Source organism: Bordetella genomosp. 7 (assembly GCF_002261415.1).
GTDB lineage: Bacteria > Pseudomonadota > Gammaproteobacteria > Burkholderiales > Burkholderiaceae_B > Bordetella_A.
On sequence record NZ_NEVI01000003.1, the window covers coordinates 1 to 56,861 of the forward strand.

General features: G+C 65.4%; 48 protein-coding genes, 1 tRNA gene and 1 other RNA gene (1 of these 50 running past the window's edge). 40 read left to right on the forward strand and 10 right to left on the reverse strand.

Translation table 11 applies throughout. The features are described 5' to 3' along the window. Both CAL18_RS01940 and CAL18_RS01945 read left to right on the forward strand, forming a co-directional pair. The coding region (locus CAL18_RS01940) for a Bug family tripartite tricarboxylate transporter substrate binding protein (RefSeq protein WP_141217734.1) at positions 1–922 on the forward strand (922 nt) is incomplete at its 5' end. A gap of 66 nt (positions 923–988) precedes the next feature. After that, positions 989–2,389, forward strand: coding sequence for an MmgE/PrpD family protein (locus CAL18_RS01945; protein ID WP_094817262.1), 1,401 nt, complete (start codon positions 989–991; stop codon positions 2,387–2,389). A gap of 459 nt (positions 2,390–2,848) precedes the next feature. Here CAL18_RS01945 and CAL18_RS01950 read toward each other — a convergent pair whose 3' ends face one another. Then, complete coding sequence (locus CAL18_RS01950) at positions 2,849–3,127, reverse strand: SWIB/MDM2 domain-containing protein (protein WP_026641087.1); 279 nt, start codon at positions 3,125–3,127, stop codon at positions 2,849–2,851. A 146-nt stretch (positions 3,128–3,273) separates the two neighbouring features. Between CAL18_RS01950 and CAL18_RS01955 the strand changes: the two genes are divergently transcribed. Together CAL18_RS01955 and pyrC are read left to right on the forward strand one after the other, a co-directional pair. After that, a complete protein-coding gene (locus CAL18_RS01955; RefSeq protein ID WP_026641086.1) occupies positions 3,274–4,467 on the forward strand; it encodes a M20 aminoacylase family protein in 1,194 nt (397 codons plus the stop codon). Positions 4,468–4,486: 19 nt separating this feature from the next. After that, on the forward strand, positions 4,487–5,545 hold the full coding sequence (gene pyrC, locus CAL18_RS01960; protein WP_026641085.1) for a dihydroorotase: 1,059 nt from the start codon (positions 4,487–4,489) through the stop codon (positions 5,543–5,545). A 66-nt stretch (positions 5,546–5,611) separates the two neighbouring features. Here pyrC and CAL18_RS01965 read toward each other — a convergent pair whose 3' ends face one another. After that, positions 5,612–7,429 carry an ATP-binding cassette domain-containing protein gene (locus tag CAL18_RS01965; RefSeq protein ID WP_026641084.1) on the reverse strand — a complete coding sequence of 606 codons (1,818 nt, stop codon included), beginning with the start codon at positions 7,427–7,429 and terminating at the stop codon, positions 5,612–5,614. A gap of 84 nt (positions 7,430–7,513) precedes the next feature. On the opposite strand from CAL18_RS01965, the gene rnpB reads away from it, so the two are divergent. The 16 genes from rnpB to lpxC all read left to right on the forward strand — a co-directional run bounded on the left by rnpB (position 7,514) and on the right by lpxC (position 26,487). Further along, an RNA gene (gene rnpB / locus CAL18_RS01970) (RNase P RNA component class A) lies at positions 7,514–7,927 on the forward strand. Positions 7,928–8,198: 271 nt separating this feature from the next. Further along, a complete protein-coding gene (gene mraZ / locus CAL18_RS01975; protein ID WP_026641083.1) occupies positions 8,199–8,627 on the forward strand; it encodes a division/cell wall cluster transcriptional repressor MraZ in 429 nt (142 codons plus the stop codon). 8 nt (positions 8,628–8,635) lie between these two features. Next, positions 8,636–9,727, forward strand: coding sequence for a 16S rRNA (cytosine(1402)-N(4))-methyltransferase RsmH (rsmH, locus tag CAL18_RS01980; RefSeq protein ID WP_026641082.1), 1,092 nt, complete (start codon positions 8,636–8,638; stop codon positions 9,725–9,727). Beyond that, complete coding sequence (ftsL, locus tag CAL18_RS01985) at positions 9,727–10,017, forward strand: cell division protein FtsL (protein WP_026641081.1); 291 nt, start codon at positions 9,727–9,729, stop codon at positions 10,015–10,017. The genes rsmH and ftsL overlap by 1 nt, the downstream gene beginning before the upstream one ends. Continuing rightward, a complete protein-coding gene (locus CAL18_RS01990; protein WP_026641080.1) occupies positions 10,014–11,744 on the forward strand; it encodes a peptidoglycan D,D-transpeptidase FtsI family protein in 1,731 nt (576 codons plus the stop codon). The genes ftsL and CAL18_RS01990 overlap by 4 nt, the downstream gene beginning before the upstream one ends. Then, positions 11,741–14,569 carry a bifunctional UDP-N-acetylmuramoyl-L-alanyl-D-glutamate--2,6-diaminopimelate ligase MurE/UDP-N-acetylmuramoyl-tripeptide--D-alanyl-D-alanine ligase MurF gene (gene murF, locus CAL18_RS01995; RefSeq protein WP_094817241.1) on the forward strand — a complete coding sequence of 943 codons (2,829 nt, stop codon included), beginning with the start codon at positions 11,741–11,743 and terminating at the stop codon, positions 14,567–14,569. Before CAL18_RS01990 ends, murF begins: the two co-directional genes overlap by 4 nt. After that, positions 14,559–15,728, forward strand: a complete 1,170-nt coding sequence (gene mraY, locus CAL18_RS02000) for a phospho-N-acetylmuramoyl-pentapeptide-transferase (protein WP_026641078.1) — start codon at positions 14,559–14,561, stop codon at positions 15,726–15,728. Before murF ends, mraY begins: the two co-directional genes overlap by 11 nt. After that, the gene (gene murD / locus CAL18_RS02005; protein WP_094795929.1) at positions 15,725–17,257 is read left to right on the forward strand and encodes a UDP-N-acetylmuramoyl-L-alanine--D-glutamate ligase; all 1,533 of its coding nucleotides are present in this window, start codon (positions 15,725–15,727) and stop codon (positions 17,255–17,257) included. The genes mraY and murD overlap by 4 nt, the downstream gene beginning before the upstream one ends. Then, positions 17,257–18,450, forward strand: a complete 1,194-nt coding sequence (gene ftsW / locus CAL18_RS02010; RefSeq protein ID WP_026641076.1) for a putative lipid II flippase FtsW — start codon at positions 17,257–17,259, stop codon at positions 18,448–18,450. The genes murD and ftsW overlap by 1 nt, the downstream gene beginning before the upstream one ends. Further along, entirely contained in the window at positions 18,447–19,520 is a 1,074-nt protein-coding gene (murG, locus tag CAL18_RS02015; RefSeq protein WP_026641075.1) for an undecaprenyldiphospho-muramoylpentapeptide beta-N-acetylglucosaminyltransferase, read from the forward strand. The genes ftsW and murG overlap by 4 nt, the downstream gene beginning before the upstream one ends. Further along, on the forward strand, positions 19,517–20,923 hold the full coding sequence (gene murC, locus CAL18_RS02020) for a UDP-N-acetylmuramate--L-alanine ligase (RefSeq protein WP_026641074.1): 1,407 nt from the start codon (positions 19,517–19,519) through the stop codon (positions 20,921–20,923). Before murG ends, murC begins: the two co-directional genes overlap by 4 nt. Continuing rightward, on the forward strand, positions 20,920–21,900 hold the full coding sequence (locus tag CAL18_RS02025; RefSeq protein WP_094795931.1) for a D-alanine--D-alanine ligase: 981 nt from the start codon (positions 20,920–20,922) through the stop codon (positions 21,898–21,900). Before murC ends, CAL18_RS02025 begins: the two co-directional genes overlap by 4 nt. 12 nt (positions 21,901–21,912) lie before the next feature. After that, a complete protein-coding gene (locus CAL18_RS02030) occupies positions 21,913–22,737 on the forward strand; it encodes a cell division protein FtsQ/DivIB (RefSeq protein ID WP_026641072.1) in 825 nt (274 codons plus the stop codon). Between the two features lie 4 nt (positions 22,738–22,741). Next, a complete protein-coding gene (gene ftsA / locus CAL18_RS02035; RefSeq protein WP_026641071.1) occupies positions 22,742–23,968 on the forward strand; it encodes a cell division protein FtsA in 1,227 nt (408 codons plus the stop codon). Between the two features lie 192 nt (positions 23,969–24,160). Beyond that, complete coding sequence (ftsZ, locus tag CAL18_RS02040; RefSeq protein ID WP_026641070.1) at positions 24,161–25,342, forward strand: cell division protein FtsZ; 1,182 nt, start codon at positions 24,161–24,163, stop codon at positions 25,340–25,342. A gap of 221 nt (positions 25,343–25,563) precedes the next feature. After that, positions 25,564–26,487, forward strand: coding sequence for a UDP-3-O-acyl-N-acetylglucosamine deacetylase (gene lpxC, locus CAL18_RS02045; RefSeq protein ID WP_026641069.1), 924 nt, complete (start codon positions 25,564–25,566; stop codon positions 26,485–26,487). 7 nt (positions 26,488–26,494) lie between these two features. Here the strand turns inward: lpxC and CAL18_RS02050 are convergent, their stop codons facing one another. Beyond that, the gene (locus CAL18_RS02050; protein ID WP_026641068.1) at positions 26,495–26,986 is read right to left on the reverse strand and encodes a flagellar hook-length control protein FliK; all 492 of its coding nucleotides are present in this window, start codon (positions 26,984–26,986) and stop codon (positions 26,495–26,497) included. A 42-nt stretch (positions 26,987–27,028) separates the two neighbouring features. On the opposite strand from CAL18_RS02050, the gene CAL18_RS02055 reads away from it, so the two are divergent. The 3 genes from CAL18_RS02055 to CAL18_RS02065 all read left to right on the forward strand — a co-directional run bounded on the left by CAL18_RS02055 (position 27,029) and on the right by CAL18_RS02065 (position 31,666). Continuing rightward, a complete protein-coding gene (locus CAL18_RS02055; RefSeq protein WP_026641067.1) occupies positions 27,029–28,015 on the forward strand; it encodes a M23 family metallopeptidase in 987 nt (328 codons plus the stop codon). A gap of 161 nt (positions 28,016–28,176) precedes the next feature. Continuing rightward, positions 28,177–30,936: a preprotein translocase subunit SecA gene (secA, locus tag CAL18_RS02060; RefSeq protein WP_026641066.1), complete on the forward strand. Its 2,760-nt coding sequence runs from the start codon at positions 28,177–28,179 to the stop codon at positions 30,934–30,936. A gap of 10 nt (positions 30,937–30,946) precedes the next feature. Further along, on the forward strand, positions 30,947–31,666 hold the full coding sequence (locus CAL18_RS02065) for a VOC family protein (RefSeq protein ID WP_026641065.1): 720 nt from the start codon (positions 30,947–30,949) through the stop codon (positions 31,664–31,666). Positions 31,667–31,681: 15 nt separating this feature from the next. Here CAL18_RS02065 and CAL18_RS02070 read toward each other — a convergent pair whose 3' ends face one another. Beyond that, positions 31,682–32,215 carry a cysteine dioxygenase family protein gene (locus CAL18_RS02070; protein WP_026641064.1) on the reverse strand — a complete coding sequence of 178 codons (534 nt, stop codon included), beginning with the start codon at positions 32,213–32,215 and terminating at the stop codon, positions 31,682–31,684. Between the two features lie 191 nt (positions 32,216–32,406). On the opposite strand from CAL18_RS02070, the gene CAL18_RS02075 reads away from it, so the two are divergent. Further along, the gene (locus CAL18_RS02075) at positions 32,407–33,669 is read left to right on the forward strand and encodes a D-amino acid dehydrogenase (RefSeq protein WP_094817242.1); all 1,263 of its coding nucleotides are present in this window, start codon (positions 32,407–32,409) and stop codon (positions 33,667–33,669) included. A gap of 26 nt (positions 33,670–33,695) precedes the next feature. Next, on the forward strand, positions 33,696–34,163 hold the full coding sequence (locus CAL18_RS02080) for an Lrp/AsnC family transcriptional regulator (RefSeq protein WP_026641062.1): 468 nt from the start codon (positions 33,696–33,698) through the stop codon (positions 34,161–34,163). 18 nt (positions 34,164–34,181) lie between these two features. Here the strand turns inward: CAL18_RS02080 and mgtE are convergent, their stop codons facing one another. The 3 genes from mgtE to CAL18_RS02095 all read right to left on the reverse strand — a co-directional run bounded on the left by mgtE (position 34,182) and on the right by CAL18_RS02095 (position 36,915). Beyond that, positions 34,182–35,657 (reverse strand): magnesium transporter, encoded by a 1,476-nt coding sequence (mgtE, locus tag CAL18_RS02085; protein WP_026641061.1) that lies wholly within the window; start codon positions 35,655–35,657, stop codon positions 34,182–34,184. Between the two features lie 26 nt (positions 35,658–35,683). Then, a complete protein-coding gene (locus CAL18_RS02090) occupies positions 35,684–36,091 on the reverse strand; it encodes an acyl-CoA thioesterase (protein WP_026641060.1) in 408 nt (135 codons plus the stop codon). A gap of 125 nt (positions 36,092–36,216) precedes the next feature. Then, on the reverse strand, positions 36,217–36,915 hold the full coding sequence (locus CAL18_RS02095) for a FadR/GntR family transcriptional regulator (protein WP_026641059.1): 699 nt from the start codon (positions 36,913–36,915) through the stop codon (positions 36,217–36,219). A 216-nt stretch (positions 36,916–37,131) separates the two neighbouring features. Here CAL18_RS02095 and CAL18_RS02100 point away from each other — a divergent pair, with 216 nt between their 5' ends. The 4 genes from CAL18_RS02100 to CAL18_RS02115 all read left to right on the forward strand — a co-directional run bounded on the left by CAL18_RS02100 (position 37,132) and on the right by CAL18_RS02115 (position 40,259). Further along, entirely contained in the window at positions 37,132–37,824 is a 693-nt protein-coding gene (locus CAL18_RS02100; RefSeq protein WP_094795936.1) for a molybdate ABC transporter substrate-binding protein, read from the forward strand. A gap of 28 nt (positions 37,825–37,852) precedes the next feature. Next, the gene (locus CAL18_RS02105) at positions 37,853–38,833 is read left to right on the forward strand and encodes a Bug family tripartite tricarboxylate transporter substrate binding protein (protein WP_094795937.1); all 981 of its coding nucleotides are present in this window, start codon (positions 37,853–37,855) and stop codon (positions 38,831–38,833) included. A gap of 56 nt (positions 38,834–38,889) precedes the next feature. Further along, positions 38,890–39,285, forward strand: coding sequence for a RidA family protein (locus tag CAL18_RS02110; RefSeq protein WP_170940277.1), 396 nt, complete (start codon positions 38,890–38,892; stop codon positions 39,283–39,285). A gap of 98 nt (positions 39,286–39,383) precedes the next feature. After that, on the forward strand, positions 39,384–40,259 hold the full coding sequence (locus CAL18_RS02115) for a fumarylacetoacetate hydrolase family protein (protein ID WP_094817244.1): 876 nt from the start codon (positions 39,384–39,386) through the stop codon (positions 40,257–40,259). Positions 40,260–40,285: 26 nt separating this feature from the next. Here the strand turns inward: CAL18_RS02115 and CAL18_RS02120 are convergent, their stop codons facing one another. Then, on the reverse strand, positions 40,286–41,329 hold the full coding sequence (locus CAL18_RS02120; RefSeq protein ID WP_026641055.1) for a YeiH family protein: 1,044 nt from the start codon (positions 41,327–41,329) through the stop codon (positions 40,286–40,288). A 110-nt stretch (positions 41,330–41,439) separates the two neighbouring features. Here CAL18_RS02120 and CAL18_RS02125 point away from each other — a divergent pair, with 110 nt between their 5' ends. Continuing rightward, on the forward strand, positions 41,440–42,333 hold the full coding sequence (locus CAL18_RS02125; RefSeq protein WP_026641054.1) for a LysR family transcriptional regulator: 894 nt from the start codon (positions 41,440–41,442) through the stop codon (positions 42,331–42,333). Here the strand turns inward: CAL18_RS02125 and CAL18_RS02130 are convergent, their stop codons facing one another. Further along, on the reverse strand, positions 42,334–43,542 hold the full coding sequence (locus CAL18_RS02130) for a M20 aminoacylase family protein (RefSeq protein ID WP_094817245.1): 1,209 nt from the start codon (positions 43,540–43,542) through the stop codon (positions 42,334–42,336). Positions 43,543–43,623: 81 nt separating this feature from the next. Here CAL18_RS02130 and CAL18_RS02135 point away from each other — a divergent pair, with 81 nt between their 5' ends. Next, a complete protein-coding gene (locus tag CAL18_RS02135) occupies positions 43,624–45,309 on the forward strand; it encodes an AMP-binding protein (RefSeq protein ID WP_094817246.1) in 1,686 nt (561 codons plus the stop codon). Positions 45,310–45,315: 6 nt separating this feature from the next. Here the strand turns inward: CAL18_RS02135 and CAL18_RS02140 are convergent, their stop codons facing one another. Further along, positions 45,316–46,188, reverse strand: coding sequence for an inositol monophosphatase family protein (locus CAL18_RS02140; protein WP_094795940.1), 873 nt, complete (start codon positions 46,186–46,188; stop codon positions 45,316–45,318). A 146-nt stretch (positions 46,189–46,334) separates the two neighbouring features. On the opposite strand from CAL18_RS02140, the gene mnmC reads away from it, so the two are divergent. From mnmC to CAL18_RS02185, 9 genes are all read left to right on the forward strand, one after another. After that, positions 46,335–48,224 (forward strand): FAD-dependent 5-carboxymethylaminomethyl-2-thiouridine(34) oxidoreductase MnmC, encoded by a 1,890-nt coding sequence (mnmC, locus tag CAL18_RS02145; RefSeq protein ID WP_094817247.1) that lies wholly within the window; start codon positions 46,335–46,337, stop codon positions 48,222–48,224. A 231-nt stretch (positions 48,225–48,455) separates the two neighbouring features. Further along, entirely contained in the window at positions 48,456–50,681 is a 2,226-nt protein-coding gene (locus CAL18_RS02150) for a glycoside hydrolase family 31 protein (protein WP_094817248.1), read from the forward strand. A 193-nt stretch (positions 50,682–50,874) separates the two neighbouring features. Further along, entirely contained in the window at positions 50,875–51,963 is a 1,089-nt protein-coding gene (locus CAL18_RS02155) for a methionine ABC transporter ATP-binding protein (protein WP_026641048.1), read from the forward strand. Beyond that, entirely contained in the window at positions 51,920–52,573 is a 654-nt protein-coding gene (locus CAL18_RS02160; protein ID WP_026641047.1) for a methionine ABC transporter permease, read from the forward strand. Before CAL18_RS02155 ends, CAL18_RS02160 begins: the two co-directional genes overlap by 44 nt. 30 nt (positions 52,574–52,603) lie before the next feature. Next, positions 52,604–53,401: a MetQ/NlpA family ABC transporter substrate-binding protein gene (locus CAL18_RS02165; RefSeq protein WP_026641046.1), complete on the forward strand. Its 798-nt coding sequence runs from the start codon at positions 52,604–52,606 to the stop codon at positions 53,399–53,401. 50 nt (positions 53,402–53,451) lie between these two features. Then, positions 53,452–53,527: transfer RNA gene (locus CAL18_RS02170), tRNA-Lys, on the forward strand. 296 nt (positions 53,528–53,823) lie between these two features. Beyond that, complete coding sequence (locus tag CAL18_RS02175) at positions 53,824–55,449, forward strand: GMC family oxidoreductase (RefSeq protein WP_026641045.1); 1,626 nt, start codon at positions 53,824–53,826, stop codon at positions 55,447–55,449. A 42-nt stretch (positions 55,450–55,491) separates the two neighbouring features. Further along, positions 55,492–56,235, forward strand: a complete 744-nt coding sequence (locus CAL18_RS02180) for a YdcF family protein (RefSeq protein ID WP_026641044.1) — start codon at positions 55,492–55,494, stop codon at positions 56,233–56,235. Positions 56,236–56,313: 78 nt separating this feature from the next. Continuing rightward, positions 56,314–56,861 carry the 5' portion of an alpha/beta fold hydrolase gene (locus tag CAL18_RS02185; protein WP_094817249.1) on the forward strand. The gene runs 274 nt beyond the window's last position, so the window shows 548 of its 822 coding nt (coding positions 1–548); it begins with the start codon at positions 56,314–56,316; its stop codon lies beyond the right edge, outside the window.

Consider the following 56,861-nt stretch of genomic DNA (forward strand, 5'->3'; position numbering starts at 1 on the left):
CTTCGCCTTCTTTGAGCACCGCAACGATCTGGCTTTCGGTAAATCTGCTTTTCTTCAAGGGAGTCTCCGATGGAAAGGAGGCTCCGAAATTCTACCGGCTGACGTCTACTCTGAGGGGGACCCTACGGTAGGACAACCGGTGGTCATTGAAAACAGACCTGGAGCCGGCGGATCTATCGGCTCGCTGGCGGTGTCGCGAGCTACGCCGGATGGTCACACGATTCTGGTCAACAGCAACGCGATCGTTCTTCACCCGTTGCTGAATACGCCCACCTACGATCCGCTAAAAGATTTCTCTCCGGTATCGATCGTGACCAAGCTGCCCTTCGTGGTGGTGACAAAGCCAGACTTCCCCGCGAACGACTTTTCTGAGTTCGTGCGTCATGTGCGATCGAATTCCGCAAATCTTTTCTTTGGCACCGGTGGAAGCGGCTCGGCTCAACACATTTCGCAAGAGCTTTTCAATGCCGCACTGGGCGTGAGGGTGGAGCATGTCCCTTTCAAAGGTTCGGGCGAATCGATCATCGCCTTGATGGGCGGAAATGTCGATTATTCGTTTGACATCATCCCTTCGGTGAAGCCATTGAAAGACAGCGGAAAACTCAATGTGTTGGCACAGACCGGATTGGTAAGATCGCCGGTGCTACCCGATGTGCCAACAATCAAAGAGCTGGGCGACCCTGACTACAGCTTTGAAGCGTGGCAAGGAATCTTCTTGCCCAAAGGGACCGCCCCCGAGATCGTTGAAAAGTGGGCAGAGGTCGTTAAAGAGTCCCTGAGCGATCCCGAAATCCATCGGAATTTCACCCAGAACGGCTATGAGGTGGTGGGCTCGTCTCCGGCCGAATTGGTGAAGGTGATGGCAGACGACACCGCAAGTTTCAAGCGCGTCATCGCCGAAGCAGGCATCAGAGTTAACTAATTTTCCTTCTATTCCATGCGCACCCCATGGGGCGCGCAGCGTGCGTTCATCGTCACAAGGAACAACATGTACGTGATTGAAAAGCTTGCCGCCTTTGCCGACAAAACCCGCGGCATGGCCCTGCCCGAGGAGGTCGTCAACGAAGTCAAGCGTCTGCTTCTCGACAGCTTGGCATGCTCGTATGCCGCGCTGACGGTACACAAAGGAAAACTGGCTCTGAGGGCTGGACAGGCGAGCGGCACGCCGGAAGCGACAGTGTTCGGAGGCGGCAAGTTGTCGCTTGCTTCAGCCGCGTTCGTCAACGGCGAACTGATCAATGCGATCGACTTCGACGCTTGTCTTATTCCGCCGGGGCACATTACCCCCTACGTGCTGCCTTCCATTCTGGCATTGGCCGAAAGTACTCATGCTGATGGGCAGAGCGTAATCGCCGCGCTGGCAGTTGCACACGAAGTATCGGTAAGGTTCGGCCGCTCGACGACAAACTATAGGGATGTGACACCCGGGCAGAAGAACGCTTTCCCCCCGGTGAGCGGCTTTAGTTGCGCAGCCCTGGGAGGCACGCTGGGCGCGTCACAGCTTCTGAAGCTCGACGCTGGGATCATGGCCAGTGCGGTTGGCCTGGCAGGCCGGATGGCTCCGGCACAATCCTTGAGCCAATGGGCACGATCAAGGCCAGCCACCGACGACAAGTATCTGCTTTCAGGATGGATGTCTCAAACGATTCTTCAAGCGGTGCACCTGGCAGAATGCGGCTATCGTGGCGATTTGGGGCTCCTGGACGGTGACCATGGATTCTTCCGCTTCATGGGAATCTCAAAGTGGGATACGAACGTCATGGTCAGCGGGCTTGGTGACGAATGGCAATTTCCGAAATGGACAATTTATAAACCTTACCCCACCTGCAGGATTTCGCAGACGGCGCTCCAATGCCTCGAAATTTTGATACGGGAGAATAATCTGCGTCCCGACGAGATTGATCACGTAAAGGTGCAGTGTGATCCCCACGCCGCAAGCCTGCCGCTTTGGTACAGCCGTGAAATCGAGTCGGAGATCGAAGCCCAGATGAACGTGCCGTATGCTGTGGCGATGGTCGCCCTTGGGTTCAAGAGCGGCCCCGAGTGGCACGATGATGCTGCGATGAATGATCCTCGCGTGCGGGAATTCATGCAGCGCGTCACCGTGGCGTCGCACCCACACTTCGAAGAGGTGCTAAAAGAAGACTCTCAGGCGCGCATAGGCAGCGCTGAGGTTCACGCGCGCGGCAAGCGTTTCACGCACGAGCTCCGGTATCGCAAGGGCTCTCCTGCTACCGACGCATCGCGAATGACGGACGACGAGCTGACCGATAAGTTCCACCACTGCGCCTCACGGGTGTTGTCGCAAGAGCGCGCTCGCCGAGTTGCGGACACGGTCTGGAACCTTGAAAAGCTCCAGGATCTAACCAGGCTTGCGCAAATCTGGTGATCTGTTGCTGGCCGGTGCAATCAGACGTCGGCTGGCCAGCCCTGTTCTTGCCTTGGCGTGAACCACGATAAACGTTTCAGGACCTTGGCCAACGCCTGGGCTTCGTGGAACCCGACCCGCAGGCAACAACTTTCCGAAGATGTAAACATTGCCGAGTGCGCCAAGGCGCCGGGCGGCATGGTGGCATCATGGCAGCCACCGTACACTGCGGCAGTGTGCCCGTAACACAGTAAGACGGAATTGCCCGGATTTCGGGTGTAGGCAGACGTGATTTGCCTTGGGCCGTCCTGGCCGAGGCTCTGGGGAAAGCCGGCCACTGGACGCCGGCCGCCGCGTCTGCCGGCCACCGGATCTGCCGGGGCCGCTTGCTGGTCCGCGCATGCCTCGCTCGGGGGCCGAGGGGCTCGCGCCGGGCCGGCGGCGAGAGGCAGGGACGTACCGGGTACGCCCTTTGCCTGCTTATTTCAGGTGGGCGTTGACCAGTTTGGTCAGTTCGAACATCGTGACTTGATCTTTGCCGAAGATCGGACGCAGCTTGGCGTCGGCATTGATGTTGCGCTTGTTGCTGGCATCTTGCAGGTTGTGCTTTTTAATGTATTCCCAGATCTTTTTGGTGACCTCGGTACGCGGCACGGCGTCCGAACCGATGACGGCAGCCAGCTCGGCGCTGGGGGTCAGGGGCTTCATGAATGCGGCGTTCGGCTTGCGGGCGGTCGCGGGTTTGGAGGTTGTAGCCATAATGCGGCGCTCCTTCTCTGGCTGTTGGAAAAATTGTCCTGCGGGCGGAGCATAACTTGTCTCCCCCGCAAAGACAAAGGCATTTATGCTCTGTAGCAACTAAAATGGGGACTTCATTGCCCCCTTACCAAGGTGTGTAACGGCACATGTACGCGAGATCTGCGCTTGAGTCCATCCGGCTCTTTCATGACGAATTGACGGCCCTGCGCCGCGACCTGCATGCGCATCCCGAACTCGGTTTCGAAGAGGTGCGCACCTCCGGCATTGTGGCTGGGGCGCTTGAGGCGTTGGGCATCGAAGTGCACCGCGGCATCGGTAAAACCGGTGTGGTGGGCGTGATTAGGGGCCGTGGGCGCGACAGCGGCCGCATGATAGGCCTGCGCGCGGACATGGACGCGCTGCCCATGACTGAAGACAACGACTTTGTACACAAGTCGAGCAAACCCGGTCTGATGCATGGCTGCGGACACGACGGCCACACTGCCATTTTGATCGGCGCGGCGCGCTATCTGGCGCAGACCCGCAATTTTGACGGCACGGCCGTGCTGATTTTCCAGCCTGCCGAAGAGGGCCGTGGCGGCGCGAAAGCCATGATGGAAGACGGGTTGTTCGACACGTTTCCGTGCGACGCCATCTACGCGCTGCACAACTGGCCGGGCCTGAAGCCCGGCACGATAGGCATCAACCCTGGGCCCATGATGGCCGCGGCCGACCGTTTCGAGATCTCGATCGTGGGGCGTGGCGGCCATGGCGCGCACCCGTACCAGACGATCGACCCGGTCACTATCGCGGGCCACGTTATCACGGCGTTGCAGACGATTGTGTCGCGCAATGTGAATCCGCTGGATTCGGCGGTGCTGTCCATCGGATCACTGCAGGCTGGCCACCCTGGCGCCATGAGCGTGATTCCCCGCGAAGCCAAGCTTGTGGGCACGGTGCGTACGTTCCGCAAGTCGGTGCAGGAAATGGTGGAGACGCGCATGCGCGAGCTGGTGGGCGCGATCGCAGGCGGCTTCGGTGCGACGGCCGAGATCATCTACGAGCGTATTTATCCGGCCACCCTGAACACGCCTCAGCACGCCAACCTGGTGGCCGATATCGCGACGGACCTGGTCGGCAAAGAGAACGTGGTGCGCGACCTGGTGCCTTCAATGGGCTCGGAAGACTTTTCTTTTATGCTGCAGGCCAAGCAGGGCGCGTATTTCCGCCTGGGCCAGGGCGGCGCCGAATCGGGCTGCGTGTTGCATAATTCGCGATTCGATTTCAATGATGCCGTGATTCCGCTGGGCAGTGCGATGTTCTGCGCGCTGGCCGAGCGCGGCATGCCTCTGGCAGAGTAACCGCCCGTGTGGCTTGTCCATGTCTACCCAAACCCTTACCCAGCTTACGATTACCCGCCCCGACGACTGGCACCTGCACCTGCGTGATGGCACGGCGCTGCAGGCAGTGGTGGGCGACACGGCACGGCAGTTTGCCCGCGCCATCATCATGCCGAACCTGCGGCCGCCGGTGACGACGACCGGACAGGCGCTGGCCTATCGTGAACGCATCGAGGCCGCGCTGCAAAGGCACGACGGCGCCCGGCCGTTTACGCCCCTGATGACGCTGTACCTGACTGACAACACCCCGGCAGAAGAGATCGTGCGCGCGCATGAGTCGGGCCAGGTGTATGCGGTAAAGCTCTATCCCGCGGGCGCCACCACGAATTCCGACGCGGGGGTCACCGACCTGCTGGGCAAGTGCGGCCAGGCCCTGCAGGCGCTTGAGCGCTGCGGCATGCCGTTGCTGGTGCACGGCGAGGTGACCGACCCAGGCATCGATGTGTTCGACCGCGAGGCAGTGTTCATCGAGCGGGTGATGCAACCGCTGCGGCGCGCCTATCCAGGCCTGAAGGTCGTGTTCGAGCACATCACCACCAAAGAAGGCGCAGAGTATGTGCGCGACGCCGAAGGCCCCATCGGCGCGACGATTACGCCGCAGCACCTGCTGTATAACCGCAATGCGATCTTCCAGGGCGGGGTGCGCCCGCACTGGTACTGCTTGCCCATCCTCAAGCGAGAAGTGCATCGCCAGGCGCTGCTCGAGGCTGCCACGAGCGGCAATCCGCGCTTCTTCCTGGGCACCGACAGCGCGCCCCATGCGCGTGGCCTGAAAGAGCACGCCTGCGGTTGCGCGGGCTGCTATACGGCGTTGCACGCCATGGAGCTGTATGCCACCGCGTTCGAGCGGGTGGGGCGGCTGGACCGGCTTGAGGCTTTCGCCAGCTTTCACGGAGCCGATTTTTATGGCCTGCCGCGCAACACCGACACGCTGACGCTGCGGCGTGAAACGTACGAGGTGCCGGCCGAGGTGCCGTTCGGCGATACGTCGCTGGTGCCGCTGGCGGCGGGCGAATCGCTGGAGTGGCGCGTGGCCTAGGCGCCCCGGCGCGCATCCTGCAGAGCGGGCGGGCTGCCCGCCCCGCGTTCTTGCGCCTTGCCGGCTTCAGTTGTCGGCGCGCCGGGCCTCGAGCAGTTCCCAGCGTTCGAACTTTTGTTCCAGTTCGGCTTGCAGCTTTGCAAGCTCTTTATTGATGCGTTCGATTTCGTCGGGCGCATCGCGATACAGGGTGCCGTCGGCCAACTGGTTGGTCAAGGCTGCTTGCCGCGCCTCGATGTCGGCGATGGCATCGGGCAGGTTATCGAGCTCGCGCAGTTCCCAGGCACTGAGCCGCGCCGGACGTGATGGCCGGCTTCGCGCGGCCGCTTGCGGCACGGCCGGCTCAACGGCTTGCGCACGCGCGGGCTTGCTGGCGGCCACGGGGGCAGGGCGCTGGGCTACCCATTCGTCGTATCCGCCAACGTAGTCGCGCCATGTTCCCTCGCCCTCGCTGGCAATGGTCTGGGTGACGACGTTATTCAGGAACGCGCGATCGTGGCTGACGAGCAAGACCGTGCCTGCGTATTCCTGCAGCAATTCTTCAAGCAGTTCGAGCGTTTCGATGTCGAGGTCGTTGGTGGGTTCGTCGAGCACGAGCACGTTGGCCGGCCGCGCGAACAGGCGAGCCAGCAGCAGCCGTGCGCGCTCGCCGCCCGACAGGCTGCGCACCGGCGAACCCGCGCGCGCGGGCGAGAACAGGAAATCGCCCAGGTAGCTCATCACGTGCTTGCGCGCCCCGCCGATCTCGACCCATTCGCTGCCGGGGCTGATCACGTCCGCCAGCGTGGCGTCTTCATCGAGTTGTGCCCGCATCTGGTCGAAGTACGCCACGGCGACATTGCTGCCCAGGCGCGTCGAGCCGCTGTCGGGCGCGAGCTCGCCAAGGATGAGCTTGAGCAGTGTGGTTTTGCCTGCGCCGTTGGGGCCCACAATGCCGATGCGGTCGCCCCGCAGGATGGTGGTGCTGTAGTCCCGCACGACGATCTTGTCGCCAAACGCCTTGCTGACGTTTTCCAGCTCGGCCACCAGCTTGCCCGACCGTTGTCCTTCGGCCAACGCCAGGCTTACATTGCCCAGGCGTTCGCGGCGATTGGCGCGTTCCACGCGCAGCTGCTCCAGCCGGCGTACCCGGCCCTCGTTGCGGGTACGGCGTGCTTCGATGCCCTTGCGGATCCAGACTTCTTCCTGCGCCAGCAGCTTGTCGAACCGTTCTTGTTCGAGGCGCTCGGATTCCAGCCATTGCGCCTTGCGTTCTTGCCATTGCGAGAAATTGCCCGGAAAGCTGAGCAGGCGGCCGCGGTCGAGTTCGACGATGCGCGTGGCCACGGCATCGAGAAAGCGCCGGTCGTGCGTGATGATGACCGCCGCGCCTTTCCAGCCGCGCAACAGGTCTTCAAGCCATGCGATGCCGTCGAAATCGAGGTGATTGGTGGGTTCGTCCAGCAGCAGCAGGTCGGGTTCATCGACGAGCGCCCGCGCCAGCGCGACGCGCTTTCGCATGCCGCCCGAAAGGCCCGCCACCGGCGAGTCGGCGGGCAGGCCCAGGCGTTCCAGTGCGGCGCGCACTCGGGCCGGACGCTGCCAATCTTCGAGATCGTCCGCGGCGCCATGCACGACGTCGAACACCGAGAGCGCATCGTCCAGCACGGGCTCTTGTTCGACTGTTGCCACGCGCAGCCCGGACAAGCGCGCGATCTCGCCGTCATCGGGCTGGCTGCGGCCGTCGAGCAAGCGCAGCAATGACGATTTGCCGGCGCCGTTGCGGCCGATGAGGCCGATGCGCTCGCCCGCCTGGATGGTGAAGTCGGCCTGCGCCAACAGGGCGTGATGGCCATAGGCGAGCTGCACGCCGGCCAGGGTAATGAGAGGAGGTGCCGTAGCCATGAATGGAAAACTGCCAGATGCGATACAGCCGCTATTGTCGCAGGAAGCCCGGGCGGCGCGCCGGCTGTACTAAAATGGCCAGGCAAGACAGGTCGGGCAATCGCGGCGGATGCGAATCCGTCGAGGAAGGTCCGGACTCCACAGAGCGGGGTAACGGTTAACGGCCGTCCGGTTGCGCGGCAGTTTGCTGCCGCCGCAACCGAGGAATAGGGCCACAGAGACGAGTCTGCGGGGCGGGCGCGCCTGGCGCGCACCGGCACGGCCATCTCCGTGCCGCGCCATCCGGAAACGGGTGGCGGCATCGCAGGGTGAAACGCGGCAACCTCTACCCGGAGCAACACCAAATAGGCATGCGCGGGCCCCTCGGGGCCTGAAGGGCGGCTCGTCCAAGCATGCGGGTAGGTGGCTACAGCGGTCCAGCAATGGCCCGCGCAGAGGAATGATTGCCCGCCGGGGCGACCCGGCGTACAGAATCCGGCCTATAGACCTGTCTTGCTCCTGAATCCGGGCCGCATGGGCCGTTCCGCCCGAGGCAAGAGCGGAACGTAAGGCATTGAAAGGACGCCTGCGCGGCGACTTCTGAAGAAGGACTTTTAGTTGTTACTGCAACCCCCTGATTTATCAGGGGGTTTTTGCTTTGCAAATTTGGCGAATTGCTCTAAGTCCTTGTTGTGATTGAAAAAATTGCAACCGTGCGCTTGACCCCGATTGCCCATTCCCGTAGAGTGGGAAAAAGTAGGAATTTGTGCAATTAAGTGGGGTGAAAGTGGTGTTTCAGGGAAGCAGCGCGCTGACGCTCGATGCCAAGGGACGGATCTCGATTCCGACCCGGCATCGTGACGCGCTGATGGCGCAGGCCGAAGGCCGGCTGACCCTGACCCGCCATCCCGATGGCTGCCTGTTGGTGTATCCGCGGCAAGAGTGGGAAAAGAAGCGCGAGCAGATTGCCGCGTTCCCCATGTCTGCCCGCGCGCTCCAGCGGCTGCTGCTGGGTAACGCCCAGGACGTCGAGATCGACGGCTCTGGCCGCGTGCTCATCGCGCCTGAACTGCGCAACGCTTCCGGTATGACGCGCGATGTGATGCTGCTCGGCATGGGCGGCCACTTCGAGCTCTGGGATGCCGCTTCCCTGGCCCGCCGCGAGGCGGAAGATTTAGCTCAGGGGATGCCGGACGTGTTGAACCAGTTTTCGTTCTGAAACCGAGTATGGAATTCGAGCATCGGCCCGTGCTGCTGGAGCCGACGGTGGACGCGTTGCTGCTGGCCGATTTCGGCGGCAAGGGCGCGTCACGGTCGGTCGCCCGGCAGGGTGGCGCACAGGCCGATGCCAGGCAGCAGCACGGGGTGTTCGTCGACGGCACCTTCGGGCGGGGTGGTCACAGCCGCGAGCTATTGCGCCGGCTGGGCCCGCAGGCCCGGCTGGTGGTGTTCGACAAAGACCCGCAGGCAATCGCCGTGGCCACCAGTCTGGCCGCGAGCGATGCCCGGGTAGAGGTGGTGCATGGCGGTTTTGCCACCATGCGCGACGCCTTGGCCGCGCGAGGCATCGACGCGATCGATGGCGTGATGCTGGACCTGGGGGTGTCTTCTCCCCAGCTGGATGATGCCGAGCGTGGCTTTTCGTTTATGCGCGAAGGGCCGCTCGACATGCGGATGGATACGACCCGCGGCCCTACGGTGGCGGATTGGCTGGCGCAAGCCAGCGTGGATGAAATGCGGGAGGTCATAGCGGATTATGGCGAAGAACGGTTTGCTTTTCAGGTTGCAAAGGCGATTGCTGCTCGCCGCGCAACACGGCCGCTGCGCACCACGCTCGAGCTTGCCGAGTGCGTCGCCAGCGCCGTCCGCACGCGCGAAAAGGGGCAGCATCCGGCCACACGCACCTTTCAGGCTTTACGGATTTACATCAATCGGGAACTCGAAGAGCTCTCGCGCGCCCTCGCGTCAGCTCTAGAGCTGCTTGCCCCGGGGGGGAGGTTGGCAGTGATCAGTTTTCATTCGCTTGAAGACCGCATGGTCAAGCAGTGCATCGCGGCGGCGGCCAGGCCGGCTGCCGCGCATGCGCGCCTGCCCTTGCGCGAAAGCGAACTGCCGCAACCCCTGGTGCGTTCCCTGGGTCGAGTCCTGGCCGACGAGCAAGAGGTGGCCGCCAACGCGCGTGCGCGCTCGGCGGTGTTGCGCGTGGCTGAGCGCACGGACACGCCTCTGGACACGGCAGGCGCCGAGGCCCTGGTGCCGGCGATGCGCGTGCCGGGCGAGGCCGCGCCCGCGCGCCGCACCAAACGGAGGCCGCACTGATGGCACGCGCCTCCTTGTTCCTGGCCGTATTGTTGATGCTGTCGGCGATATCGCTGGTGACGAGCCGTTATCAGTCGCGCCAGTTATTTATAGAGCTGGATCGCAGCCACGCGCAGGCGCGCAGCCTGGATGTGGACTGGCGCCGCCTGCAACTGGAACGGGCCGAGCTCGCGCGCAATGCCCGGGTCGACCGCGCCGCGCGCGAAGACCTGAAAATGATCCCCATCGTGCCCGACCGCACGATCTACCTTAATCAGCCGGTCGTTCCGGCCGCGGGAGGCACGCAATGAAGCGCGTGCCTTTCTTCGATAACCCCGTGCTGCGCGGCCAGCTGCCCACGTGGCGCGCGCGCCTGGTGCAGCTGATGCTGCTGGGCGGCTTCGTGGTGCTGGCAGGGCGCGCCCTGTATCTGCAGGGTTTGTCTACCGAATTCCTGCAACAGCAGGGCGAACGGCGATACGAGCGCACGCTGACGCTGTCGGCCACCCGGGGCAAGATCCTCGACCGCAACGGCGTCGTTCTGGCGTCAAGCGTGCCGGCGCGCGCTATCTGGGCAATACCGGAAGACGTCAAACCTGCGACGGGCGCACAGCTGGGCGACCTGGCCAAGCTGCTCGGAACATCGGTCGCCGATCTGCGCGGCCGTCTGGCCGATGAAGAGCGCAACTTCGTGTACCTGAAGCGCCAGGTGCCGATGGAAATCGCCGAGCAGATCAAGAAGCTGGATGTGCCCGGTATCCATCAGCAGCCCGAAACCCGCCGCTATTACCCGGATGGCGAAGTCACGGCGCATCTGGTGGGATTCACCAATGTCGAAGACAAAGGCCAGGAAGGCGTCGAGCTGGCGTTCGATGACTTGCTGTCCGGCACGCCCGGCAGCCGCCGTGTGATCAAAGACCGGTTGGGACGCGTGATCGAAGACGTGCAGGCGGTGACGATGCCGGTGAACGGCCGCGATCTGCACCTGTCCATCGACACCAGGCTGCAGTACCTGGTTTATCGCGAACTGAGCGAGGCGCTCGAGCGCCACCAGGCGTCTGCGGCCAGCGCCATCATCATGGACGTCGCCACCGGCGAAATTCTGGCGATGGCCAGCCTGCCGACGTTCGACCCCAACCGTCGCGAGACTTTCCGCTCGACCAATCTGCGCAACCGCGCCATCACCGATACGTTCGAGCCGGGCTCGATCATGAAGCCCTTTACCGTCGCGCTGGCGTTGGATCTTGGGCGTATCACGACCAACACGCAGTTCGACACCGGCAACGGCGCTTTCCGCTACCAGGGAAGCACCATTCACGATGTCAGCCGCAACGGCACGCTGACGGTGGGCGGCGTGTTGCGCCGCTCCAGCAACATCGGCATGACCATGATCGCCGACAAACTCGATTCGCGCGAAATGTGGGAACGCTTCACCGAACTGGGCTTCGGGCGGGCGCCGCAGCTGGGCTTTCCGGGCGCCGCGCCCGGACGCCTGCGGCCATGGGATCGCTGGCGCCTTATCGAGAAGGCCACCATGGCATATGGATACGGGCTGTCCGCATCCTTGCTGCAGGTGGCGCGTGCGTATACCGTTTTTGCCCGCGAGGGCGACATGGTGTCTCCCACGCTGGTCAAGCGCGACAGCGCCCCGACCAGCGTCAAGGTCTACACCCCCCAGGTGGCCGGATTGGTGCGCTCGATGCTCGAGGCAGCCGCCGGACCCGACGGCGCTAAGGCGGCTCAGGTGCAGGGGTATCGCGTGGCAGGCAAGAGCGGTACGGCGCGAAAAATTGTCGACGGCAAGTACAGCACCCAGCGTTACCGCAGTTCGTTCGTGGGTTTTGCGCCCGTGTCCAACCCCCGCATTGTGGTGGCTGTGTCCATCGACGAGCCCAGAACCGGCGGTTACTACGGCGGCGCGATTGCCGCGCCGGTGTTTTCCACGATCACGGGCGGCAGCCTGCGCATGATAGGCGTGCAACCCGATGCCCCGTTCGAATCGACGATCGTGGCCGGCGTCCAGGAGCCCGCGCGATGAGCCCCGCACGCGTCATTGCCACCGCGGCCGACGCACTGGCCTGGCTGCGCTCGCGCGTATCCGGCGAGGCGCATTTGCGCCTGGATTCGCGCGAGGTGAATGCAGGCGACGTCTTTGTGGCCTGCCCCGGCGGATCTGCCGATGGACGCGCCTATATCGAACAGGCGCTCGCGCAGGGCGCCGCCGCGGTGCTTTGCCAGTCGCCGGCGCCGGCCGGCGTGGCCGGAGATTCCCGCGTCCTGGCCGTGCAAGCGTTGCGCCCGATGCTGGGCGAGCTCGCCGACGATTGGTACGGGCGCCCGTCGTCGCAACTGAGCGTGGTGGCGATCACCGGAACCAACGGCAAGACATCATGCGTGCAATGGATTGCACAGGCGCTGAGCGCCGCCGGAAAGCCGTGCGGCAGCATCGGCACGCTGGGCGCGTTGCTGCCCGACGGCAGTTCGCTGGGCGGCCACTTGACGACCCCGGATGTCCTGAGCGTGCATCGCATCCTGGCGCAAATGCAGGCCGCGGGCGCCCAGGCCGTCGCCCTGGAGGCGTCGTCCATAGGGCTGGACCAGGGTCGGCTCGACGGCGTGCGCATTGCAGTGGCGGGCTTTACCAACCTGACGCGCGACCATCTCGACTACCACGGCTCGATGGAGCGCTACGAACAGGCCAAGGCCGGGTTGTTCAATTGGCCCGGCCTGGCGGCCGCGGTGATCAATGCCGATGACGCCGCCGGCGACCGCTTGTTGCGCGCATTGCCTGGCGAGCGGGCCGTGGGATACAGCCAGCAGGGCATGGCGGTGGCATTCCAGGCGCGCGACCTGCAGGCCACGGCGCACGGCCAGGTGTTCGTGCTGGCCTCGCCCGATGGCGAGGCCCAGATCGTCACATCGCTGCTGGGGCGCCACAACATATCGAACCTGTTGCTGGTAGCCGGCGTGCTGTACAAGCTGGGCGCGCCCTTGAGCCAGATTGCCAAGGCGCTGAGCGCCACGCGCCCGGTGGATGGCCGCCTGCAGGTGGTCGTTCCCGTGCCGTTGCGTGCTTCGACCGCTGCGAGCCGCGGGCCGCTGGTCGTGGTGGACTATTCCCACACGCCGGACTCGCTTGCGCGCGCGCTGCTGGCGCTGCGGCCGGTGGCCGATGCGCGCGGCGGCCGCCTGGTGTGCCTGTTCGGGTGCGGCGGCGAGCGCGATGCGGGCAAGCGGCCGGAAATGGGCCGCATTGCCGCGGAACTGGCCGACAAGGTCACCGTGTCCAGCGACAATCCGCGCGGCGAAGATGCCGAGGCGATCATCTCGCAGATTCTCGCGGGGGTTCCGGCAGGGACGCGCTTGCATGTAGACCCGGATCGCGCGCGCGCCATCCTGCAATCGATCTGGGCGGCCGATCCTGACGACGTGGTGCTGCTCGCTGGCAAGGGCCACGAAACCTACCAGGAAATCAACGGCAACCGCTTGCCGTTCGACGACCGCGAATGGGCCCGGCTGGCCTTGTTGTTGCCGCAGGCCGCCGCGCTGTCCACCGATACCCGGCGTATTGGCGAGAACGAAATTTTCCTGGCACTGGTTGGCGAGCAGTTCGACGGCCACGCCTATGTGCTCCAGGCGCAGGCCGCCGGCGCCTGCGCGGCGATCGTGGCGCATCCTGTCGAAGGCGTGACGCTTGCGCAACTGGTGGTGGGCGACACTCGCCAGGCGTTGCAGCGTATCGGCGCGGCGTGGCGGGCCCGGTATTCGCTGCCCGTGATCGGCGTGGCCGGCAGCAATGGCAAGACCACGACCAAAGAAATGGTCGCCGCCATATTGGCCGACTGGCAGGGCGAAGCGGGCCGGCTGGCGACGGCGGGCAACTTCAATAACGACATAGGCGTGCCGCTGACTTTGCTGCGGCTGCGTCGGCAACACCGTGCCGCAGTGTTTGAGCTGGGCATGAACCATCCGGGCGAGATCGCGGGCCTGGCGGCGATGGCGGCTCCTTCCGTTGCGCTGATCACCAACGCGCAGCGCGAGCACCAGGAGTTCATGCATTCGGTCGAGGCGGTGGCGCGGGAAAACGGCGCCACGATCGAAGCCTTGCCGGTCGACGGCGTGGCGGTGTTCCCGGGCGACGACCCGCATTGCGGTATCTGGGAGGCCCAGGCGGGCGCGCGCCGCGTGCTGCGCTTTGGATTGCAGCCGGGGCTGGATGTCTATGCCGAACAGATCGACGCCACGCCGCAGGGCACGCGCTGCCAGGTGGTGACCCCTGCCGGCACCGCCACATTGGCGTTGCCCGTTCCGGGGCTGCATAACTTGCGCAATGCCCTGGCCGCCATTGCTGCAGCGCTGGCAGCCGGCGCACCCTTGGCCGGTGCGGTGCGCGCCCTGGCCGGGTTCAGCGCCGTGGCGGGCCGCATGCAGCGCGTGGTGCTGGAAGACGGCGCCGTGCTGATCGACGACACCTATAACGCCAATCCCGATTCGGTTCGCGCCGCGGTGGATGTGCTGGCCACGATGCCGGCACCTCGCGCCCTGGTGCTGGGCGACATGGGCGAGGTAGGAGAAAACGGCCCGGCCATGCACCGCGAAGTGGGCGAATACGCCCGCGAGCATGGCATCGACAGGCTCTATACGCTGGGCGAGGCCAGCCGCGACAGCGCGGCTGCGTTCGGTCCGGGCGCGGCCGCGTGCGATACGGTTGAAGACATTGTGGCCGCGTTGCGCGGCGCGGGCCACGCAAGCATTCTGGTGAAAGGTTCGCGCTTTATGCGCATGGAGCGGGTAGTGAAGGTGCTGTCGACGAACAATAACAAGACCACGGCCGGGCGCCAGGGAGACCCGCATGCTGCTTGAGATTGCCCGCTGGCTGTCCGATGACGTCCGTGCGATCGGCGTGCTGGAATACATTACGCTGCGCGCCGTGCTGGCCTGCGCCACCGCGCTGTTGATCGGCCTGTTGGCCGGGCCGCGAGTGATCCGCAAGCTTACCGAAATGAAGATCGGCCAGGCCGTGCGCGCCTACGGCCCCGAGTCGCACCTGGTCAAGACCGGCACGCCGACGATGGGCGGCGCGCTTATCCTGATTGCCATCGCCATCAGCACGGTGCTCTGGGCAGACTGGACCAACCGTTTCGTGTGGGTGGTATTGCTCGTGACCTTCGGTTTCGGCTGGATCGGCTGGATGGACGACTACCGCAAGGTGGTGTACCGCGATCCGGAAGGGATGCCGGCGCGGCAGAAATTCTTCTGGCAAGCCACCATAGGCCTGGTGGCGGCGGTATATCTGGCTTTCGCGGTATCTGCGCCCGCCAACACCGAACTGTGGCCTTTGTTCAAGGCATGGGTGAGCAGCGGCTTTGCCATGCCCTTGCCGACGCGCGCCGACCTGATCGTGCCGTTTTTCAAGTCGGTGAGCTACCCGCTGGGCGTGCTGGGCTTCGTGGCCCTGACCTGGGCGGTGATCGTGGGAACGAGCAATGCCGTCAACCTGACCGACGGCCTGGACGGGCTGGCCATCATGCCCACCGTGATGGTGGGCAGCGCGCTAGGCATATTTGCCTACGTGGTCGGGCGGGTCGACTATTCCAAGTACCTGTTGTTTCCCTACATTCCGGGCGCCGCAGAACTGATGGTGCTGTGCGCGGCCATTGCGGGCGCCGGCCTGGCTTTCCTGTGGTTCAACGCATACCCGGCCCAGGTGTTCATGGGCGACGTCGGCGCGCTGGCACTGGGCGGCGCCCTTGGCACCATCGCGGTGATCGTCCGGCAGGAAATCGTGCTTTTCATCATGGGCGGCGTGTTCGTCGTGGAAACCCTGTCGGTGATGATGCAGGTGACCTGGTTCAAGTACACCAAGCGCAAGTACGGACAAGGGCGGCGCATATTCCGCATGGCGCCGCTGCACCATCATTTCGAGGTCGGCGGCTGGAAGGAAACCCAGGTCGTCGTGCGCTTCTGGATCATCAGCATGATGCTGGTGCTGATCGGCCTTTCCACATTGAAGTTGCGATGAACAGTAGTACCGAGCCCCTTCGCACCGATGCGCCGCGCGTCCTGATCCTTGGATTGGGCGAGACCGGCGTGGCTGCCGCGCGCTGGTGCGCGCGGCAAGGTGCGGCCCTGCGCGTGGCGGACACGCGCGACGCCCCTGGGGGGCTCGCTGCGCTGCGCGAGGCGCTGGCGGACGCGCAAGTAGAGTATTGCCTGGGGTGCGGCGACGTCTTCGACCCGGCGCTGCTTGATGGCGTGGCGCAGCTGGTGCTGAGCCCGGGGCTGGCACCGGCGCAGTCGCCGGCCCGCGAGCTTCTGGGCGAGGCCGCCGCGCGCGGCATCGAAGTGGTGGGTGAAATTGAACTGTTCGCCCGCGCACTGGCTGAATTGGCCGAATCGCGCGAGTATCGGCCGAAGGTGCTGGCGGTGACCGGCACCAACGGCAAGACCACCGTTACCGCACTGACCCGGCAGCTTGTCGAGGCAGGCGGGCTCTCGGCGCGCGCGGCCGGCAATATCGGGCCGGCCGCATTGGCCGCGCTGCTCGAAGCCCTGGACACGGATGCGTTGCCCCAGGTCTGGGTGCTGGAGCTGTCCAGCTTCCAGATCGAAACCACCCGCAGCCTGATGGCCGACGCCGCGGTCGTGCTCAACGTCACGCAAGATCACCTGGACTGGCACGGCGGCATGGACGCCTATGCCAGTGCCAAGGCACGCCTGTTGCAGATGGCGCGCGTGGCCATCGTCAACCGCGACGATTCGCGCGTAGCGGCGATGGTCGAGGCACTGGAAGGCATGCAGGTGCGCAGTTTTGGGCGGGAAGCGCCGGTGCTGGTGGGCGACATGGGGCTGGAGTCGGGCCAGGGCATGGCATGGCTGGCCGCCAGCGAGCCTAACGATTTCGACGAGCCCGCGCCGCCGGTGCGGCGCAAGAAGAATGCGCCGCCGCCGACCCGGGCGGTGGGGCGGCTGAGCCGCCTGATGCCGCTGGACGCGCTGCGCATCCGTGGCCTGCACAACGGCCTGAACGCGCTGGCCGCGCTGCAGCTCGCGCGCGTGCTGGATATCGGCTGGGGGCCGATGCTGCGCGCCTTGCGCGACTATGCCGGCGAGCCGCATCGCGCCGCTTTCGTGCGTACCATCGGCGGCGTCGACTATATCAACGACAGCAAGGGCACCAATGTGGGCGCCACCGTGGCGGCGCTGGAAGGCCTGGGCCAGCCCGTGGTGCTGATCGCGGGTGGGCTGGGCAAAGGGCAGGACTTCTCGCCGCTGTCGCGGGTGGTCGCCCGTCATGCGCGGGCGGTGGTGCTGATCGGCGCCGATGGCCCGCAGATCGGCAGCGCGCTTGAAGGCACGGGCATACCGTGCGTGGCGGCAGCCGACATGCGCGACGCGGTGCGCCGCGCGGCTGACCTGGCCCAGCCGGGCGATGCCGTGTTGCTGTCACCCGCCTGCGCGAGCATGGACATGTTCCGCAATTATCCTCACCGCGGCGCCGTGTTCATGGAAGAGGTCGAAGACCTTGCCCGCGACCGGGGAGAAGTGTGATGAGCCTGTTCGCCGACCTGACCGCCAGCGTCAATGCCGTACGGCCGGGACGCACCCGCATGCGCAACTACGATGCGCCGCTGGCGCTCGCGGCCACGACGCTGCTGCTGCTCGGCCTGCTCATGGTGTATTCGGCATCCATCGCCCTGGCCGACGGCCCGCGATACGCGTCTTACGGGCGCTACTATTTCGTGCTGCGCCACGGCCTGTTCATGTGCGCCGGCCTGCTGGCAGGCGCCGTCGTGCTGACAATACCCTTGCGCGTCTGGCAGCGCCTGGCCATGCCGGGCTTCATGGTGTCGCTGGCCTTGCTGGTGCTGGTGCTGATACCGGGCGTGGGCAACGAAGTCAACGGCGCGCACCGCTGGATCCCGCTGGGTCCGCTGAATTTCCAGCCGTCCGAACTCATGAAGCTGGGCGCACTGCTTTACGCGGCGGACTACACCGTGCGCAAGCAGGAACACATGCAGGCGTTTGCGCGCGGCTTCTTGCCGATGGCTTGCGCGCTGGGCGGCGTGGGCATGCTGCTGTTGCTGGAGCCCGACCTGGGCGCGTTCATCGTGATCGTGGCCATCGCCGTGGGCATCCTGTTTCTGGGCGGCATCAATGGCAAGTATTTCAGCAGCCTGCTGGCGGTACTGGTGGGCACCTTCCTGGCCCTGATCTGGCTGTCTCCCTGGCGCCGCGCGCGGCTGTTCGCGTATCTCGACCCCTGGAATGAGGCCAATGCCTATGGCAGCGCCTACCAGTTGTCGCACTCGCTGATCGCCCTGGGACGCGGCGAATGGCTGGGCGTGGGCCTGGGCGCAAGCGTAGAAAAACTGCATTACCTGCCCGAGGCCCATACAGATTTCCTGATGGCCGTGGTGGGCGAAGAACTGGGATTTGCCGGTGTGTTGCTGGTCATCGTGCTGTTCGTGGTGCTCATCCAGCGCGGCTTTGATATCGGCAGGCAGGCCATCGCCATGGAGCGCACTTTCGCGGGCCTGGTCGCGCACGGCGTGGCGATCTGGTTCGGCGTGCAGGCGTTTATCAATATGGGCGTATGCCTGGGCCTGCTGCCTACCAAAGGGCTGACGCTGCCGCTGATGAGCTATGGGGGGTCTGGCCTCGTCATGAATCTTTGCGGCCTGGCGCTGTTGCTGCGGGTCGACATCGAGAACCGCATCATGATGCGAGGAGGCCGCGTATGAGCGCGCGCACGATCCTCATCATGGCCGGGGGCACGGGCGGGCACATCATGCCGGGCCTGGCCGTGGCCGACGTGCTGCGCGAGCGCGGCTGGCGCGTGCAGTGGCTGGGCAACCCCGACAAGATGGAGGGCCGCCTGGTCCCGCCGCGAGGCATCGAACTGTTGCCCCTGCACTTCCAGGGCGTGCGCGGCCGCGGGGCCGCCGCGTTGCTGAAACTGCCGTTCTTGCTGTTGCGCGCCTGCGCACAGGCATGGGGCCATTTGTCCAGATCCCGCCCCGATGTCGTGCTGGGCATGGGCGGTTATGTGGCTTTCCCGGGCGGCGCGATGGCGGCCTTGCGCGGATTGCCGCTGGTGGTACATGAACAGAACGCGGTGGCCGGCAGCGCCAACCGCTGGCTGGCGCGCATGGCGCGCCGCGTGCTCAGCGGCTTTCCGGATGTATTGCCGCGTGGAGAAGTGCTGGGCAATCCGGTGCGCCGGGCCATGACCGAGCTTGCCGAGCCCGCCACGCGCTACGCTGAGCGTACGGGCCCGCTGCGCCTGCTGGTGGTGGGCGGCAGCCTGGGCGCGCAGGCGTTGAACACCACGTTGCCGCGCGCGATGGCGATGCTCGATCCGCAGGACCGCCCGCACGTGACGCACCAGGCCGGCGAGCAGCATCTGCAGCCGCTGCGGCAAGGCTATGCCGACGCAGGCGTGCAGGCCGATTGCCGCGATTTCATCGACGACATGGCGGCCGAAATGGGCCGTGCCGACCTCTTGGTATGCAGGGCCGGCGCCATGACGGTGGCCGAAGTGGCGGCGGCCGGCGTTGCCGCGCTTTTCGTGCCGTTTCCGCACGCGATCGACGACCACCAGACCGCGAACGCGCGTTTTCTCAGCGACTCGCAGGCGGCGTGGCTGTGCGCGCAGTCCGATCTGACTCCCGAGTGGCTGGCCGGGTGGCTGCGCCAGCGCTCCCGCCCCGAACTACAGGCCGTGGCCGAGCGGGCGCGCCAACATGCGCGCCCCGACGCGGCGGCCCATATCGCCGATGTCTGCGAACAGGCAGCGAGGCGCACACCATGAAACACAGAATCCAGCATATTCATTTCGTCGGCATCGGCGGTTCGGGCATGAGCGGCATCGCCGAGGTGCTGCTCAACCTGGGCTACACCATCAGCGGTTCCGACCTGCAGGAATCGGCCGTGACGCGCCGCCTGTCTTCGCTTGGGGCGCAGGTAACCATAGGCCACACCGCGGCGAACGTAGCCGGCGCCGACGCCATCGTCACGTCCACGGCCGTGGCGGGCGACAACCCCGAAGTGCTGGCCGCCCGCGCCGCCGGCATTCCGGTGGTGCCGCGCGCCATCATGCTGGCCGAACTCATGCGCCTGAAGCGCGGCATCGCGGTGGCGGGCACGCACGGCAAGACCACCACCACCAGCCTGGTGGCCAGCGTGCTGGCCGCCGGCGACCTGGACCCCACTTTTGTCATCGGCGGCCGCCTGACATCGGCCGGCGCCAATGCGCGGCTGGGGCAGGGCGAGTACATCGTGGTCGAGGCCGACGAATCCGACGCATCGTTCCTGAACCTGCTGCCGGTGATGGCGATCGTGACGAATATCGATGCCGATCACATGGACACCTATGGCCACGATGTGGCGCGGCTCAAGAGCGCATTTATCGAATTCACCCAGCGCCTGCCGTTCTATGGCAGCGCCGTCCTGTGCGCCGACGACGCCAATGTGCGCGAGATCATGCCGTTCGTGTCGCGCCCCATTACCACCTATGGCCTGAGCGACGACGCCCACGTGCGCGCCGACAATGTGCAGGCCGATGGCACCCGCATGTGCTTTACGGTACAGCGCCGCAACCGTGACGAGGTGCTGCCGCCATTGAGTATCGAGCTGAACCTTCCGGGCCTGCACAACGTGCGCAATGCGCTGGCGGCCGTGGCCATCGCAACCGAACTCGGCGTGCGCGACGAGGCCATCAGCCAGGCCCTGTCTTCGTTCAAGGGAGTGGGGCGGCGGTTCACGCAGGTGGGCGAGTTTGCCGTGCCTGCCTCGCACGGTGGCGGCCGGTTTACCGTGATCGACGATTACGGCCATCACCCCGTGGAAATGGCCGCCACGCTGGCAGCCGCGCGCGGCGCCTGGCCCGACCGCCGCATCGTGCTGGCGTTCCAGCCGCACCGCTACACGCGCACGCGCGACTGTTTCGAGGACTTCGTGCGGGTGCTGGGCGGCGCCGATGCCGTGCTGTTGACCGAGGTCTACGCCGCGGGCGAGCAGCCGCTGGTGGCGGCCGACGGGCGGGCCCTGGCCCGCGCGTTGCGCGTGGCGGGTCGCATCGAGCCCGTGTTCGTAGAAGATGTGGCCGACCTGCCAGCCGCCGTGCTGGACTTCGTGCGCGACGGCGATGTGGTGGTCGTGATGGGCGCCGGCTCTATCAGCAAAGTCCCCGGCCTGATCGGAGAACTGGCATGAACCAGAAACCGCCAACCCGGAATATTGATGTGCAGGCCCTGGGCAAAGTGGGCGTGCTGTACGGCGGTCGATCTGCCGAGCGCGAGGTGTCGTTGATGTCCGGCGCAGGCGTGCATCAGGCGCTGTGTTCGGCGGGCGTGGACGCGCACCTGTTCGACACGGGCGAGCGATCGCTGGCGGAACTGGCCGCGGCCGGATTCGACCGCGTTTTCATCGCGCTGCATGGCCGCTACGGCGAAGACGGCACGCTGCAGGGCGCGCTTGAGCTGCTGGGTTTGCCTTATACGGGCAGCGGCCCGATGGCCTCGAGCCTGGCCATGGACAAGACGATGACCAAGCGGGTCTGGCTGCAGCACGGGCTGACCACGCCTGCTTTCGAGTTGCTGGACGCCGGTTCGGAGCTGCGCACGGTGCCCGACCGGCTGGGCCTGCCGCTCATCTTGAAGCCGCCGCACGAAGGCTCCACGGTAGGCATTACCAAGGTGGTCGGTTATTCCGATATGCAGGATGGTTACGCGCAGGCGGCAAAGTTCGACGACCGCGTGCTGGCCGAACAATTCATCGCGGGACGCGAACTGACCGTGGCGGTGCTGGGCACCGGGCGATCGGCGCGCGCGCTGCCGGTGATCGAGATCGTGGCGCCCGGCGGCAACTACGACTACGAACACAAATATTTTTCGGATGACACGCAGTACTTCTGCCCGGCCGACTTGCCCGATGCCGTGGCGTCGCGCGTGGCCGAGCTGGCGGTGGATGCGTACCGGGCGCTCGATTGCGCGGGCTGGGGCCGCATCGACATGATGCTGGACGCCAACCACCAGCCGTGGCTGCTGGAGGCCAACACGTCGCCCGGGATGACGAGCCATTCGCTGGTGCCCATGGCGGCCAAGGCCGTAGGCATGAGCTACGCCGAACTGTGTGTGTCTATTGTGGCCGAGGCAGCGTGCAAGGTACGCAGCCCCGCACGCAACTCTTGACCAGGACTGTCTGTGTGGAACGACGCGCGCACTACCAACCTGATCGCCAACACGCTGGCCGTGCTGGCGGTGTTGGCCATGCTCGCGGCCGCGGTCGTGTGGGTGGCGCATCGTCCGTACTTCACCCTGTCGGCGATCGAGCTGGAACCGTCGGCCGAGGGCGAGCTGCGCTATGTGTCGCCCGAATCGGTGCGCGCCGTGATCGCACGCCGTTTCGAGGGCAATTTCTTTACGGTCGACCTGGACCAGGCCCGCGAGGTGTTCGAGTCGGTGCCCTGGGTGCGTCGCGCGTCCGTCCGGCGGATCTGGCCGGACACGCTGCGTGTGCGCATCGAGGAACAGCAGCCGCTGGCGCTGTGGAACGAAAACCAGATGATCAATACCTGGGGCGAAGCCTTTACGGCCAATACGGGCGAGCTGGAAGACGACAGCGAACTGCCGCAGTTTTCCGGCCCGGAAGGCTCGGAGGGGCTGGTGGTGCAGCGCTATGCGGAACTGGCTCGCTGGTTCGCGCCGCTGGATCTGCAAGTGCGCGAACTGGACCTGAGCCCGCGCTATGCCTGGAAGGCCACCCTGTCCAACGGCATGGCGCTGGACCTGGGCCGCGACCCCGGCGCCGATGCGCCCGATCCGCATGGGCTGCCCGGCGCCCTGCCGTTCGCCGCGCGCATCCAGCGATTCGTGCAGGCCTGGCCCGCGGTGACCAGCCGGCTGGAAGGGCGCGGCGTCACGCAGGCGGACTTGCGTTACCCCAATGGTTTTGCGCTGGCCCTGGCGCCGCTGCCGGACGAATCGGCCAAATCCAAATCTCCATCCATCTCTTCGAAGAAGCGTTAACGCCATGACCCGTGACATCAAGGACCTTATCGTCGCCCTGGACATCGGCACCAGCAAGGTGGTCGCCGTGGTCGCCGAAATCCTGCCCGAGGGCCGCTTCGAAGTGCTGGGCCTGGGCCAGCATGAGTCGCGCGGCATGCGCAAGGGCGTGGTCGTCAATATCGAGACCACCGTCAACTCTATCCAGCGTGCGCTGGAAGAGGCCGAGCTGATGGCCGACTGCAAGATCCGCGACGTCTATACAGGGATCGCCGGCAGCCATATCCGCAGTTTCAACTCCAGCGGCATGGTCGCTGTGAAAGACAAGGAAGTCACCGCCACCGACGTGGCGCGCGTGATCGAGACCGCCAAGGCCGTCAATATCCCCACTGACCAGCAGGTGCTGCACGTGCTGACCCAGGAATTCATCGTCGACGGCCAGGAAGACATCCGCGAGCCCATCGGCATGAGCGGCCTGCGGCTCGAGGTCCGCGTGCATATCGTCACCGGCGCGGTCAGCGCGGCGCAGAACATCGTCAAGTGCGTGCGGCGCTGCGGGCTCGAGGTGCAGGACCTGATTCTGCAGCCGCTGGCTTCCAGCCTGTCGTGCCTGACATCCGACGAAAAAGAACTGGGCGTGGTGCTGGTCGATATCGGCGGCGGCACGACCGACGTGGCCATTTTCACCGGCGGGGCGATACGCCATACCGCGGTGCTGCCCATTGCTGGCGACCAGATCACTAACGATCTTGCCGCCATGCTGCGTACGCCGACGCCCGACGCCGAAGAGATCAAGCTGCGCTATGGCGTCGCCAAGCAGGTGCTGGCGCGTCCGGACGAGGCGGTCGAGGTGCCGGGCCTGGGCGATCGTGGCCCGCGCCAGGTCAAGCGCCAGGCGCTGGGGGCGGTGATCGAGCCGCGCGTCGAAGAACTGTTTTCGCTGGTGCAGCAAGTGGTGCGCGACTCGGGCTACGAAGACCTGCTGTCGTCCGGCGTCGTGCTGACTGGCGGCACGTCGCAGCTGCCCGGCATGGTCGAGCTGGCCGAGGATGTGTTCCTGAAGCCGGTGCGCGTGGCCGTGCCCGAATACGAAGGCAGCCTGGCGGACGTGATGCGCAACCCGCGCTTCTCGACCGTGATGGGCCTGCTTCAAGAGGCACGCATGCAACGGGTGCGCGGCCGCAAAGTGGCGGCGCAGACCGGTAGTTTCAAGACGCTGCTGGCGCGTATGAAGGAGTGGTTCATGAACTGATCAAAGGAGCAGGCAGGGCCTGTTCCTGGCGGCTGCAGCCCAAACAGACAACAGGGCGGCATTCGCCGAACCGAGGCGTTTCAAAACCGTTGCGGACCACATGGCCGGCTTCGTTTTTGAGGCGACTCACAAAAATAGGCTGTCGGGGAATTTTTTTGTGAATTGCAAATCCAGACTTGTGAGGGAGTCATCATGATGAACTTTGAGATGTTAGAGAGCAACACCAAAGGGACCGTTATCAAGGTCGTCGGTGTTGGCGGCGCGGGCGGCAATGCCGTCGCGCACATGATCCGCAGCGGCGTGCATGGCGTGGATTTCATCTGCGCCAATACCGACGCCCAGGCGTTGGCGGCCACCAACGCGCCGGTGCAGATTCGCCTGGGCCGCACCGGCCTGGGCGCCGGCGCCAAGCCCGAGCAGGGCCGGGCATCGGCGGAAACCGCCCGCGAGGAAATCCGCCAGGCCCTCAATGGCGCCCATATGGTGTTCATTACGGCCGGCATGGGCGGCGGCACCGGCACGGGCGCCAGCCCGGTCGTGGCCGAGGTTGCCAAGGAACTGGGCATCCTGACCGTGGGCGTGGTGACCAAGCCCTTCAGCTTCGAGGGCAACAAGCGCCTGAAGATGGCCGAAGATGGTATCGGCGAGCTCGCCAAGCACGTTCATTCGCTGATCGTGGTGCTGAACGAGAACCTGTACGAGCTGATGGACGAGGACGCGACGCAGGAAGACTGCTTCCGTTCGGCCGACGATATCCTGCACAACGCTTGCGCCGGCATTGCCGAGATCATCAATGTCGAAGGCAATGTGAACGTCGACTTCGAAGACGTGAAGACGATCATGGGCGAGCAGGGCCAGGCCATGATGGGCACGGCCACGGCCAGCGGCGCGGATAGGGCACGGGTTGCAGCCGAACAGGCCATTGCCTGCCCGCTGCTCGAGGGCGTGGATCTGAACGGCGCGCGCGGCGTGCTGGTCAACATCACCGCCAGCCGCACCCTGAAGATGCGCGAAACGCGCGAAATCATGGAAACCATCCGCAGCTATGCTTCGGACGACGCCACCGTGATCTTCGGCACCGCCTACGACGAGTCGATGGGCGACAACCTGCGCGTCACCGTGGTGGCCACCGGCCTGGGCCGCAATGTCGCGCGCCCGCAGTTGGTGCAGAATGCCGCCGAAGCGCTGCGTACCGGCACCGACAACCTGCCGATGGCCGGCATGATGGGCCAGGGCGGCGACTACCGTAACCTGGACATGCCGTCGGTGATGCGCAACCCGCGCACGCAGGCGTCGGCCCAGGTGCGCGCGCTGGAAAGCTCGGGCATGGACCACTTCGACATCCCGGCGTTCCTGCGCAAGCAGGCCGACTGACGGTGTTGCAACGGGCCGGGGAACCGGCCCGACTCCCTCGACGCCGGCCCGTCCTTCCCCAGGCGGGCCGGTCATGGGCGGCATTGTGCCGCCCGAAAAGGGGACATATTAGCGGCAATATTACGTGCGCATGGCACCCGGGTCTCCACGGGGTTACAATATGCACTTATGCCGGTGATTTCATTGATCTTTACTGGCGCAGGCTTCCCGCACAATTTCCCATGTTCCGACAGCGCAGCATTCAGAATCTCGTCCGTACCACTGGCGTAGGCGTCCATTCCGGCCGCCGGGTCGAGCTCACGTTGCGCCCTGCCGAAGCCAATACCGGCATCGTGTTTCATCGCGTCGACCTGCCCGAAGTCGTCGATCTGCCGGCGCAGGCCATGACCGTGGGCGACACCCGCATGGCGTCGGTGCTGCAGCAAGGCGACGTGCGCGTCTCCACAGTCGAGCACCTGATGTCGGCGCTGGCGGGCCTGGGCATCGACAACCTGCATGTCGACCTTACCGCCGAAGAAGTCCCCATCATGGATGGCAGCGCTGCCACCTTTGTGTACCTGCTGCGGTCGGCCGGCATTGTGGAGCAGAACGCTCCCAAGCAATTCATCAAGGTGCTCAAGCCGGTTGAAATCCGCGAAGGCGAGGGCCGCAACCTGAAATGGGCGCGCCTGGAACCGCACGACGGCTTTGCCTTGGCCTTCTCGATCGATTTCCGTCATCCGGCTATCGATTCCACCGCGAATTTCGCCGAAATCGATTTCGCCACCCATTCCTACGTGCGCGAGATCGCCCGCGCGCGCACCTTCGGCTTTGTCAACGAAGTCGAGGCCTTGCGTTCCATGGGCCTTGCGCGGGGCGGCAGCCTGGACAACGCCATCGTCATGGACGAGTACCGGGTGCTCAACAGCGATGGCTTGCGCTACGACGACGAGTTCGTCAAGCACAAGATCCTGGACGCCATCGGCGACCTTTATCTGTTGGGCAAGCCGCTGGTGGCCCGCTACGTGGCATGCAAATCGGGCCACGGGCTGAACAACCAGCTGGCCCGCGCGCTGCTGGCGCAGCGCGATGCCTGGGAATTGGTCACTTACGAATCCCAGGCGGCGGCCCCGCAGGCGTTCCGCCACGAATGGAAGCTGGCCTGACGGCCAGTCAGCGGGGCTTGTGATGGGCCAGCAGCCTGGCCACTGCATCGGCCAGCGGACCGGGCCGCAGTGTTCCCTTTAGCTGTTCAAAGGCGCCCAGCGCGGTTTCGCCCAGGGGCTCGGCTTCTTTGGGCGGGCGCGGCATTTTCGCGCCGGGCTTGGGCATTCCCGCTTGAACGCGAACCGCAATTTCGTTAAGGTTCCAGCCTTGGGCGCAGAGCGCCTGTGCGATCCGCGGCGCCATCTGGCGCAGCTTGGCCGCATGGGCGGCACTGGGCACCGCCAGCGTCAGGCGCTGGCTTTCCAGTTTGGCCACCACGCACATGACGCCCAGCGCAGGCGGCAGCACGGCGGCCACGGCTTGTTGTATTTGCAGATGCGTGCGTGCCGTAGCCAGTACGCCGGCGGCGCGCGTATCGTGACCCAGCCACCCCAGGGCGGTGTTGCCTTCCCGCCGGCCGGTGGCCGAACGTGTGCGGTATGGAATGGATCTGTTCATGCCGGCTCGAATAACAGGATACGTACCTTGAAAATCGTGATTATGCATGCCCGCGACGGGCAGCCTGGCCAGTTCGCCCTGGGGGGCGCGCAGCTGGTCCTGGTGCTGGCGGCCTTGCTGGCCACGGCCGCGCTCATCGGCGCCACCGTACAGCGCTACCTTACTCCAGTTGCCCCCGCCGCGTATTCGGTCGACTGGGCGGCCTACGCCCAGGATGCCCAGCCGGGGCGCGAGGCGGCGTTCCTGCGCGAAAACGTCAGCATGCTGGCCGCCAAGGTGGGCGAATTGCAGGCCAAGCTGGTGGGCATCGACAGCCTGGGCCGGCGCGTGGCCCAGGTCGCCGGGGTGGCCTATACCGATCCCGAACTGGCTGCCGAGCTAAATGCGCCCGCTCACGCCGAGCACGTCATGGACGATCTTTTCACCGACCGCCAGCCTCCGGGATACGAATCGGCCGAAGAGCTCGGCCGGCGTCTGGACGAGCTGCAGATGCGCCTGACGCAGCAGACCGACAACCTGCGCATGCTGGATGTGGCGCTGACGCGGCGTTCGGCCGACCAGGCCAGGCTGCCCTCCGGCGCGCCCATTGCCGATTATCCCTACCTGAGTTCCTCATACGGATGGCGCCGCAACCCGGTCACCCACCGCTACGCGATGCACGAGGGCCTGGATTTCTCCGCGCCGTCGGGTACCCCGATCCTTGCGGCGTCGGGGGGCGTGGTGCTCGAGGCCAGTTACCTGGCGGGCTACGGCAATACGGTCGAGATCGACCATGGCGACGGCCTGATCACCCGTTATGCCCACGCGTCCAAGCTGCTCGTCAAGCCCGGCGATGTGGTCGCGCGCGGCCAGGAGATCGCGCGCGTCGGCTCTACGGGCCGCTCTACGGGCCCCCACCTGCATTTCGAGGTGCGCCTGGCGGGCCAGCCCCTGGATCCCCGCCTGTTCCTGCAGTCGCCCGAGGCCCGGCCGCCGGTGGTCGCTCAGGGCCCGGATACCGCCGCGGCCGGCGAACCGGTCACCCAATGATCCGGTGCGACGCTTTTGCGGTTGGTCCTGTCACTGCCGCGCAGGTGCGTTAAACTCGATTGTTTCCCAGCGGAGTTGTCCGCTCAACCAAATAACAATCCGCCCCGGGCGGAGTCCGGCCCATCGGGGGGCGGGCGCCGCCGGTGCCGCCACCGACACGCATGGTTTCTTTGCTCAAAAAACTCATAGGCAGCCGCAACGACCGGTTGCTTAAGCAGTATCGCAAGCTGGTCGTCCAGATCAACGCACTGGAACCCAAGTTCGCCGCGCTTTCCGACGCAGAGCTGGCGGCCAAGACCCAGGAATTCCGTACCCGCCACGCCGACGGCACGTCGCTGGACGACTTGCTGCCCGAAGCGTTTGCGGTGGTTCGCGAAGCCGGCAAGCGCGTGTTCGGCATGCGCCACTTCGATGTGCAGCTGCTGGGGGGCATCGCCCTGCATAACGGCAAGATCGCCGAAATGCGTACCGGCGAAGGCAAGACACTCATGGCCACGTTGCCCGTGTACCTGAACGCCATCGCCGGCAAGGGCGTGCATGTGGTCACGGTCAACGACTACCTGGCCCGACGCGACGCCGAATGGATGGGGCGGTTGTACCGATTCCTGGGCATGAGCACCGGCGTGGTGGTGCCGCAGCAGCCGAACGACGAGAAAATCGCCGCCTACGCTGCCGACATCACGTACGGCACCAACAACGAGTTCGGCTTCGACTACCTGCGCGACAACATGGAATACCGCGTCGAAGACCGGCGCCAGCGCAGCCTGACGTACGCCATCGTCGACGAAGTCGACTCCATCCTGATCGACGAAGCCCGTACGCCGCTGATCATCTCGGGCCAGGCCGAAGACCACACCGAACTGTACGTGCGCATGAACGCCGTGCCGCCGCTCCTGAAGCGCATGGCGTCCGAGCCCAAGCCGCACGAACCCGAGCCCGAAGGTGACTACTGGGTCGACGAGAAATCCCAGCAAGTGTTCCTGTCCGAGAGCGGCCACGAAAACGCCGAGCGCATTCTTGCCGAGCTGGGCCTGCTGCCGGCGGGCGAATCGCTGTACGACCCCCGCCACATCGCGCTCATGCACCACCTGATGGTGGCGCTGCGCGCCAATACGCTGTTCTTCCGCGACCAGCAATATGTGGTGCAGGACGGCGAAGTCGTCATCGTCGACGAGTTCACCGGCCGCCTGATGGTGGGCCGGCGCTGGTCCGATGGCCTGCACCAGGCCGTCGAGGCCAAGGAAGGCGTGAAGATCCAGCACGAAAACCAGACGCTGGCCTCCATCACGTTCCAGAATTACTTCCGGATGTACGACAAGCTGGCCGGCATGACCGGTACGGCGGATACCGAGGCCTACGAATTCCAGGAAATCTATAGCCTGGAAACGGTCATCATCCCCACCAACAAACCCATGGTCCGCAAGGACCAGAACGACCAGGTCTTCAAGACGGCGAATGAAAAGTACAACGCCATCCTGAACGATATCCGCGACTGCCACGAACGCGGCCAGCCGGTACTGGTCGGTACGACCAGTATTGAAAACTCCGAGCTGTTGTCCAACCTGCTCAAGCAGGCCGGGCTGCCGCACGAGGTGCTCAACGCCAAGCAGCATGCGCGCGAAGCCGAGATCGTTGCCGAAGCGGGCAAGCCGGGCCACATCACCATTGCCACCAACATGGCCGGGCGCGGCACCGACATCGTGCTGGGCGGCAGTGTCGACAAGCAGGTCGACCTGATCCGCGCCGACGAAACGCTGTCCGACGCCGAAAAAGAAGCGCGTATCGAGAAAGTGCGGTCCGAATGGCAGCCAACCAACGAGGCGGTCAAGGCCGCAGGCGGCTTGCGCATCATCGGCACCGAGCGCCACGAATCGCGCCGCATCGACAACCAGTTGCGCGGCCGTGCCGGCCGCCAGGGCGACCCGGGCTCGTCGCGCTTTTACCTTTCGCTTGAAGACCCGCTGATGCGCATTTTCGCGGGCGACCGCGTGCGCGCCATCATGGAACGCCTGAAGCTGCCCGAAGGCGAGCCCATCGAGGCAGGCATGGTGACGCGTTCCATCGAGACCGCGCAGCGCAAGGTCGAAGGCCGCAACTTCGACATCCGCAAGCAGCTGCTCGAGTACGACGACGTTGCCAACGACCAGCGCAAGGTACTGTACTCGCAACGCAACGAAGTCCTCGAATCCACGTCCATCCGCGCTTCGGTCGAGGGGCTCAGCGAATCCGCGGCCACCGATCTGGTGCGCCGGTTCATTCCGGCCGAGTCGGTCGAAGAACAATGGGACGTGCCGGCTCTGGAGCAGGCGCTGGCGGGCGACTGGCAGATCCATCTGCCGCTGGCCGACATGCTGGAAAAAGAGCCCAACCTTACCGACGACGACATCCTGCAGCGGGTGCTGCAGGCGGTGCGCGACGTGTACGCGGCCAAGATCGCACAGGTGGGCGAAGAGCCCTGGGCGCAGTTCGAGCGTTCGATCATGCTGCAGGCCATCGACACCCATTGGCGCGAACACCTGTCGGCCCTGGACTACCTGCGCCAGGGCATACACCTGCGCGGCTATGCGCAGAAGAACCCCAAGCAGGAATACAAGCGCGAGGCGTTCGAGCTGTTTTCGAACATGCTCGACCGTATCCGCGACGATGTCGTCCGGGTACTGCTGACGGTGCGTGTCCAGACGGCCGAGCAGGTCGAGCAGGCGGCCGAGGCCGAAACCAGCCAGCCGCACGTGCAGAACGTCCAGTACCACCATTCCGACTACGACGAGGCGCTGGGCGACGCCAACGCGCCGGCGCAGCAGCCGGCCCAGCCGCCGGCCCAGCAACCGGTACGCAACTACATGCCCAAGGTCGGCCGTAACGACCCTTGCCCGTGCGGCAGCGGCAAGAAGTTCAAACACTGCCACGGCAAGCTGGCCTGAGGGCGCCGCCATGTTGCACGACGCGGGGCGCACGGAATTCGACCACGCCGTGGTCATGGTGCGCGACCGGCTCGACGAGCTGGCGCCACACTACGAGCGGCAGGGCTTTCTGCTGAGCGACAAGTCGGTGCACAACCTGGGTTCGTGCAACCGGCTCGTCGTACTCGACAGTACGTACATCGAATTGCTGGGCTGGCCGCCCGGCGCGCCGCCCGCACGCAAAGAAATTGCCGATTCGCCGTTCGGGCTCGAGGCCCTGGTGTTTCGCACCGATGACGCCCAGCGCACCTACCAGCGGTTGCACGACGCGGGTTTTGCGGTGAACCCCGTACAAGACCTGACGCGACCGGCCCAGGTCGATGGCCGCGAAGTGCAGGCCCGTTTTCAGACGGTGCGCTTTTCGCAGCAGCCGCTGCCCGGTTTCCGGATGTACTTCTGCCGCCACCTGACGCCGGAATGTGTATGGAATCCGGCGCTGATGTCGCACGCCAACGGCGCGCGGCGCATTCACAGCATCGAGGTGCGGGCCTCGGACGCGCGCGAGGTGGCCAGGCAGCTGGCAACAGTGGCAGACGTTCCCGTCGAGGCCGCCGGCGACGGCTGGGATGTGCCGCTGGGCAACATGCACCTGCATGTCGTTCCGGACGCGGGCGCTGTTCAGCCCACGCTGGCCCGCCTGGTGCTCGAAAACCGCGACGGTGTGCGCTACGCGCTGGACACCGGGCTGTAGCCGCGGCACGCAAGCTCAGGCGGCGGCCGGCACCAACTGGTTCACGCCCGATTGCGCGTCGGCCTGTGCCACCCCATAGATGTGCAAGGATATCGCCACGCGGTCGCCCGCATTGCGCAGCCGGTGTATCTGGTGCAGGCCGGGAGTGGCGGTGGCCACGTCGCGCGGCCGCCGCAGCGCCTCGCCCACGGGGCGGGCCACGCACGCTGCGGCGTCCCACTGGTAATGGGTTTCCTGAAGTTCTCCCTGCAGCACCCGGTAGGCGCACCAGGTCTTGTGGCCGTGCACCGGCGTCGCCTGGCCGGGGCGCCATACCAGGTAGAAAACCGTGAACGTGCCCTGCGGATCGCTGTAGGCGATGTGACGCAGGTAGGTATCCGGATGGCCGTCGCGCAAATGCACCGGCAGGTGCTCGAGCAAGTCCGGTGCATCGGCGGCGCTCCTGGCCAGGATATCCAGCAGATGGCGCTGCGCCTGGCGCTGCGCGGCGCGCACGGCAGAGCATAGGGAATCCAGGCAAGTCACGGTGGTTGCGCTGATGTGCTGCATGGCGTTCTTGAAAGGCAGGTTGACCCGACCATGCTATCGCCTTGCCCCGGAACGGTTTTGCCAAATGCGCCCGCCGGCGGCGCGGGATTAGAAAAAATTTGCGTGACCGCCGGGGGTTCTATGCACGTTTGCCCGCGCAGCGCATAATTCGCGCACGCAAGCGTGTGTAGACTAGGCTATCAGGAGCGGACATGAAGGTCGCAGTGTTGGGGGCGGGTGTCGCCGGCGTCGCCGTGGCGTATTACTTGTGGCGCGACGGGCATGAAGTCACGGTGCTGGACCGCCAGCCAGGCCCCGCGATGGAGACCAGCTTTGGCAATGCCGGCGGCCTGTGCCCCAGCTTCGCCGGCCCTTGGGCCGCCCCGGGCATGGTGGGCAAGGTCTTGAAAATGGCCCTGCAACGCCAGGCGCCCATCCGTTTTTCGTTTGCCCCGAATCCACGCAAGCTGGCCTGGCTGGCGCGCTGGCTGGGCAACTGTACCGCCGAGCGCTTCCGCGACAACAAACTGCGCATGCAGCGGGTGGCCCATTACAGCGATGCCTGCCTGCGGGAACTGGCGGACTCGGGCTTGCCCATCGAGTTCGATCATCACCGCGACGGCACCTTGCAAGTGTTTCGCGCGCAAGCCGACATGAAAGCAGTGCCTGCCATTACGCGCGCCCTGGATGAATTCGAGGTTCCGTGGCAATTGCTCGATGCGAGCGGCGTGCGTCGCCTGGAGCCTGCTTTGGCATCGGCCCAGGCCCCGATTGCGGGCGCACTCTACTTGCCGCTGGACGGCTCGGGCGACAGTCACAAGTTTGCCAATGATCTGGCCGCCTATCTGGCGTCGCAGGGCGTGACCTTTCGGTACGGCGCGCGCGTCAGCGCATTGGCACGGGCGGGCGACCGCATCGAGGGGATACGCGTCGACGGCGCCGCCGGTCTGCTGGCGGCCGATGCATACGTGGTGGCCCTGGGAACGCAGGCGCCGTTCCTGTTGCGTCCGCTGGGCCTGAAGCTGCCGGTGTACCCCTTGAAAGGCTATTCGATCACGGCGCGCATTACCGACGATGCCCGCGCGCCCCGTGCCGCCATCATGGACGAATACAACAAGGTCATGATCTCGCGCCTGGGCGATCGCGTGCGGGCGGCCGGCATGGCCGAACTCAAGGGCTATAGCCTGGCCGTGGACCCCGGCCGCGTGGCATTTCTTGCCGGCGTGGTGCGCGAATGGTTTCCGCAAGGCCTGGACCTGGATGGGGCGCAGCCCTGGGCGGGGCTGCGCCCCATGACACCCGACGGGCCGGCCATACTGGGCAAGACACGCTATGCCAATCTGTTCCTGGATTGCGGCCATGGATCCAATGGCTGGACGCAGGCCTGCGGCACCGGCAAGATCGTGGCGGACGTCGTGGCCGGGCGCACGCCGGAAATCGACCTGGACGGCCTGACTGCAGACCGTTATGCCTGACACCTTTTACGCCGGCGGACCGCTACATGGACCAGATTGATCTCAAAATACTGAGCCTGCTGCAGAAAGACGCCACGCGCCCGGTGGCCGAGATTGCCGAACAGGTCAATCTGTCGGTCACGCCGTGCTGGCGCCGCATACAGAAGCTGAAAGAAGACGGCGTGATCGAACGCACCACCGTGCTGGTCGACCCGGGCGCCGTGGGCCTGGGGCTGACCGTTTTCGTGTCGATCAAGACCAGCCAGCACAATGCCAAGTGGACGCAGAACCTGATCGGCGCCGTGACGTCCCTGCCCAACGTCGTCGAGTTTCATCGCATGGCGGGCGACCTGGACTATCTCTTGAAAGTGGTCGTGGCGGATATGGCGGCCTACGACCGCTTCTATCAGCGGCTGATCAAGGCGGTGGACCTGCTCGATGTCAGCGCCAGCTTTTCGATGGAAGTGATCAAGAGCACGACCGAGCTGCCGCTGGAGCCCGCCGGACGGCCGTAGGATGGCGGGCCGCCGTGGCTACAGCAGGAAAATGGTGGCCAGGCCCAGGAAGATGAAAAACCCCAGCGAGTCGGTGGCGAATGTCAGCAGTACCGACGAGCCGATGGCCGGGTCTTTGCCAAAGCGCGCGCGCACCATGGGCACCAGCACGCCGACCGACGCGCCTACCAGCATGTTGCAGATCATGGCCGCCATCATCACGATGGCAATGGCGACGGAATTCGATATGCCCCAGGCAAACAACGCCGCCACCACGCTGCCGCACAGGCCCACCAGCAGGGTGACGAGCATTTCGCGCTTGACCAGCTGCCACAGGTTGCGGCCGGTAATGCGGCCCACGGCCAGCGCGCGGATGATCATGGTCATCGTCTGGTTGCCCGAGTTTCCGCCGATGCCCGCCACGATGGACATCAGGAAAGCCAGGATCACGATGTGGCTGACGGTGTCTTCGAACCGCGAGGCGACAAACGACGCGGTTGCCGCCGTGCACAGATTGAACAGCAGCCATGGCGCCCGGTTGCGCAGGGCCATCGCGACGGGCGCAAAGATGTCTTCTTCTTGCAGGCCGGCGCGCGACAGCGCTTGTTCTTGCGAGTCTTCGCGCATCACGTCGACCACGTCGGCAATGGTGACGCGCCCGATCAGCCGGCCCTGGTCGTCCATGACAGGCGCCGACACGAGATCGTAGCGCTCGAATGCACCGGCGGCATCGGCGTCGGAATCCAGCGGATTGAGCGTCAGGAAATCCGTGCTCATGACCTCGCGCACTTCGGTTTCGGGTTCGCTGACCAGCAGCTTCGACAAGGGCAGGACGCCCTGCAGCTTGTCTTGCCGGTCGACCACGAAAACCTGGTCGGTGTGGTCGGGCAGTTCGTGCAGGCGACGCAGGTAGCGCAACACCACTTCGAGCGTGACGTCTTCGCGTACACGCACCATTTCGAAGTCCATGATGGCGCCCACGCTGTCCTCGGGGTACCCCATGGCCTCGAGCAACTGCGCGCGCTCTTCTTCGGTCAGGCCTTTCTGCACTTCGGCCACGACATCGGGCGGCAGGTCAGGCGCCAGGTCGGCCAGCTCGTCGGCATCCATGTTGCCGGTGGCGGCCACGAGGTCCTGGCGGTCCATTGCCTCGATGAGCGATTCGCGGACCCAGTCTTCGACCTCGAGCAGGACGTCGGCGTCATGGTGAGGGCTCACCAGGCGCCAGACCGCCTGCCGTTCTTCCTTGGGCAGCGATTCGAGGATGAACGCGATGTCCGCCGGATGCAGGTCGTTGACCAGCGCCGCGAGCTCGGTCTCGTGCTGGCGATGCACCAGGTCTTCGACCAGCGATGCCTTGCTGTCGCCTTGTTCTTGCCGATGGACCAGGTCTTCGACCACCTGCTGGCGGCGCAGCAGGTCCTGGACTTCGGCCAGGGCGTGCTGGGCGTCTTCGGGGTCGAGCCGGCGAGGCGTCGCCTTCGGCTTGGTGGCGGCGGCGGGCTGCTGCGTCATAGGAGTACGGCCGGGCGGGTTAGGGACTAAAGGGCGGGCAGAGGCCGGCTACGCCGGGCTTCGTCGGTGGCGACGTAGGTAAGCGTGGCTTCGGTGACCTTGACGACTTCGGCATCCAGACGGTGGCGCTCGGCATAGACCTCGACCGATACGGTAACCGATGTGGTGCCGGTTTTCGTGATGGCGGCGTAGAAGCTGAGCAGGTCGCCCACGAAGACAGGCTGCTTGAACTGAAAGGCGTTGACCGCCACCGTGGCCACCCGGCCCGCGGCTCGCCGGGCCGCGAGCACCGACCCGGCAATGTCCACCTGGGCCATGATCCAGCCGCCGAAAACATCACCATGAATGTTGGCGTCGGCCGGCATGGGCATGACGCGCAACACCGGGTCGCGGCCTTGCGGCAGCCGGGTTGTAAAAGCGTTGGACGCAGACATGGCGCGCTCCTGTACAGGGTGGAGACGGGCCGATTATGCAGGAAAACGCCCTGCCATGCGGAGGCATGCCGCGCGCGCGGGGCAACGGCATGACCTGGACAGCGATGCTCGGCAGGGCTACCGGGTCAAACCCTTCCCAGCAGATTGAAGCGTACGTTGACTAGGTGTTCGAGGATGTGCTGCTTGGCCGTGTCGGCGTCACGGTTTTTCAGCGCCGCCACAATCTGCCGGTGTTCGTGCTGATAACGGGCGCGTCGCTCCGGCGTTACGCTTTTTTTCTTGAGCAGGCCCCATTCCCCACTGTTGCGAACTTCGGCCAGCATCTGGAAGACACGCACGAAAAAGCCATTGTGCGTCGCCAACGCCAAGTGTTCATGCAGGGCGCTGTCCCAGTGTTCGAATTCTTCAAGCGTGCCGGCTGCCTCTGCCTGGGCGCAGCACTCGTCCAGGTGTTCAAAGTCGCCGGCAGTGGCATTGCTGACGATCAAGTCAACCAGCATCGGCTCCAGCAGCAGACGGGCTTCCATGATTTCGGCGGGGCTGATGCTGGACGGCTCGAACTCTTGGCCATCCCTTGCACCCGCGGCGCCCTCGGTGACATAGGTGCCGCTGCCAACCTTTTGTTCGATCAGGCCCATGTCGCGCAGTTCTTGCAATACGCGGCGCAGCGCGGACCGGCTTACGCCGAAATCCGCGCACAACTTGCGCTCGGTGGGCAGCCGGCCACCGGCGGGCCAGCGGCCGCGTTTCAGGCCTTCAAGCAATTCTGTGCGGACGATTTGCGCGGGGTCGGAAGTAACGACGAGCTTGGGTGCACTGGACATGGCGTTTCAATAATTGGTCTTTATTGGTTATACCACTGGGCGCGCTATTTGATAGCTGCTGAGGGAGTTTTTAAGGGTAATCCCTAGAGGGCTTGAGAAAAAATTGGGATATATTCTCGATCTATCGAGATCAATCAATATCAATTTGAACCAATTGGCGTGTCGCCTTCAATGCGGTGCCGGCCGGAGAGGTTCACCACCCCCAAGGGAGAAGACATGCCCACGATTCACTTGTTCAGCGGCGGGGCCGCACAGGGCCTGGTCAAGGCGCTGGAGCCCGATTTCATGCGCGAGTCCGGCGGCGGCATCCAGGGTACGTTCGGCGCAGTAGGCATGATGAAAGAAAAGTTGCTACGAGGCGAGCAGTGCGACCTGGTGATCTTGAGCCAGAAGCTGGTCGATGAGTTGGCGGCCGACGGCCATGTCGTGCCAGCCAGTATGCGGGCAATCGGCGTCGTGCACACAGGCATTGCAGTACGCGACGCAGACGCGGCCGTGGATGTGGGCGACGCCGATGCGCTTGGACGCGCCCTGCGAAACGCGAAGGCGATTTATTTCCCCGATCCGGAAAAGGCGACGGCGGGAATCCATTTCATGGGCGTGCTCAAGAAACTGGGGTTGGATCTGGAGCTGGCTGACCGGCTGCGACCGTATCCCAATGGCGCCACCGCCATGCGGGAAATGGCCAGCGCCGGCACTGGGGTGATCGGTTGTACGCAGGTTTCGGAAATAGTCAGCACACCCGGTGTTCGGCTGGTTGCCTCGCTGCCGCCGGAGTTTGCCTTGGCGACGACCTATACGGCTGCTGTCACGAGCCGGGCCGCCGAGCCGGCCCTGGCCGCGCGGCTTATCGATTTGCTGACCCGGCCCGAGACGCTTGCGGATCGCCGCAACGCCGGCATCGAGTAATCAGGCCAGACATCCAACCACGAGGATCATGATGAAAACCGCATTCTTTCGGCATGCCGCCACGGCGCTTTGTATCGTCGCAGGAGCGACAACGGGGGCGTACGCCCAGGATTATCCGTCCAAGCCTATTCAGCTTATTGTTCCCCAGGCCGCCGGGGGCGGATCCGACACCATCGCACGGTTTATCGGCGAGCGCCTGGGCGCCAGGCTCGGGCAACCGGTGGTGGTCGAGAATCGTCCAGGAGCGGCCGGCATCCTTGGCGCGGAATATGTAAAGCGTGCAGCGCCTGACGGCTATACGTTGCTGCTGGGGGCTATCGATACCATCACGGCGCCCATGGTGAACCCCGGAGTGACGCTGGACGTGCAGAAAGATTTCGAGCCGGTCACACAGCTGGCGCAGTCACCCAACGTATGGGTGCTCAGCCCGTCGTTCGAGGGCAAGACCATGGCCGACCTCGTGCGCATTGCCAAGAGCAAGCCCGACCAGATCGACTTCGCGTCGTCGGGCGTGGGCGGCATGCAGCACCTGGCAGGCGAGCTGTTGAACCAGATGGCAGATATCAGGCTGGCGCACGTGCCCTATAAAGGGGGCCCGCCGGGATTTGCCGACGTGATCGGCGGGCGGGTGCCTGCCATGGTGTCGGGCTTTCAGGGGGCCTTGCCGCAGGTGCAGACCGGCAAGGTGGTTGCGGCGGCGGTGACCGACGTCAAGCGTTCCAAGGCATTGCCCGACGTGCCCACGGTGGCCGAGGCCCTGAATCTTCCGGGGTACCAGGCCATGAATTGGCAAGGTTTGTTCTTTCCGGCCGGGACCCCACGCGCCAGCGTGGAACGCGTGGCGTCGGAAATCACGCAAATCCTTGCCGAGCCCGATACGCGCAAGCAACTTGAAGACATGGGCTACGAGCCTGTAGGCAACACGCCCGACGCATTTGCAGCGATCATCAAGGCAGACCACGATAAATGGGCCGAGCTGATCAAGTCGGCCGATATCAAGATCAACTGAGACGGCGCCGGTGGCGAACCGCCCGCCGTGTTTCGCAAGGTTCAACAGGAGTAATCATGGCAATCATTCGTGGAAATCCCCCGTCGATGAAGAACGTGCGGGCGTCGGTATACAACCACTATGTGCGGGTGGACCAGCCCAAAAGCCTGATCTTTGTGTCGGGGCAATTGGCGCGCGATGACGAAGGCAATCAAGTGGGTGTCGGCAGCATGCTGGAACAGACCCGGCAGTGTCTGCGCAATGTTGAAAAATGTCTTGAAGCGGCTGGCGCAGCGTTATCGGACGTAGTGTGGACGACTGTCTACACCACCGACATCCGCGAATTCAAGCAGATCGTTGCCGCGCGCGAAGAGTTCTGCAAGACGAACCTGCCTACCAGCACTATGGTGGAAGTCAGTCACCTTAGCGAGCCTGGCCTGTTGGTCGAGATCCAGGTGATTGCAGCGGCGTAACCCGGGCTCGGCCGGTGTGCCCCAAGGCTGGCCCATTGAAACCCCTTGCCGCGGCCCTGCCGCTCGGCAAGCCGGAGTATTTGCATTAAAGGAATGGAATGCGATTTGCAACTTATGAACAGAACGGCGAGCAGCACGTGGGAGTCGTGTCGGCCGATGGGAAAAGTATCGCCAAGCTGAACCTTCCGGCCGGCCAGGCTGCGCGGGGAGTGCTTGCCGTAGTGGATCTGGCCAGCCAGGGCGGCGTGGTGGACTCGCTCGTGGGGCAGAGCGTGCCGATCGGCGACGTGCGGCTCAAGGCCCCCGTTCCGCGGCCCCGGCGCAATATATTCTGCGTGGGCCGCAATTACCACGCGCACGCCCAGGAGCTGTCGAAGTCCGTGTTCAAGGACAACAATGCGGATGTGGCGGCTTGGCCCATTGTCTTTACCAAAGTGCCCGAGTGCGTAGTCGGGCCGACCGACGCGGTCATTTTGCCTGGCGATGTGTCGGGGCAGATAGACTACGAGGCCGAACTGGCCGTCGTGATCGGTACCGGAGGCAAAAATATCCGCGCCGAAGATGCCATGAAGCACGTGTTCGGCTACACCATTGTCAATGACGTGACTGCGCGCGATGTGCAGATGCGCCACCAGCAGTGGGACCTCGGCAAATCATTCGATACGTTCTGCCCGATGGGGCCGTGGGTCGTGACGGCCGATGAGCTCGACGGGGCCGATACACGCGTGCGTTGCTGGGTAAACGGAGTGCCGCGCCAGGACGGTCGTACGCGGGATTTCATCTTTGATATACCCGCGCTCATCGAGACCTGCTCACGCGGCGTCACCCTCTATCCCGGGGACATCATCGCCACAGGTACCCCTTCCGGAGTAGGCATGGGGCTCAACCCGCCGCAGTACCTCCAGGACGGCGATGTGGTGCGCATAGAGATCGATGGTATTGGCGCTATCGAGAATCGCTTTGTGCTGCCCTGAGCCATGCGGGGCCTCGGCAGCGCCGCTTACCCCGCCAGCTTGACGATGCCGTAGCCCCCGAACAGCAGCCATGCGTACAGGATCAGGCCCAGCGCCAGCACGCGCGGGCCGGCCTTGCGGATCTGGCTGAACCGGGTTTCGATGCCCAGCGCAGTCATGGCCATGGTGAGCGCAAAGACGTCCAGCCGGCGGGCCGCCGTGACCAGGTCGGGGGGCAGGATGGCCAGCGAATTGATAATGGCCAGTACCAGGAAACCTACCGCGAACCAGGGGATAGGCAGGCGCGCCCGGGACTGGCCCGGCTCGGCGCGGGCGGCGGCGCTGCGCAGCCACATTCCCAGGATCAGCAGCACGGGCACCAGCAGCGCCACGCGCGTCATCTTCACGATGGTGGCGACTTCGGTGGTGGCCGGGTCGATATTGCTGGCCGCGCCCACCACTTGTGCGACTTCATGCACCGTGCCGCCGATATAGATGCCCAATTCCTGCGTATCGAGCGGCAGCCAGCCGGCGTGGTAAAGCACCGGATACAGGAACATGGACAAGGTGCCGAACAGCACGACCGTGGCCACGGCCACGGCGCTTTTGTGCGGCGCGGCCCGCAAGGTGGGCTCGAAGGCCAGCACGGCGGCAGCGCCGCAGATGGCGCTGCCGGCGGCAGTCAGCATGGCGGTGTCGCGATCCAGGCCCAGCAGCCGCTGGCCGGCGATGGTGCCCAGCAGCAGCGTGCCCACGACGACCGCCACCGACACCGCCAGCCCCGGCAGGCCTACGGCCGCGATCTGCTGGATGCTGATGTTGAGCCCGTAGAACGCCACGGCAATGCGCAGCAGCCTGCGGGCCGTGAAGTTGACGCCGGCTGCCCAGTCGGCCGGCATGGTGCCGCGCAGAAAATTGCCGTACAGCATGCCGCATACGATGCCCACCACCAGCGGCGAGAAGCCCAGTTGGCGGATGACGGGCAGGTCGCTCAATTGCATGACGGCGACCGTCATCAGCGCGACAAAAAGCACGCCATTGAGCTTGTCGCGCCAGGGGGTGGCAAGCGGCAGGGTGGTAGAGGACGACATGCGGATTCGGAATTTCTAAATAACTTCACGCAATATTAAATCGGCCCCTATTATTTGAAAAATTATTTAATTGGATATTCAATATCGGAAAATCCGATATCTAGCCTGCCATGACGCCTGATCAGTTATTGACCTTTGCCTACGTGGCCGACACCGGCAACATCAGCCGGGCCGCCGCTCTGCTACATCTGTCTCAGCCGGCGGTTTCGGGTCAGCTGCGCTTGCTGCAGGACTGGTTCGGCGAGCCGCTATACCGGCGCAGCGGCCACGGCGTGGCCCTGACTGCGGCCGGCGAGCGATTGGCCGAGCAGGCGCGCCAGCTGCGCCAGGTCTACCTGCAGGCCCAGGCCGCGCGGGACGCCTGGCGCGGGCTGGACACCGGCAGCCTGCGCCTGGGGGCCAGCACGACGCCCGCCAGTTATCTGCTTCCGGGCCTGGTGGCGCAATTCAGGCGTCGCTATCCCGCTGTCAGCCTGCATTTGTCGGATGGCAATACCCGCCAGATCGTGGAGCGGCTGCCGGCGCTGGACCTGGCGTTTATTGAGGGCGAAGTGCCGGCCGGCCTGCCGGCGGACACGGCCGTGCACGGCTGGCGCCAAGACGAGGTGGTGGCCATTGTTCAGGCCGATCATCCCCTGGCCGCCAGGGGGGCGGCCAGCCTGAACGAATTGGCCGACCAGCCGCTGGTGATGCGCGAGCCGGGTTCCGGCGTCAGGCAACTGGTCGAGCGCGCCTTTGATGGCGCCGGCCTGGCGCCGGCCGTCGGCCTGGAGCTGGCCGGTGTTGAAGGGGTGAAGCAGGCAGTGCGCGCGGGCCTGGGCATTGCCTTTGTGTCGCTGATGTCCATGCGGCACGAGGACGGCACCCTGGCCGTGGTGCGCGTGCTGCCCCGGCCCTTGACGCGCACGCTCAGCATCCTGGTGCCGCATGCCAACGCATGCGCGCGCGCGACGGAAAGGTTTCTGCAGGCCTGCCTGGCGCTGCCCGACGATTCCGAAGCCTGATTACGCGCCGGGTGCGGGGCGCGCCAGCCACTGCCGCGCGAGTTCTACCCAGTACGTGCCGCCCAGCGGCAGCAGGTCGTCGTTGAAGTCGTAGCTGCCGTTGTGCAGCATGCAAGGGCCCATGCCATGGCCTGCTTCGCGGTGCGTGCCGTCGCCATTGCCGATCCAGACATAGCAGCCGGGGATTTCCTGCAGCATGTAGGCGAAATCTTCTGCGCCCATGGTGGGCTGCACGTGGTCATTGACGTTGTCGGCGCCGACGATGCCGCGCATGACATCGATGCAGAACTCGGTCTCGCGCGCATGATTGATGGTGGGCGGGTAATTGCGGCGGAAATCGAATTCGACGTCGCAATCGAGCGCCGCGCAGGTATGGCGGGCGATTTCTTCCATGCGCCGTTCGATCAGGTCGAGCGTTTCGTGCGTGAAGGTGCGCACGGTGCCGCGCATGACGGCCTGGTTGGGCACGACGTTGTCGGCGCTGCCGGTGTGTATCTGCGTGATGCTGAGCACCGCCGCATCGAGCGGGTTGCGGTTGCGCGTGATGATGGTCTGCAGCGATTGCGCCAGTTGCACGGCTGTCATGACCGGGTCGACGCCCAGGTGCGGCATGCCGGCGTGCGTGCCCTTGCCCTGGATGGTGATGATGAATTCGTTGCTCGACGCCATGATGGGGCCGGCGGTGACGCCGAAGTAGCCCACAGGCAGGCCCGGCCAATTGTGCATGCCGAACACGGCTTCCATGGGAAAACGCGTGAACAGGCCGTCTTCGATCATGCGCCGGGCCCCCCCGCCGCCTTCTTCGGCGGGCTGGAAGATGGCGTACACGGTGCCGGCAAAGTCGCGATGCTGCGCCAGGTAACGCGCCGCGGCCAGCAGCATGGCCGTGTGGCCGTCGTGGCCGCAGGCGTGCATCTTGCCCGCGTGCTGGCTGGCGTGCTCGAAAGAATTGGCTTCTTGCATGGGCAGCGCGTCCATGTCGGCGCGCAGCCCGACCGCGCGCGTGCCGGGCGTGTTGCCGCGGATAATGCCCACGACTCCCGTGCCGCCCAGGCCGCGGTCGACCTCGATGCCCCATTCTTGCAGGCGTGCGGCGACGAGGTCGGCCGTGCGGAATTCTTCGAATGCCAGTTCGGGGTGGGCATGGATGTCGCGCCGGATCTCGGCGATATCACGGTGCCAGGCGACGATGGGGTCCAGGAGTTTCATCGGGGTCTCGTTGATATGGAGCCAGAGGCAACGAAGGTATTATCAAGCAAAATGACTTAAAACAACGCTCGGAGGCAAGATATGACACGTCCCTGGCTCGCGCAATACCCCGAAGGCGTCCCGGCCGAGATCACCATCGACGGCTACAAGTCTCTTACTCAGCTGCTCGACCGGTCGTGCAGAAAGTACGCGAAGCGGGTGGCCTGCACGGCCATGGGCAGCGACTTGTCGTATGCCGACCTCGACCGCCAGGCGCTGGCCTTTGCCGCCTGGCTGCAGGGTCTGGGGTTGCAGAAGGGCGCGCGTGTGGCGCTGATGATGCCCAATGTGCCGGCCTATCTGGTGTGCCTGCTGGGGACGCTGCGGGCGGGCCACGTGGTGGTCAACGTCAACCCGTTGTACAAGTCCGACGAATTGCAGCGCCTGCTGCACGACAGCGAGGCCGAGGTCATCGTGATACTCGAGAACTTCGCCCGCACGCTGCAAGACGTGCCCGACCGGGCGCAACTGCGCCACGTCGTGATCACCGGCCCCGGCGACCTGCTGGGCGGATTGAAGGCGCCGCTGGTCAACCTGGCGGCGCGCTATGTGAAACGAATGATCCCCGAGTGGCGCATCGATGGCGCGTTGCGGCTGACCAGCGTGCTGGCGCGGGCCGATTCGGCGTCCTTCAAGCGGCCCGCGCTCTCGCACGACGATGTGGCGGTGCTGCAGTACACCGGCGGCACCACGGGGGTGCCCAAGGGCGCCATGCTGACGCACGGCAACTTGCTGGCCAACGTGTTGCAACTGCAGGAAGTCGCGCGGCCCGCTTTGCGCGACCTGGAACATACCCAGCTCACGATCATCAGCGCCCTGCCGCTGTACCACGTGTTTGCCATGACGGTCTGCGGCCTGTTCGGCATATATGCCGGCATGCGCAACCTGCTCATCATCAACCCGCGCGACCAGCCCGCGCTGATCGCGGCGTGGCGCAAGGCGGGCGTGAACATCTTTCCGGGCGTCAACACCTTGTTCAACGCGCTTGCGCACAACGAGGAGTTCGCGCGGCTCGATTTCTCGGGCCTGCGCCTGACGCTGGGCGGCGGCATGGCGGTGCAGCGCCAGGTGGCCGAACGCTGGCTGGAAATCACCGGGCGGCCCCTGATAGAAGGCTATGGGTTATCTGAAACGTCGCCGGTGGCGACGGTCAACCCCACCAATTCCACCGAGTATTCCGGGTCTATCGGCCTGCCTCTGCCGTCTACCGATGTGGCGATTCTTGACGACGATGGCCGGCCCGTGCCCCTGGGCGAGCGCGGCGAAGTGTGCATACGCGGTCCGCAGGTCATGCTGGGCTACTGGAAAAAACCCGAGGAAACGCGCAACAGCATGACCGAGGACGGTTTTTTCCGCACGGGCGACATCGGCATCATGGACGAAAAAGGCTATACCCGCATCGTCGACCGCAAGAAGGACATGATCGCAGTGTCGGGCTTCAAGGTGTACCCGAACGAGGTCGAGGCCGTGATCGCTTCGCACCCCGGCGTACTCGAATGCGCGGTGGTGGGCGTGCCCGATCCGCGCACAGGCGAGGCGGTCAAGGCGTATGTCGTGAAGAAAGACCCCGCGCTTACCGAGGCGCAGGTCATAGACTGGTGCCGCGAGAAACTTACCAACTACAAGCGCCCGCACGCGGTGGAGTTTCGCGGCGAATTGCCCAAGAGCAATGTGGGCAAGATACTGCGGCGTGAATTGCGGCCGGGCGGCGAATCGGGCGCCGCCTAGCCGCGCCTAGGACGCCTGCAGGTGCGGGGCGACCATGTTGTGCAGCGCTTGGACGATGGCCGGGTTGCCGGCCACCACGCGCCCGCCGACGGGCCAGGGGTCCTGGCGGTGCATGTCGTGGCAGACGCCGCCGGCTTCGCGCAGGATCAGGGTGCCAGCCGCCACATCCCAGGGCGCCAGGCCCATTTCCCAGTAGCCGTCGTAACGGCCGCAGGCGGTCCAGGCCAGGTCGAGCGCGGCCGCCCCCATGCGCCGCACGCCGCGCGCGGTGCAGATGGCGTCTTGCAGCATGGGCATGTACTGGCTTGCAAATGAAAAGTCGCGGAACGGGAACCCGGTGGCCAGCACCGCGTCGTTGAGCGATTGCGTCCGCGAGCAGGCGATACGGCGCCCGTTGAGCCACGCCCCGATGCCATGCACGGCGGTGAACAGCTCTTCGCGGCTGGGGTCATACACGACGCCGATGACGGGGGTGTCGACCTCGAGGGGGCCGCCGCCGGACACGCGTGTACCGCCGTGCGCCACCAGCGCGATGGAAACCGCGTAGTGCGGGATGCCATGCAGGAAGTTGGTCGTGCCGTCCAGCGGATCGATGTACCAGGTGGCGCTGCCCTGGGCCTTGCCACCCGTTTCTTCGGCCACGATGCCGAACTGGGGCGTGCGGGCCCGCAGGGATTCGATAATGGCGGCTTCGGCTTCGCGGTCGGCCTGCGAGACCAGATCGTTGCGGGCCTTGTGATCGATCACAAGGTCGGCACGATGGTGCGCGTACGATTGCAGGACGGCGGCGCCGGTGTGGGCCGCCGAAACGGCCGTGTCGATGGCGGATGCCAGGTCCAGGGGCGCCGCCTGGGTCGGGGGAGAATCGGTCGTCGGCATAAATCCAGTGTAAGCCTTTGTGGCAACGAGCTTATCGCACTGCGCCAAATACAGTCGCGCGGCGTGGCTTTCAGCCAACGTAACACGCTTGTCGCTTTGGTTATTCTGGCGGGCATTCAGGTATTTGCATACTGCCGTCGAGATTCATGTCTTCCTACGTTCCCCTGACACCTCCCGCCGCCAGCCTCGGCCCCGACGGGCGCCTGCGCAGCGCCGCCTATGGCGATGTCTATCACAACATTTCGAGCGCGCTCGGGCAGGCCGAACACGTTTTCCTGAGGGGTAACGGCCTGCCGCAGCGCTGGCGCGGCAGGCCGGCCTTTACCGTATGCGAAACCGGTTTCGGGCTGGGGCTGAACTTCCTGGCGCTGTGGCAGGCTTGGCGGCAGGATGGGGCCAGGCCGCGGCGGCTGCATATGCTGTCGATAGAGGCGCACCCCTTCAGCCGCGCCGAATTGCACGAATGGCTGGGGCAGGTCGCGCCCGACACATTGCAGGATCTGGCCGGGCAGCTGGCAGATCAATGGCCGGCCTGCCTGCCGGGGCTGCATCGCCTGGAATTCGAAGGCGGGGCGGTGACACTGACGCTGGCTTTCGGCAGGGCGGCCGACATCGCGCCGCTGTTGCGCGCACGTGTCGATGCGTATTTTCTGGATGGCTTCGCCCCGGACCGCAACCCGGATCTGTGGCAACCCGAATTGCTCAGGGACCTGTCGCGCCTGGCCGCGCCCGACGCCACGGTGGCTACATGGGCCAGTGCGGGCATGGTGCGCCGGGGTTTGGCGCAGGCCGGCTTCCAGGTTGGCAAGCAGCCCGGCTACGGGGGCAAATGGTCGATGACCGTGGGCGTGCGGGCGGATCCGACAGGGCCGATTGCGGGCCACGAGCCGTGGCTGCAGGCGCGAGCCGCCGATGACGCCGGCGCCGGCGAAGTGGTGGTGGTGGGCGGCGGGCTGGCCGGCGCCGGCATCGCCCAGGCGCTGGCGCTGCGGGGGCGGCCTGTCTGCGTCATCGATGCGTCGGGGCCGGCGGCGGCCCATCAGGGCCATGCCGCAGCCGCACTCACGCCGGTCATTGCGCGCGACGACAACCCCCGCGCACGGCTGTCGCGGGCCGGCAGCCTGCGGGCGCTGGCGCGATGGGCCGGCCTGCCACCCGCCGCCGCGCCCCGGCGCTGCGGCACGGTACAGCTCGAACGCGATGCGGGGCGCACCGCGGCCCTGGCCGAAACCTTGCGATTGTTGCAGTTCCCGGCGGATTGGGTGCGGGCCGTCACGCGCGACGAAGCGGCGGCCCTGGCAGGGGTGCCGGTGTCGCGCGGCGGCCTGTTCTTTGCCGATGGCCTGCTGGTGCGGCCCGCCGCGCTGGTGGCGGCGCTGCTCGATATGCCCGGGGTGCGCATGGTGACCGGACAGGCCGCGGCGCTGCGCCAATGCGGTTCCGCATGGCAGGTGCTGGACGCGGGGGGGCGGCTGCTTGGGCAGGGCGCCACGGTGGTACTGGCCAACGCGTTCGGCGCGCAGGCGCTGCTGCGCGCTTCCGGATTGCTGGAGCCGCTGCCGCGCATGGCGCAGATGCATGCGCTGGCGGGCGAAGTCACCTTGCTGCCTGCGCATGCCCTTGACGGCGGGCCACGCTGCATCGTCGGGGGTGAAGGGTACTTGCTGCCGGCCCTGGACGGGTGGTGCGTGGCTGGCAGTACATACGAGCACGGCGCCGCCGCGGCCGTCGTCAGCGACGCCGGCCAGCAGGCCGTGCTGCACAAGGCGGCGCGGCTGCTGGACCAATGGCCGGCCGACCGGCCGCAGCTGACCCCCGGCCAGTTGCCAGGGTGGGCGGGGTGGCGCGCGGTGCTGCCGGGCCGGCTGCCCGCCATCGGGCCCCTTGCACACGCGCCCGGCGTCTGGCTGGCGGCCGGATACGCGTCTCGCGGGCTGACATGGTCGGCCCTGGCCGGTGACCTGATTGCCGCCGGGCTGCACGACGAACCCTTGCCGCTGGCCGCTGACCTGCTGGCGGCCGTCGCGCCCCGCTAGCGCAGAAGCGGCCGTGATGGCAGATGATGCACGTAAAACCCCGCCATATACAGCCCCGGACGACTTCCGGCAAGGTAGCGAGTGAGTAATTGCTGCGCTGCGAAGGGTCTCCGTTCGCGGCCCGCTGGGCTTCGCAACAAGGTGCGAAAACAGGGACCGAGTTTATTTCGAGGGCCAAATCCGTCAAAATAGCGTCTTTTAATTGGTTTTGGCTTAAGCCGGGGGATACCTGTGCCGCCCAAATTCGACTATGCCCACACTACCCAACTCGAATCCATCGAGTTGCTGTCGTCGCGCTCCAGCCGCATCGACTTCGATGCCGGCGACGGGCTGCGCCTGGTAGTCGAGGCGCATGCGCCTGGGGTGTTCCGCCTGCGTTTCGGCCAGGCGAACCTGCTCACCGACGAGAAACCCGGCGCGCGCGCGCGGGCCGTGGCCGAGATGCTGCTGGCGCGCCAAGAGGCCGTGGGCGAATGCACCATCGCCCCGCGCGATGACGGCAATGGCTGGCGTATCGCCCAGGGCGACGTCGTGCTCGAAGTCCAGCCCGATCCCGTCCGCATCACGCTGCACCGGGGCGATGCAAGGCTGCTGGCCTCCGATGTCTCGGCCCACCAGCCCGCCTTCGGGTTCAATGCGCTCGACGAGGCCGAGCATGCGGTTTGGAACGCGGCCTTCACGCTCGAGCCGGGCGAACGCGTCTACGGCCTGGGCGAGACCTCGGGCGACCTGAACCGTCGCGATGAATCCGTCGTTTCCGACGATCCCGAGCACCGCGCCCTGCCGCTGGCCTGGAGCCCGCGCGGCTGGGGGGTGTATGTCAACACCATGCAACGCGTGCACCATGACGTGGGCGTGGCGCCGGCCGACAGCGCCTATGCCGTGTCGGTCGAAGACGCGGTCCTCGACGTGTTCCTGTTCGCCGGCGAACCATGCGAAGTGCTGAATCAGTACACCGCCCTGACCGGCCGGGCCGGGCAGCCGGTGCTGTGGGCGATGGGCGCTTGGCTGCAACAGGCCGACGGCGAGATGGCCACGCAAACCGCGGCCCTGGTGGCGCAGATGCGCGAGCAGCAGTTGCCCCTGGATGCCGTCAAGTTGGCGGGCCCCGCAGCGTGGGGCTTTCAGGCCGACAAACCCGTATTCGAATGGGACGCGCAGCGCTTTCCCGATGCGCGCCAGATGCTGGCCTTGTTCCACAAGCATCATGTGCATGTCGCGGCCATCGGCTTTCCGGGCGTCATCAAGTCCACGCTTTTGTTCGAAGAGCTCGAAGACCGCGGCTGGCTGCTGACGCGCGAAGACGGCAGCGCCCAGGTCTTTGACGGCAATGCGGCCAGCGGCGGCCGGCCGTATGGCTTGCTCGACCTGACCTATCGCGACGTCTACAACCTGTGGATCGAGCGGCATCGCCAACTGCTCGACGACGGGCTGGATGCGCCCGCCTGTGATGCGCAGATTGCCATTCCCGATGGCGTCAGCGCCCGTAACGGAGAAACCGGCGCCTTATTGCGCACCATGTATCCGCTGCTGGCGCGCCGCGCGCTGTTCGACGCCGTGGCAGGCCACAAAGTGCCGCCCGAGGGCGTCGTGCCCAGCACCGACCTTTTCCCGGCCGCGCAGCGCCTGCCCTGGCAGGTGGGCCCGCAGGTCACCAACGACTGGGACGGGCTGCAACATACGTTGCGCACGGCCTTGTCCACAGGCGCCAGCGGCGTGCCCGTGCAAGTGCATTCCATCGGCTCGGCTTCGGCGCCGCTGGACGGCATGACGCCCGAGCTCTACCTGCGCTGGCTCACCATGGGCGTGTTTTCCGCCAACTTCTGCTTCCAGGGGGTTGCGCCATTGATGCCGTGGGCGTTTGGCGATGACGTGCTGGAACAGGCGCGCATGTGGCTGCAGTGGCGCTACCGCCTTATCCCGTACGTGCTGGGCGCCATTGAAGATTCCGTGCGTACCGGACTGCCCGTGCAGCGGTCCATGGCGCTGAGCTTCCCGAACGACCCCGACGCCCACGACTGGGACCTGCAGTACTTGCTGGGCCCGGCGCTGCTGGTGGCGCCGGTCACCCAGCCCGGCAGCAGCGTGCGTGTTTATTTGCCCAAGGGCGAAGCCTGGTGGGACCTGAACACCGGCCACCGCTACGAGGGCGGCACCACCTGGACACTGGAATGCGGCACCGACAAGTTCCCGGTGTTCGGTCGCGAAGGCCACATGCTGTGCCTGGGTCCGGTTGCGCAGCACGCCGGCGAATTCAATTCGGCCCGCATTCTCGACGAAGTCTGGATGTTCGGCATGCCCATGCACAACCCGGTGGTCATGCGCAACAAGATCCGCGTGATGCAGATGCAGGGCTCCAGCTATATCAAGGGCCTGGAAGGGCTGCGTATCCTTCCGTCCGAAGGCCTGGAAGTCAAACGCCGCGGCGCCGAAGTGCGGATTTCCCGCGCCAGGTAGCACGGCCCGCAACACAGCGCCGGCCGCCGAAGGCGCCGGCGCTGTGTTGCGGCGTGTGCTATGGTTCGCCGCGCGGCGCGGGGGCTATCCGTTCCCGGCGCGCCATCGGCCGGCTTTAAATAACTAAAAGTTATTAAAAAGAGAATAATCAGTCGTTCTCTTTGGATGGCCGGTCCTCCAAAATCGCACCGTCATGATTCACATAGAAAATCTCTCAAAGAGCTACGCCACGCCGCATGGCCGCTTTGAGGCGCTACGAAACATCAGCCTGCACATCGAGCAGGGCGAGGTGTTCGGCATTATCGGCCCCAGCGGGGCCGGCAAAAGCACCCTGGTGCAATGCATCAATCTGCTGGAACGCCCCGATCACGGCGAGATCGTGATCGGCGGCACGCCCCTGACCGGCCTGGACGAGGCGCGCCTGCGCAGCCAGCGCCGCCGCATCGGCATGGTGTTCCAGGGTTTCAACCTGCTGGCGCGCCGCACGGTATATGGCAACGTGGCGCTGCCGCTCGAAATCGCCGGCGTGCCGCGCAGCGAGATTCCCGCCCGGGTCGAGCGCCTGCTGGCGCTGGTGGGCCTGGAGCATCTGCGCGACCGCTATCCCGGCCAGATCAGCGGCGGCCAGAAGCAGCGCGTGGGCATTGCCCGTGCGCTGGCCAACGACCCCGACGTGCTGCTCAGCGACGAGGCCACGTCGGCGCTGGACCCCGAAACAACGCACAACATCCTGGCCCTGCTGCGCGACATCAACCGCCAGACGGGTATTACCGTGGTGATGATCACGCACCAGATGGAAGTGGTGCGCGAGATCTGCGACCGCGTGGCGGTGCTGTCGCATGGCGAGGTCGTCGAAATGGGGCGCACGCAGGATATTTTCGCGAGTCCGCGGCACGAGGTCACGCGCGCGATGGTGTCTGCCGCCACGGCGTCCGACCTTACCGACGCCACCCTGGCCGCGACCCGCGAGCGCATTGCCGCGCTGCGGGCCGCGCATCCGGACCGGGCGGTGCGGTTGCTGCGCCTGCGGCTGGCCGGTGGCGCCTCGGCCGGCACGCTGCTGTCCGACCTGACGCGCGAGCACGCGCTCGACGTCAGCCTGGTGCAGGCGCGAGTCGAAGACATACAAGGCGTTGCCGTCGGCACGCTGTTCCTGTTGGTGCAGGGCTCCGCCCAGGCACTGGGCCAGGCGCTGGCCGCACTGGCCGCCCAGGACATATCAGTAGAAGAAATTGCTTATGAGCCCGCAACTGATCGATCTGCTCGTCAACTCGCTGCTTGAAACCCTGTTGCTGGTGGGCGTTCCCAGCCTGATCGCCGTGCTGGTGGGCATTCCCATGGGCGTGGTGCTGGTCGTGACTGCGCGTGGCGCGATGCTGCAGCACCTGCTGGTCAACCGCGTGCTGGGCGCCATCGTCAACATTACCCGGTCGGTGCCGTTCATCATCCTGATGGTGGCCATCATTCCGTTTACGCGCCTGGTTGCACAGACGTCGATCGGCACCACGGCGGCCATCGTGCCCCTGTCGGTGGCCGCCATTCCGTTCATGGCGCGCATTGCCGAGAACGCCATGCGCGAGGTCGATTCCGGCCTGCTGACCGCGGCGCGCGCCATGGGCGCGAGCCCGCTGCAGATCATCATGAAGGTGCTGCTGCCCGAAGCCCTGCCGGGCCTGGTGGCCGCGACCATCGTCACCATTATCAGCCTGATCGGGTATTCGGCCATGGCGGGCGCCATCGGCGGAGGCGGCCTGGGCGACCTGGGCATCCGCTACGGCTACCAGCGGTTTCTTCCCGAAGTGATGCTGGCGGTGGTGGTGGTGCTGGTCGTGCTGGTGCAGGTGATCCAGGGCCTGGGCGACTGGCTGGTGCGCCGCATGTCGCATCGTTGATACCGTTTTTTTCACTGGAACCCAAGCAACATGAGCATCAAATTCATCAAGTCGCTGGCCGCGCTGACCTTGGGCGCCGCCGTCGTTGCGCAACCCGTCCTGGCGCAGGACAAGCCCCTGAAAGTGGGCGTGACGGCCGGGCCGCACGCGCAGATTTTCGACGTGGTCAAGCAGGAAGCCGCCAAGCAGGGCATCGAAGTCGAGATCATCGAGTTCAGCGACTACGTGCAGCCGAACGCGGCCTTGTCGGCAGGCGATCTGGACATGAACAGCTACCAGCACCAGCCCTACCTGGATGCCGCCAATGCCGACCGCGGCTACAAGCTCGTCAGCATTGCCAAGACGGTGATTTTTCCCATTGGCATCTACAGCAAGAAGGTCAAGAGCCTGGATGAGCTGAAGCAGGGCGCGCAGATCGGCATTCCCAATGACCCCACCAACGGCGGCCGCGCCTTGCTGCTGCTGCAACAGCAAGGCCTCATCAAGCTGAATCCGGATGCCGGGTTGAAAGCCACGCCGATCGATGTGGCCGAGAACCCGCGCAAGCTGCGCTTTGTCGAGCTCGACGCCGCCCAGTTGCCGCGCTCGCTGGACGATACCGATGCGTCCGCGGTGAACACCAACTTCGCGCTCGAAGCCGGCCTGGACCCCAATACCGACGCCATCGCGCGTGAATCCTCGGAATCGCCCTATGCCAATGTGCTGGCGATCCGCGAGCAAGACCAGGGCCGTGCCGATCTGCGCAAGCTGGTGGAAATCTATCAAAGCCCCCCGGTGAAGGCATTCATCGCCGAGAAGTTCAAGGGCGCGGTGGTAGCCGCCTGGTAAGGCCTTTTTGACAGCCCAGCTGAAGTACGTCATAATTTCGCGCTTCGGTCGGGTCGTTAGCTCAGTTGGTAGAGCAGCGGACTTTTAATCCGTTGGTCGCGCGTTCGAGTCGCGCACGACCCACCACGAATTCGCAGCATGCACATGATCAGCGCCACCCTTTTGGGTGGCGCTTTTCTTTTGGCGTCGCCCCATGAAAACGCACGCTTGCCGAGGCCGAAACGGCGCCGCGGTAAGTTCCTTACTATCTCGTGCGTTCTTGAAAGCTTGCGCAACACTGCGCAGAATTGCGTCCGCACCAGCCTGATCACCTGGTGCTCATGTTCGCCCCCCTCGCATCCCGATAACCAGGCAAGGCGCCAGATGGCTGGTTGTTTGCGTCTCGCGGGCGTTCTACTCAAACTCAACGACGCGATTTATTCATGAACATTGATACGCAAGCGCAACCTGATCTCCAAGCCATCGATGCGGCCTTTGCGGGGCCATTGCAGGACTCTTACGACTTTATCGTGTGCGGCGCCGGTTCGGCCGGATGTGTGGTGGCCGCGCGCCTGGCAGAAGACGGCGATGCGCGGGTGCTGTTGCTCGAGGCCGGCGGGCACGATGCGCACGAGCGGATTGCCGACCCGGCGCGCTGGCCCACCAATCTGGGGTCCACCCACGACTGGGCGTTCGTGGGCGAACCCACCGCAGCGCTCAATGGCAGGCGCCTGCCATTGAGCATGGGCAAGGGCCTGGGCGGCGGCTCCAGCATCAATGTGATGGTGTGGGCGCGTGGCCACCAGTCTGACTGGGACTTCTATGCGGCCGAGTCCGGTGATGCAGGCTGGGGCTATCAATCCATACTGTCGTACTACCGCAGGATAGAGGACTGGCAAGGCGCGCCGGACAGCGTGCGCCGGGGCATCGGCGGGCCGGCTTATGTGGCGCCCGCTGCCTCGCCGCAGACGTTGGCGCACGCCACGGTCGAAGCCGCTGGCGCGATGGGCATTCCCCGCTACGACAGCCCGAATGGCGAAATGATGGAACGCCCCGGCGGGGCCGCCTTTGCCGACCTGCGCATCCGCGACGGCAAGCGCGAGTCGGTCTATCGGTCGTACGTGCACCCGATGTTGCAACGGCCCAATCTGACGGTGGTCACCGACGCGCTCGTGGAGCGGCTGGTGCTGGACGGCAAGAAGGTGGTCGGCGTGGCGCTGGCGGTGCGGGGCCAGCGGCGCACCGTCCACGCGCGGCGCGAAGTGGTGCTGTCCATGGGAGCAGTCAATACTCCGAAGGTGCTGATGCAGTCCGGCATCGGCCCCGCCGATCTGCTCAGGCAGCACGGCATTGCGGTGCACGCACATTTGCCGGGCGTGGGCGAGAACCACCAGGACCACATTGCATTCGGATGCACATGGGAATACAAGACGCCGCAGCCGGTGGGCGCCGGCGGGTGCGAAAGCACGGTGTACTGGAAGAGCGACGCCCGCATGAGCGAACCGGACGTATTGCTGTGCCAGCTGGAGTTCGCGGTGCCGTCGCCGCCCGAAACCGGTGTTGTGGCGCCCGAGCATGGCTGGACCATGTTTGCGGGGCTGGGGCGGCCCAAGAGCCGCGGCACGGTTCGCATTTCAGGGCCCAACCCCGGCGACCCCGTGCTGATCGATCCGAACGCGCTGAGCGACCCCCGGGATCTGGACGCCGCGGTGGCCACGTTGGAGCTGACGCGCGAGATCGGCAACCACCCTGCGCTCAGCGGACTGGTCAAGCGGGAAGTGGCCCCGCGCTACCGCCACCGGGCAGACATGGTCCAGTTCCTGAAAAACGCCGCGATCACCTACTGGCATCAGGCGGGTACCGCCAAAATGGGCAGGGACGAGATGTCGGTTGTCGATGCGCAGCTGCGGGTGTATGGCATCGAGAACCTGCGCGTGGCCGACGCCTCGATCATGCCTCGCATCACGGCGGGCAACACCATGGCGCCTTGCGTAGTCATTGGCGAGCGGGCCGCGGACTTCATCAAAGCGGCGCACGGCATGCGCGCGACCCCCGCCCCGATCGCGTGACGGCCGGGCATTTTATTTCTTGAAATCGTTGGAGATCCAGGCGTGGCGTCGTTTTTTCTGGTGTTGCTTATTGCGGTGGCGGCCTGCTGCCTGATCTTGCGCTGGCGGCGCGCCGGCCTGGCGATCTGCGCCGTGCTGGCGTTGTATGGCGTGGCGGTGGGCTGCGGGCCCGCCGCCCGCGCGCTGGCCGACGGCCTGCAATCGGACTTCGAACAGAAGCCGGACGTGCACTGGGGCGCGCGCAACGTCATTGTGGTGTTGGGCGCGGGCTTGCAACAGGTGGCTGACCGCGCCGAGCCGGGCCCGTTTGCTTATGCAAGGATTGCAGAGGCCGCACGCCTGTACGCGGCCTGCCGGCAGGCCAGCGGCGAATGCAAGGTGCTGCTAAGCGGGGGCGACCCCGCCGGGCTCGGCGTGTCCGAGGCGGAAATCTACGGGCAACTGCTTGTCCGCTTGGGCGTGGACAGCGCGCAACTGGTGCTGGAGCCCCGCAGCCGGAACACGTGGCAGAACGCGCAGTTTTCCAGCCCGATGTTGAACGCCGATGCAGGCGACCGCATCGTGCTGGTCACATCAAGCATGCACATGCGGCGCAGCCTGCTTTATTTCGGCCATTTCGGCGTGTCTGCCACGCCCGCGCGTGCCGACTACTTCGGTGTCCTGTCGTCGGCCATGCCGGTGGCCTACAACTTTGCCGTTGCAGACCTGGCGCTGCACGAATACCTGGGTATTGCCCGCTATCACGTCTATAACCTGATGGGCTGGAATCCGCCCAGGGTGTCCTGAGCGCGCCGCCCATGCCGGGCGGATAGCGCCCGCAGGGCTTGTCGACCATTGCCTGTACAGTTTTCCCGGAGCCAGTTCATGCGAATATCAACGCGACACGACGTCGTCACATCGCACGGCCGCATTGCCACAGAAGTCCAAGGCAGCGGCTTTCCCATTGTGTTCATACACGGCAACTCCGCGTGCCGGCGCGTGTTTCAGAACCAGTTTTCTTCCGGGCTGCTGGACGGCTACAAACTGGTGGCGCCAGACCTGCCCGGGCATGGCGAGTCAGAAAACGCCCACGACCCAGGGCGCAGTTATATCCTGCCGGGCCTGGCCGGCATGATGCTGGAACTGCTGGACCAGCTGAATATCAAACGCGCCGTTGTCGTTGGCGCGTCGCTGGGCGGGCATGTCGCCATCGAGATGCTGGCCCGTTCGGCCGTGCCTGGCGGGCTTTTCCTGATGGGCTCGCCGCCGGTAGGCCTGGATATCGCGCAGGGGTTCAACGGCAAGCCACTGAACGGGCTGGCCTCGAAAGGCGAGTTGACGCCGCAAGAGGCGGCGTACTTTGCCTCGGCGGTTTTTGGCCCGTGCGTCGAACCCTTCATGCGCCAGGCGATCGAACGCACCGATGCCGTCTT

What these genes read in the sequence shown, in the direction of transcription:
- CAL18_RS01990 (WP_026641080.1), top strand. Translation starts at nt 10,014, where the DNA reads ATGAAGCGCGTGCCTTTCTTCGATAACCCCGTGCTGCGCGGCCAGCTG.
- CAL18_RS02175 (WP_026641045.1), top strand. Translation starts at nt 53,824, where the DNA reads ATGAACATTGATACGCAAGCGCAACCTGATCTCCAAGCCATCGATGCG.
- mnmC (WP_094817247.1), top strand. Translation starts at nt 46,335, where the DNA reads ATGTCTTCCTACGTTCCCCTGACACCTCCCGCCGCCAGCCTCGGCCCC.
- CAL18_RS02165 (WP_026641046.1), top strand. Translation starts at nt 52,604, where the DNA reads ATGAGCATCAAATTCATCAAGTCGCTGGCCGCGCTGACCTTGGGCGCC.
- CAL18_RS02095 (WP_026641059.1), bottom strand. Translation starts at nt 36,915, where the DNA reads ATGTCCAGTGCACCCAAGCTCGTCGTTACTTCCGACCCCGCGCAAATC.
- ftsA (WP_026641071.1), top strand. Translation starts at nt 22,742, where the DNA reads ATGACCCGTGACATCAAGGACCTTATCGTCGCCCTGGACATCGGCACC.
- mgtE (WP_026641061.1), bottom strand. Translation starts at nt 35,657, where the DNA reads ATGACGCAGCAGCCCGCCGCCGCCACCAAGCCGAAGGCGACGCCTCGC.
- CAL18_RS02130 (WP_094817245.1), bottom strand. Translation starts at nt 43,542, where the DNA reads ATGAAACTCCTGGACCCCATCGTCGCCTGGCACCGTGATATCGCCGAG.
- murG (WP_026641075.1), top strand. Translation starts at nt 18,447, where the DNA reads ATGAGCGCGCGCACGATCCTCATCATGGCCGGGGGCACGGGCGGGCAC.
- CAL18_RS02110 (WP_170940277.1), top strand. Translation starts at nt 38,890, where the DNA reads ATGGCAATCATTCGTGGAAATCCCCCGTCGATGAAGAACGTGCGGGCG.
- pyrC (WP_026641085.1), top strand. Translation starts at nt 4,487, where the DNA reads ATGTCTACCCAAACCCTTACCCAGCTTACGATTACCCGCCCCGACGAC.
- CAL18_RS02125 (WP_026641054.1), top strand. Translation starts at nt 41,440, where the DNA reads ATGACGCCTGATCAGTTATTGACCTTTGCCTACGTGGCCGACACCGGC.
- CAL18_RS02065 (WP_026641065.1), top strand. Translation starts at nt 30,947, where the DNA reads ATGTTGCACGACGCGGGGCGCACGGAATTCGACCACGCCGTGGTCATG.
- secA (WP_026641066.1), top strand. Translation starts at nt 28,177, where the DNA reads ATGGTTTCTTTGCTCAAAAAACTCATAGGCAGCCGCAACGACCGGTTG.
- murC (WP_026641074.1), top strand. Translation starts at nt 19,517, where the DNA reads ATGAAACACAGAATCCAGCATATTCATTTCGTCGGCATCGGCGGTTCG.
- CAL18_RS01955 (WP_026641086.1), top strand. Translation starts at nt 3,274, where the DNA reads ATGTACGCGAGATCTGCGCTTGAGTCCATCCGGCTCTTTCATGACGAA.
- CAL18_RS02115 (WP_094817244.1), top strand. Translation starts at nt 39,384, where the DNA reads ATGCGATTTGCAACTTATGAACAGAACGGCGAGCAGCACGTGGGAGTC.
- CAL18_RS02140 (WP_094795940.1), bottom strand. Translation starts at nt 46,188, where the DNA reads ATGCCGACGACCGATTCTCCCCCGACCCAGGCGGCGCCCCTGGACCTG.
- CAL18_RS02050 (WP_026641068.1), bottom strand. Translation starts at nt 26,986, where the DNA reads ATGAACAGATCCATTCCATACCGCACACGTTCGGCCACCGGCCGGCGG.
- mraY (WP_026641078.1), top strand. Translation starts at nt 14,559, where the DNA reads ATGCTGCTTGAGATTGCCCGCTGGCTGTCCGATGACGTCCGTGCGATC.
- CAL18_RS02055 (WP_026641067.1), top strand. Translation starts at nt 27,029, where the DNA reads ATGCATGCCCGCGACGGGCAGCCTGGCCAGTTCGCCCTGGGGGGCGCG.
- CAL18_RS01950 (WP_026641087.1), bottom strand. Translation starts at nt 3,127, where the DNA reads ATGGCTACAACCTCCAAACCCGCGACCGCCCGCAAGCCGAACGCCGCA.
- ftsZ (WP_026641070.1), top strand. Translation starts at nt 24,161, where the DNA reads ATGATGAACTTTGAGATGTTAGAGAGCAACACCAAAGGGACCGTTATC.
- rsmH (WP_026641082.1), top strand. Translation starts at nt 8,636, where the DNA reads ATGGAATTCGAGCATCGGCCCGTGCTGCTGGAGCCGACGGTGGACGCG.
- CAL18_RS01965 (WP_026641084.1), bottom strand. Translation starts at nt 7,429, where the DNA reads ATGGCTACGGCACCTCCTCTCATTACCCTGGCCGGCGTGCAGCTCGCC.
- CAL18_RS02155 (WP_026641048.1), top strand. Translation starts at nt 50,875, where the DNA reads ATGATTCACATAGAAAATCTCTCAAAGAGCTACGCCACGCCGCATGGC.
- lpxC (WP_026641069.1), top strand. Translation starts at nt 25,564, where the DNA reads ATGTTCCGACAGCGCAGCATTCAGAATCTCGTCCGTACCACTGGCGTA.
- CAL18_RS02025 (WP_094795931.1), top strand. Translation starts at nt 20,920, where the DNA reads ATGAACCAGAAACCGCCAACCCGGAATATTGATGTGCAGGCCCTGGGC.
- CAL18_RS02160 (WP_026641047.1), top strand. Translation starts at nt 51,920, where the DNA reads ATGAGCCCGCAACTGATCGATCTGCTCGTCAACTCGCTGCTTGAAACC.
- CAL18_RS02105 (WP_094795937.1), top strand. Translation starts at nt 37,853, where the DNA reads ATGATGAAAACCGCATTCTTTCGGCATGCCGCCACGGCGCTTTGTATC.
- CAL18_RS01945 (WP_094817262.1), top strand. Translation starts at nt 989, where the DNA reads ATGTACGTGATTGAAAAGCTTGCCGCCTTTGCCGACAAAACCCGCGGC.
- CAL18_RS02075 (WP_094817242.1), top strand. Translation starts at nt 32,407, where the DNA reads ATGAAGGTCGCAGTGTTGGGGGCGGGTGTCGCCGGCGTCGCCGTGGCG.
- ftsL (WP_026641081.1), top strand. Translation starts at nt 9,727, where the DNA reads ATGGCACGCGCCTCCTTGTTCCTGGCCGTATTGTTGATGCTGTCGGCG.
- CAL18_RS02100 (WP_094795936.1), top strand. Translation starts at nt 37,132, where the DNA reads ATGCCCACGATTCACTTGTTCAGCGGCGGGGCCGCACAGGGCCTGGTC.
- CAL18_RS02070 (WP_026641064.1), bottom strand. Translation starts at nt 32,215, where the DNA reads ATGCAGCACATCAGCGCAACCACCGTGACTTGCCTGGATTCCCTATGC.
- CAL18_RS02080 (WP_026641062.1), top strand. Translation starts at nt 33,696, where the DNA reads ATGGACCAGATTGATCTCAAAATACTGAGCCTGCTGCAGAAAGACGCC.
- murD (WP_094795929.1), top strand. Translation starts at nt 15,725, where the DNA reads ATGAACAGTAGTACCGAGCCCCTTCGCACCGATGCGCCGCGCGTCCTG.
- CAL18_RS02090 (WP_026641060.1), bottom strand. Translation starts at nt 36,091, where the DNA reads ATGTCTGCGTCCAACGCTTTTACAACCCGGCTGCCGCAAGGCCGCGAC.
- ftsW (WP_026641076.1), top strand. Translation starts at nt 17,257, where the DNA reads ATGAGCCTGTTCGCCGACCTGACCGCCAGCGTCAATGCCGTACGGCCG.
- murF (WP_094817241.1), top strand. Translation starts at nt 11,741, where the DNA reads ATGAGCCCCGCACGCGTCATTGCCACCGCGGCCGACGCACTGGCCTGG.
- CAL18_RS02120 (WP_026641055.1), bottom strand. Translation starts at nt 41,329, where the DNA reads ATGTCGTCCTCTACCACCCTGCCGCTTGCCACCCCCTGGCGCGACAAG.
- CAL18_RS02135 (WP_094817246.1), top strand. Translation starts at nt 43,624, where the DNA reads ATGACACGTCCCTGGCTCGCGCAATACCCCGAAGGCGTCCCGGCCGAG.